This is a genomic window from Alteriqipengyuania triglochinis (genome assembly GCF_054655655.1).
The window spans coordinates 221,005-275,974 of the sequence record NZ_BAAHNC010000003.1 but is presented as its reverse complement, the minus strand read 5'-3'; the positions used below and the strand labels follow the sequence as shown (position 1 = coordinate 275,974).

58 protein-coding genes, 1 tRNA gene and 1 pseudogene (2 of these 60 running past the window's edge) are annotated in these 54,970 nt (G+C 63.9%); 24 read left to right on the top strand and 36 right to left on the bottom strand.

All coding sequences use genetic code 11. The features are described from left to right. The 10 genes from ACYQ0L_RS11590 to ACYQ0L_RS11545 all read right to left on the bottom strand — a co-directional run. Window positions 1-76 carry the start of an efflux RND transporter periplasmic adaptor subunit gene (locus tag ACYQ0L_RS11590; protein WP_459789372.1) on the bottom strand. It extends 1,253 nt beyond the left edge of the window, so 76 of the gene's 1,329 nt are visible here — the first part of the coding sequence; it begins with the start codon at window positions 74-76; its stop codon lies beyond the left edge, outside the window. Between the two features lie 225 nt (window positions 77-301). Further along, window positions 302-901, bottom strand: a complete 600-nt coding sequence (locus ACYQ0L_RS11585; protein ID WP_459789371.1) for a TetR/AcrR family transcriptional regulator — start codon at window positions 899-901, stop codon at window positions 302-304. Window positions 902-1,103: 202 nt separating this feature from the next. After that, entirely contained in the window at window positions 1,104-2,309 is a 1,206-nt protein-coding gene (locus tag ACYQ0L_RS11580) for an ABC transporter permease (RefSeq protein WP_459789370.1), read from the bottom strand. Further along, window positions 2,309-3,025, bottom strand: a complete 717-nt coding sequence (locus ACYQ0L_RS11575; RefSeq protein ID WP_459789369.1) for an ABC transporter ATP-binding protein — start codon at window positions 3,023-3,025, stop codon at window positions 2,309-2,311. The genes ACYQ0L_RS11580 and ACYQ0L_RS11575 overlap by 1 nt, the downstream gene beginning before the upstream one ends. Beyond that, window positions 3,022-4,347 (bottom strand): efflux RND transporter periplasmic adaptor subunit, encoded by a 1,326-nt coding sequence (locus ACYQ0L_RS11570; RefSeq protein WP_459789368.1) that lies wholly within the window; start codon window positions 4,345-4,347, stop codon window positions 3,022-3,024. The genes ACYQ0L_RS11575 and ACYQ0L_RS11570 overlap by 4 nt, the downstream gene beginning before the upstream one ends. Continuing rightward, window positions 4,347-5,783, bottom strand: a complete 1,437-nt coding sequence (locus ACYQ0L_RS11565) for an efflux transporter outer membrane subunit (RefSeq protein WP_459789367.1) — start codon at window positions 5,781-5,783, stop codon at window positions 4,347-4,349. The genes ACYQ0L_RS11570 and ACYQ0L_RS11565 overlap by 1 nt, the downstream gene beginning before the upstream one ends. After that, entirely contained in the window at window positions 5,780-7,570 is a 1,791-nt protein-coding gene (locus tag ACYQ0L_RS11560; RefSeq protein ID WP_459789366.1) for an ABC transporter ATP-binding protein, read from the bottom strand. Before ACYQ0L_RS11560 ends, ACYQ0L_RS11565 begins: the two co-directional genes overlap by 4 nt. Window positions 7,571-7,648: 78 nt before the next feature. Beyond that, window positions 7,649-7,783: a hypothetical protein gene (locus ACYQ0L_RS11555; RefSeq protein ID WP_459789365.1), complete on the bottom strand. Its 135-nt coding sequence runs from the start codon at window positions 7,781-7,783 to the stop codon at window positions 7,649-7,651. Window positions 7,784-8,015: 232 nt separating this feature from the next. After that, window positions 8,016-8,639, bottom strand: a complete 624-nt coding sequence (locus ACYQ0L_RS11550; RefSeq protein WP_459789364.1) for a hypothetical protein — start codon at window positions 8,637-8,639, stop codon at window positions 8,016-8,018. Beyond that, complete coding sequence (locus ACYQ0L_RS11545; protein ID WP_459789363.1) at window positions 8,626-9,129, bottom strand: RNA polymerase sigma factor; 504 nt, start codon at window positions 9,127-9,129, stop codon at window positions 8,626-8,628. Before ACYQ0L_RS11545 ends, ACYQ0L_RS11550 begins: the two co-directional genes overlap by 14 nt. Window positions 9,130-9,541: 412 nt before the next feature. On the opposite strand from ACYQ0L_RS11545, the gene ACYQ0L_RS11540 reads away from it, so the two are divergent. The 14 genes and pseudogenes from ACYQ0L_RS11540 to ACYQ0L_RS11475 all read left to right on the top strand — a co-directional run bounded on the left by ACYQ0L_RS11540 (window position 9,542) and on the right by ACYQ0L_RS11475 (window position 20,449). Continuing rightward, window positions 9,542-10,534, top strand: a complete 993-nt coding sequence (locus ACYQ0L_RS11540) for a hypothetical protein (RefSeq protein ID WP_459789362.1) — start codon at window positions 9,542-9,544, stop codon at window positions 10,532-10,534. After that, window positions 10,522-11,415, top strand: a complete 894-nt coding sequence (locus tag ACYQ0L_RS11535; RefSeq protein WP_459789361.1) for a transposase — start codon at window positions 10,522-10,524, stop codon at window positions 11,413-11,415. Before ACYQ0L_RS11540 ends, ACYQ0L_RS11535 begins: the two co-directional genes overlap by 13 nt. A gap of 38 nt (window positions 11,416-11,453) precedes the next feature. Next, a complete protein-coding gene (locus ACYQ0L_RS11530; RefSeq protein ID WP_459789360.1) occupies window positions 11,454-11,942 on the top strand; it encodes a MarR family transcriptional regulator in 489 nt (162 codons plus the stop codon). Between the two features lie 96 nt (window positions 11,943-12,038). Then, window positions 12,039-12,161, top strand: coding sequence for a hypothetical protein (locus ACYQ0L_RS11525; protein ID WP_459789359.1), 123 nt, complete (start codon window positions 12,039-12,041; stop codon window positions 12,159-12,161). A gap of 206 nt (window positions 12,162-12,367) precedes the next feature. Further along, window positions 12,368-12,508 carry a hypothetical protein gene (locus tag ACYQ0L_RS11520; protein WP_459789358.1) on the top strand — a complete coding sequence of 47 codons (141 nt, stop codon included), beginning with the start codon at window positions 12,368-12,370 and terminating at the stop codon, window positions 12,506-12,508. Window positions 12,509-12,574: 66 nt separating this feature from the next. Further along, window positions 12,575-13,546 (top strand): HEAT repeat domain-containing protein, encoded by a 972-nt coding sequence (locus ACYQ0L_RS11515; protein WP_459789357.1) that lies wholly within the window; start codon window positions 12,575-12,577, stop codon window positions 13,544-13,546. Next, window positions 13,546-14,490 carry a transposase gene (locus tag ACYQ0L_RS11510; protein WP_459789356.1) on the top strand — a complete coding sequence of 315 codons (945 nt, stop codon included), beginning with the start codon at window positions 13,546-13,548 and terminating at the stop codon, window positions 14,488-14,490. Before ACYQ0L_RS11515 ends, ACYQ0L_RS11510 begins: the two co-directional genes overlap by 1 nt. Before the next feature lie 89 nt (window positions 14,491-14,579). Beyond that, window positions 14,580-15,353 carry an ABC transporter ATP-binding protein gene (locus ACYQ0L_RS11505; protein WP_459789355.1) on the top strand — a complete coding sequence of 258 codons (774 nt, stop codon included), beginning with the start codon at window positions 14,580-14,582 and terminating at the stop codon, window positions 15,351-15,353. After that, window positions 15,353-16,414 (top strand): ABC transporter permease subunit, encoded by a 1,062-nt coding sequence (locus ACYQ0L_RS11500; protein WP_459789354.1) that lies wholly within the window; start codon window positions 15,353-15,355, stop codon window positions 16,412-16,414. Before ACYQ0L_RS11505 ends, ACYQ0L_RS11500 begins: the two co-directional genes overlap by 1 nt. 339 nt (window positions 16,415-16,753) lie before the next feature. After that, window positions 16,754-17,191, top strand: coding sequence for a hypothetical protein (locus ACYQ0L_RS11495; RefSeq protein ID WP_459789352.1), 438 nt, complete (start codon window positions 16,754-16,756; stop codon window positions 17,189-17,191). 84 nt (window positions 17,192-17,275) lie between these two features. Then, window positions 17,276-18,100 (top strand): annotated as a pseudogene (locus tag ACYQ0L_RS11490) (TonB-dependent receptor plug domain-containing protein); the annotation flags it as partial. A gap of 59 nt (window positions 18,101-18,159) precedes the next feature. Continuing rightward, window positions 18,160-19,041 carry a S46 family peptidase gene (locus ACYQ0L_RS11485; RefSeq protein ID WP_459789351.1) on the top strand — a complete coding sequence of 294 codons (882 nt, stop codon included), beginning with the start codon at window positions 18,160-18,162 and terminating at the stop codon, window positions 19,039-19,041. Between the two features lie 200 nt (window positions 19,042-19,241). After that, window positions 19,242-19,829, top strand: coding sequence for a CHAP domain-containing protein (locus tag ACYQ0L_RS11480; protein ID WP_459789350.1), 588 nt, complete (start codon window positions 19,242-19,244; stop codon window positions 19,827-19,829). A 65-nt stretch (window positions 19,830-19,894) separates the two neighbouring features. Next, a complete protein-coding gene (locus tag ACYQ0L_RS11475) occupies window positions 19,895-20,449 on the top strand; it encodes a pseudouridine synthase (protein ID WP_459789348.1) in 555 nt (184 codons plus the stop codon). A 16-nt stretch (window positions 20,450-20,465) separates the two neighbouring features. Here the strand turns inward: ACYQ0L_RS11475 and ACYQ0L_RS11470 are convergent, their stop codons facing one another. The 4 genes from ACYQ0L_RS11470 to ACYQ0L_RS11455 all read right to left on the bottom strand — a co-directional run bounded on the left by ACYQ0L_RS11470 (window position 20,466) and on the right by ACYQ0L_RS11455 (window position 23,343). Further along, complete coding sequence (locus ACYQ0L_RS11470; protein ID WP_459789347.1) at window positions 20,466-21,629, bottom strand: JmjC domain-containing protein; 1,164 nt, start codon at window positions 21,627-21,629, stop codon at window positions 20,466-20,468. 165 nt (window positions 21,630-21,794) lie between these two features. After that, window positions 21,795-22,484: a CobW family GTP-binding protein gene (locus ACYQ0L_RS11465; RefSeq protein WP_459789346.1), complete on the bottom strand. Its 690-nt coding sequence runs from the start codon at window positions 22,482-22,484 to the stop codon at window positions 21,795-21,797. Next, window positions 22,435-22,962 carry a CobW family GTP-binding protein gene (locus ACYQ0L_RS11460; protein ID WP_459789345.1) on the bottom strand — a complete coding sequence of 176 codons (528 nt, stop codon included), beginning with the start codon at window positions 22,960-22,962 and terminating at the stop codon, window positions 22,435-22,437. Before ACYQ0L_RS11460 ends, ACYQ0L_RS11465 begins: the two co-directional genes overlap by 50 nt. Window positions 22,963-23,253: 291 nt before the next feature. Next, a tRNA-Ser gene (locus ACYQ0L_RS11455) sits at window positions 23,254-23,343 on the bottom strand. A 157-nt stretch (window positions 23,344-23,500) separates the two neighbouring features. Between ACYQ0L_RS11455 and hspQ the strand changes: the two genes are divergently transcribed. Further along, on the top strand, window positions 23,501-23,881 hold the full coding sequence (gene hspQ, locus ACYQ0L_RS11450; RefSeq protein ID WP_459789344.1) for a heat shock protein HspQ: 381 nt from the start codon (window positions 23,501-23,503) through the stop codon (window positions 23,879-23,881). Between the two features lie 42 nt (window positions 23,882-23,923). Here hspQ and ACYQ0L_RS11445 read toward each other — a convergent pair whose 3' ends face one another. Beyond that, window positions 23,924-24,814: an ABC transporter permease gene (locus ACYQ0L_RS11445; RefSeq protein WP_459789343.1), complete on the bottom strand. Its 891-nt coding sequence runs from the start codon at window positions 24,812-24,814 to the stop codon at window positions 23,924-23,926. 102 nt (window positions 24,815-24,916) lie between these two features. Here ACYQ0L_RS11445 and ACYQ0L_RS11440 point away from each other — a divergent pair, with 102 nt between their 5' ends. After that, window positions 24,917-25,645 carry a GcrA family cell cycle regulator gene (locus tag ACYQ0L_RS11440; protein ID WP_459789341.1) on the top strand — a complete coding sequence of 243 codons (729 nt, stop codon included), beginning with the start codon at window positions 24,917-24,919 and terminating at the stop codon, window positions 25,643-25,645. A 94-nt stretch (window positions 25,646-25,739) separates the two neighbouring features. Continuing rightward, window positions 25,740-26,270, top strand: a complete 531-nt coding sequence (locus tag ACYQ0L_RS11435) for a DUF1993 domain-containing protein (RefSeq protein WP_459789340.1) — start codon at window positions 25,740-25,742, stop codon at window positions 26,268-26,270. On the opposite strand, the gene ACYQ0L_RS11430 is transcribed toward ACYQ0L_RS11435, so the two are convergent. Then, a complete protein-coding gene (locus tag ACYQ0L_RS11430; protein WP_459789339.1) occupies window positions 26,267-26,947 on the bottom strand; it encodes a spermine/spermidine synthase domain-containing protein in 681 nt (226 codons plus the stop codon). The genes ACYQ0L_RS11435 and ACYQ0L_RS11430 overlap by 4 nt on opposite strands. 95 nt (window positions 26,948-27,042) lie before the next feature. Here ACYQ0L_RS11430 and ACYQ0L_RS11425 point away from each other — a divergent pair, with 95 nt between their 5' ends. After that, window positions 27,043-28,146 (top strand): NAD(P)-dependent alcohol dehydrogenase, encoded by a 1,104-nt coding sequence (locus tag ACYQ0L_RS11425; protein WP_459789338.1) that lies wholly within the window; start codon window positions 27,043-27,045, stop codon window positions 28,144-28,146. A gap of 78 nt (window positions 28,147-28,224) precedes the next feature. Here ACYQ0L_RS11425 and ACYQ0L_RS11420 read toward each other — a convergent pair whose 3' ends face one another. From ACYQ0L_RS11420 to ACYQ0L_RS11355, 14 genes are all read right to left on the bottom strand, one after another. After that, entirely contained in the window at window positions 28,225-29,262 is a 1,038-nt protein-coding gene (locus tag ACYQ0L_RS11420) for a sensor histidine kinase (protein ID WP_459789337.1), read from the bottom strand. A 134-nt stretch (window positions 29,263-29,396) separates the two neighbouring features. Further along, window positions 29,397-29,870, bottom strand: coding sequence for a GlcG/HbpS family heme-binding protein (locus ACYQ0L_RS11415; RefSeq protein WP_459789336.1), 474 nt, complete (start codon window positions 29,868-29,870; stop codon window positions 29,397-29,399). A gap of 131 nt (window positions 29,871-30,001) precedes the next feature. Further along, a complete protein-coding gene (gene pnp, locus ACYQ0L_RS11410) occupies window positions 30,002-32,299 on the bottom strand; it encodes a polyribonucleotide nucleotidyltransferase (protein ID WP_459789335.1) in 2,298 nt (765 codons plus the stop codon). Window positions 32,300-32,570: 271 nt separating this feature from the next. Further along, entirely contained in the window at window positions 32,571-32,840 is a 270-nt protein-coding gene (gene rpsO, locus ACYQ0L_RS11405) for a 30S ribosomal protein S15 (RefSeq protein ID WP_459789333.1), read from the bottom strand. A gap of 5 nt (window positions 32,841-32,845) precedes the next feature. After that, window positions 32,846-33,865 carry a tRNA pseudouridine(55) synthase TruB gene (truB, locus tag ACYQ0L_RS11400; protein WP_459789665.1) on the bottom strand — a complete coding sequence of 340 codons (1,020 nt, stop codon included), beginning with the start codon at window positions 33,863-33,865 and terminating at the stop codon, window positions 32,846-32,848. Window positions 33,866-33,918: 53 nt separating this feature from the next. Then, window positions 33,919-34,638: a site-2 protease family protein gene (locus tag ACYQ0L_RS11395; protein WP_459789332.1), complete on the bottom strand. Its 720-nt coding sequence runs from the start codon at window positions 34,636-34,638 to the stop codon at window positions 33,919-33,921. A gap of 6 nt (window positions 34,639-34,644) precedes the next feature. Next, window positions 34,645-35,229: a thymidine kinase gene (locus ACYQ0L_RS11390; RefSeq protein WP_459789331.1), complete on the bottom strand. Its 585-nt coding sequence runs from the start codon at window positions 35,227-35,229 to the stop codon at window positions 34,645-34,647. A gap of 24 nt (window positions 35,230-35,253) precedes the next feature. Beyond that, window positions 35,254-35,658 carry a 30S ribosome-binding factor RbfA gene (rbfA, locus tag ACYQ0L_RS11385; protein ID WP_459789330.1) on the bottom strand — a complete coding sequence of 135 codons (405 nt, stop codon included), beginning with the start codon at window positions 35,656-35,658 and terminating at the stop codon, window positions 35,254-35,256. Window positions 35,659-35,937: 279 nt separating this feature from the next. Further along, the gene (gene infB, locus ACYQ0L_RS11380) at window positions 35,938-38,526 is read right to left on the bottom strand and encodes a translation initiation factor IF-2 (RefSeq protein ID WP_459789329.1); all 2,589 of its coding nucleotides are present in this window, start codon (window positions 38,524-38,526) and stop codon (window positions 35,938-35,940) included. Window positions 38,527-38,577: 51 nt separating this feature from the next. Next, window positions 38,578-39,303, bottom strand: coding sequence for a DUF448 domain-containing protein (locus ACYQ0L_RS11375; protein WP_459789328.1), 726 nt, complete (start codon window positions 39,301-39,303; stop codon window positions 38,578-38,580). Next, window positions 39,284-40,951, bottom strand: coding sequence for a transcription termination factor NusA (nusA, locus tag ACYQ0L_RS11370; protein WP_459789327.1), 1,668 nt, complete (start codon window positions 40,949-40,951; stop codon window positions 39,284-39,286). Before nusA ends, ACYQ0L_RS11375 begins: the two co-directional genes overlap by 20 nt. After that, a complete protein-coding gene (gene rimP / locus ACYQ0L_RS11365; RefSeq protein WP_459789325.1) occupies window positions 40,951-41,529 on the bottom strand; it encodes a ribosome maturation protein RimP in 579 nt (192 codons plus the stop codon). Before rimP ends, nusA begins: the two co-directional genes overlap by 1 nt. A gap of 212 nt (window positions 41,530-41,741) precedes the next feature. After that, window positions 41,742-43,217, bottom strand: a complete 1,476-nt coding sequence (locus ACYQ0L_RS11360; RefSeq protein WP_459789324.1) for a M28 family peptidase — start codon at window positions 43,215-43,217, stop codon at window positions 41,742-41,744. Between the two features lie 24 nt (window positions 43,218-43,241). After that, on the bottom strand, window positions 43,242-44,015 hold the full coding sequence (locus tag ACYQ0L_RS11355; RefSeq protein ID WP_459789323.1) for a 3-hydroxybutyrate dehydrogenase: 774 nt from the start codon (window positions 44,013-44,015) through the stop codon (window positions 43,242-43,244). Window positions 44,016-44,153: 138 nt separating this feature from the next. On the opposite strand from ACYQ0L_RS11355, the gene ypfJ reads away from it, so the two are divergent. Together ypfJ and ACYQ0L_RS11345 are read left to right on the top strand one after the other, a co-directional pair. Next, window positions 44,154-45,041 (top strand): KPN_02809 family neutral zinc metallopeptidase, encoded by an 888-nt coding sequence (ypfJ, locus tag ACYQ0L_RS11350; protein WP_459789322.1) that lies wholly within the window; start codon window positions 44,154-44,156, stop codon window positions 45,039-45,041. Between the two features lie 147 nt (window positions 45,042-45,188). Continuing rightward, window positions 45,189-46,187 (top strand): LLM class flavin-dependent oxidoreductase, encoded by a 999-nt coding sequence (locus ACYQ0L_RS11345; RefSeq protein ID WP_459789321.1) that lies wholly within the window; start codon window positions 45,189-45,191, stop codon window positions 46,185-46,187. Window positions 46,188-46,277: 90 nt separating this feature from the next. Here ACYQ0L_RS11345 and ACYQ0L_RS11340 read toward each other — a convergent pair whose 3' ends face one another. The 6 genes from ACYQ0L_RS11340 to sdhC form a co-directional block, all read right to left on the bottom strand. Further along, on the bottom strand, window positions 46,278-48,026 hold the full coding sequence (locus ACYQ0L_RS11340; protein ID WP_459789320.1) for a M56 family metallopeptidase: 1,749 nt from the start codon (window positions 48,024-48,026) through the stop codon (window positions 46,278-46,280). Beyond that, complete coding sequence (locus ACYQ0L_RS11335; RefSeq protein WP_459789318.1) at window positions 48,023-48,427, bottom strand: BlaI/MecI/CopY family transcriptional regulator; 405 nt, start codon at window positions 48,425-48,427, stop codon at window positions 48,023-48,025. Before ACYQ0L_RS11335 ends, ACYQ0L_RS11340 begins: the two co-directional genes overlap by 4 nt. Window positions 48,428-48,543: 116 nt before the next feature. Continuing rightward, a complete protein-coding gene (locus tag ACYQ0L_RS11330) occupies window positions 48,544-49,413 on the bottom strand; it encodes a glycoside hydrolase (protein ID WP_459789317.1) in 870 nt (289 codons plus the stop codon). A 58-nt stretch (window positions 49,414-49,471) separates the two neighbouring features. Beyond that, entirely contained in the window at window positions 49,472-51,352 is a 1,881-nt protein-coding gene (sdhA, locus tag ACYQ0L_RS11325; protein ID WP_459789316.1) for a succinate dehydrogenase flavoprotein subunit, read from the bottom strand. Next, window positions 51,352-51,738 carry a succinate dehydrogenase, hydrophobic membrane anchor protein gene (gene sdhD, locus ACYQ0L_RS11320; RefSeq protein ID WP_459789315.1) on the bottom strand — a complete coding sequence of 129 codons (387 nt, stop codon included), beginning with the start codon at window positions 51,736-51,738 and terminating at the stop codon, window positions 51,352-51,354. The genes sdhA and sdhD overlap by 1 nt, the downstream gene beginning before the upstream one ends. Window positions 51,739-51,748: 10 nt before the next feature. Further along, window positions 51,749-52,129 (bottom strand): succinate dehydrogenase, cytochrome b556 subunit, encoded by a 381-nt coding sequence (gene sdhC / locus ACYQ0L_RS11315; protein ID WP_459789313.1) that lies wholly within the window; start codon window positions 52,127-52,129, stop codon window positions 51,749-51,751. A gap of 158 nt (window positions 52,130-52,287) precedes the next feature. On the opposite strand from sdhC, the gene ACYQ0L_RS11310 reads away from it, so the two are divergent. The 4 genes in view from ACYQ0L_RS11310 to ACYQ0L_RS11295 are tightly spaced (each overlapping or abutting the next) and all read left to right on the top strand, a layout consistent with a single transcriptional unit that may run on beyond the window. After that, the gene (locus ACYQ0L_RS11310; protein ID WP_459789312.1) at window positions 52,288-53,022 is read left to right on the top strand and encodes an SDR family NAD(P)-dependent oxidoreductase; all 735 of its coding nucleotides are present in this window, start codon (window positions 52,288-52,290) and stop codon (window positions 53,020-53,022) included. Beyond that, complete coding sequence (gene bla, locus ACYQ0L_RS11305; RefSeq protein ID WP_459789311.1) at window positions 53,012-53,962, top strand: subclass B3 metallo-beta-lactamase; 951 nt, start codon at window positions 53,012-53,014, stop codon at window positions 53,960-53,962. Before ACYQ0L_RS11310 ends, bla begins: the two co-directional genes overlap by 11 nt. After that, entirely contained in the window at window positions 53,959-54,573 is a 615-nt protein-coding gene (locus tag ACYQ0L_RS11300) for a DUF6151 family protein (protein ID WP_459789310.1), read from the top strand. The genes bla and ACYQ0L_RS11300 overlap by 4 nt, the downstream gene beginning before the upstream one ends. After that, window positions 54,563-54,970, top strand: the start of a protein-coding gene (locus ACYQ0L_RS11295; protein ID WP_459789309.1) for a 50S ribosomal protein L11 methyltransferase. It continues 534 nt past the right edge of the window; 408 of the gene's 942 nt are visible here — the first part of the coding sequence; it begins with the start codon at window positions 54,563-54,565; its stop codon lies beyond the right edge, outside the window. Before ACYQ0L_RS11300 ends, ACYQ0L_RS11295 begins: the two co-directional genes overlap by 11 nt.

Below are 54,970 nucleotides of genomic sequence, written 5' to 3'. Positions count from 1 at the left end.
CAATTTCCGCATCGTGCTGCGCACGGCGTTCTTGAGCGGCTCTGTCGGAGTAGCGGTCGAGAGGGGTGTCGAGCATCGGGTATTCCTGACCTTGTCGAGACAAGCGCTACCGCCTCCAAAAGCGAGGGCTTTCGAAGCAGGACGCGCACAATTCGGATGAACCAGGGCCGCAAGGCACCCAGCCACCGCGCAGCGATCACCGCTGCACAGCTATCTGTACCGATAAGTATGTAATATGAGGTTCAGGTCAAGCGGATTTTCTATACCGCTCGGTATTTTTTTCGCAAATGCGAAGAAGTCGTCAGCTAGACGGCCAAGAAAGTAATGCAGAATCAGCAACTTCCATCAGCTCGCTCCGGGTCGCTCCGGATTGGGCCTGCACCGAGATGCCCTGCATCAGGGCGAGGAGATAGCGCGTGATCGCCTCTGCGCTGGTCGGAACGGCGAATTCCCCTGCATCGATCGCGCGCTGCATCCGATCGACGATCAGCTGCTTTGCGGATTCGGCGCGGGCGTTCACGTCATCGCGGATCGAAGGCTCCACGCTCTGGCAGCCGACCATCGAGATTACGCCCATGCAGCCACGGCATTCGCCGCCGGTCGCCACATCGACCGCTCCCAGCAGAAGCGTTTCGGCAGCGGCCCGCGCCGTGGGCGCTTCCATCGCTTCGCCGATATAGGCCAGCTTGTCCTTCTCGTAGAGATCGAGCGCGTGGCGGAAGAGCGTCTCCTTGTTGCCGAACGCGGCATAGAGGCTCGGCCGGGTGATCCCCATCGCTTCGGTCAGGTCGCTCAGCGACGTGCCTTCATAACCCTTCTGCCAGAACAGTCGCAGCGCTTCGGCGAGCGCTACGTCGGTATCGAATTCGCGGGGGCGACCTCTCGTGGCAAGCTTTTCCATACTCTGTGGTATAGAACTTTATCGGCGAGATTCAATGTGCCGCGGCGGTCATCCGATCGGTTGCCACTGTTGCACTGAAGCAAGTCCGAACCTGAAAGTTCGAGCAGAAAGAAGCGATAGCTCAAGTCTGGCAGTGCTTTCGGCTTGCGAGCTGGAGTTGGATTGCCTGAACGCGATGAGCATTCGGCCTCTTCCAGAACGGTCACTCGAAACGCAGGGCTTCAATCGGATCGAGACGACTGGCCTTGGCCGCCGGATAATAGCCGAACACGACGCCCATAAGCGCGGAAAAGGCGAAACTGGCAAAGCAGACGGGCAGCGACAGAGCGAAGGGCACCTCAATTGCCGTAGTCAGCAACAGCGAAAACATCACCGCCAGTCCGATACCGATAAGTCCTCCGAGCGCGCACAGAACGATCGCTTCGGTGAGAAATTGCATCCGTACTTCGCGCGCAAGCGCTCCGATGGCGAGGCGGATACCGATTTCGCGGGTGCGCTCCGTCACCGAAACCAGCATGATGTTCATGATGCCGATGCCTCCGACGAGCAGGCTGATCCCGGCGATAATCGCAACCATCCCGGTCAGCGCGCCGGTCGCCTCCGCGATAGCGTCGTTCACCAGCTTGGTGTCGATAATATCGAAATCGTCGGCCATATCCCCGCTCAGCAGACGCTGCTCACGTACCAGATCGACAAGCGATCGCTGGATCGCTTCGCGCGAGAAGGATTCGTCGTAGGCCACGACGAAATAATCGAGCGCATCATGGCCGCGCAGGCGCCGCTGCACCGTCTTGAGCGGCATGATAGCGGCGTTGTTTACATCCTGCCCAACGCCGCTTTGCGAACGCTTGGCGATGGTTCCGATAACCATGCACGAGATATTTCCCAGACGCATCTGCTCGCCCAGGGGAGATTCGCCCGGAACAAAGAGGTTCTCCTTGAGCTTGTGTCCGATCAGACAGACAGCCTTGCCGCTGGCTTCCTCTTCGGACGAAAAGTAACGCCCTTCGGACAATTCGATCCCTTGAGCGCGTAGAAACCCGTTATTTGCGCCCTGCGCGCTCGTGGTCCAGTCGGCGCCATTGTGGAATGCCGTTACGCTGACCACCACGCTGCCCGCCGCTTCGACCACACCGGGGATATCGCGCGCGATCACATCAACATCGCTCTGGTAAAAAGGCGGTGCCGGCCGATCTGAACTATTGAGCGGGGTGACAATGAAATTGCTTGATCCCAGCGTGCTGATCTGGCTCTGGACCGAGGCTGTGACCCCGTTGCCTACCGTGACCATGGTAATGACCGCGGCGACACCGATAATGATCCCGAGGGTGGTCAGGATCGAGCGCATGAGGTGGCGGCGGATTTCACGGATCGAGAGCTGCAACGTCGCGGCGAATATCTGAAGCATCAGGCGAATTCCTTTTCCTTGGCGAGCTGGCCCCTTTCGCAGCGCTCGACCAGCCCATCGCGGAAGTGGACAATTCGCCGCGCATACTGGGCCATGTCTTCTTCATGCGTGACCATCAGTATGGTGATCCCCGCGCGATTGAGTCGCGTCAGAAGTTGCATGACTTCCTCCGAGCGTTCAGAATCCAGATTGCCTGTCGGCTCGTCGGCCAGAAGCACTTCGGGCTGGGTCACTAGGGCGCGCGCAATCGCGACACGCTGCTGCTGCCCCCCCGACATCTCACCCGGTGAGTGATCGGCCCAGTCGGATAGGCCGACCCGGTCGAGCGCTTCCATCGCCGCCTCGCGCCGGGCGCTCTTGCCTTCACCGCGATAGAGTAGCGGCAGCTCGACATTCTCCAAAGCGGAGGTGCGTGCGAGCAGGTTGAAGCCCTGGAACACGAAGCCGAGGTAATGCCTGCGCAGGAGCGAGCGCTGATCCCGGCTGAGGTCCTGCACTTCGATATTGCGAAAGCGGAAGCGGCCAGATGTCGGCGCGTCGAGACAACCAAGCAGGTTCATCGTGGTCGACTTTCCCGATCCCGAAGGCCCCATGATCGCTACGAAATCTCCCTCTTCGATTGCCAGGCCCACGCCTTTCAGCGCCTGAAACGCGGCGGGCCCTTCGCCATAGGTCTTGGTGATCCCGTCGAGCTCGATCAGCGGCTGCGCCATCATTGCGCTCCATTGCTGGAGGTGATGGCGACCCGCATGCCGGGCTTCAGCCGGTTCGAACGCACCATGGTGGTCCGGCCGTCATTGCGACCGGTGACGACCTCGATCATTTCGAGCTCCCCATCATCGCCGATAACATGGACTGTCTGCTTGCTGCCGACCCCGATCGCAGCGCGTTGTTCGCGCTTGTTGATCCCGATATCGGCGCTCAGAACAGCCTCGCCGGTATCAACTTCACCAGCATCCGGATCGAAGCGGAGCGCACTGTTCGGGACCAGCAAGCCCTTCGCGGTCTTGGCGGTCGCGATCCGTGCCGTTGCAGTCATCCCGGGGCGCAGCAAGTTTTCAGTATTGGCGACCGAGAGCCGAGCCTCGTATGTCACCACCGCTGCACTCGTGGCGGCCGCGTTGCCGGGCTGCTCCGTCGAGATGTTGGAGGCGGCGATATCGACACGCTCGACCGTCGCGGGAAATTCGCGGCCCGGGAAAGCATCCACCGTAAAGCGGGCTTTTTGGCCTTCCTGCACCTGGGCCACATCAGCTTCGTCGATATCGACACGCAGCTGCATCTGGGCAAGGTCTTCCGCAAGAATGAAAAGCGTTGGGGTGGCAAAGCTTGCGACCACGGTCTGCCCGGGCTCGATCTTGCGGGCGATCACGACACCCGAAACGGGTGCGCGGATGACGGCGCGCGCGCGGTTTGTCCGTGCAGAAGAGAGCTGCGCGGCCTGCGCGGCGACATTGGACCGGGCCGAGGCAAGCGCAGCGCGGTCGCGCTGAACGGTTGCGCGCGCCTGATCGAGCTCCACCTGCGAGGGCACCTTGCCGCCCGACCGCTGATAGACGTCTTCAAGGCGACTGAGCTGGCTGGCTCCGACCTGCAGCGTTGCCTGCGCCTGCGCGACCGCAGCTTGCGAAGCCTGAAGGTTGGCACCGAACTGCCTGATCTGATCATCGAGCAGATCGGTGTTGATCACTGCCAGCACCTGACCTTGCGTGACACGATCGTTCACATCGACGAAAATCTTGTCGATCCGGCCCGACACTTCCGATCCCACTTCGACCTGATTAGTTGGACGCAGGCCGCCGGTCGCGCTCACCATGAGATCGAGGCTGCCTTGGCGGACGGGCTCGGAAATGAAGCGCTCGGCGCCATCATTGGCACTGCCTGATACGGCCAGGACCACAACCCCAAGCGCGATCGCTGCCGGAACGATAATCTTCCACCGCAACCACCTGGAACGCGGACGACGTGTGAGCAGGCGATCAATCTCGTCCGCTGAGACTTCCCGACGCTTCATCAGTTTTCCGTCTTCGTAAGTCATTACATATCCTCCGTGGTCTCGGTGCCATTCAAGGCAAATTGCAGTTGATCCTCGCTCCAGCCTCCGCCGAGCGCTTGCGTCAGGTCGACGAAGGCGACGGCGTGATCCGCTCTCGTTCGAGCCAGCGTCGTACGAATCTCCAGCAACTGGTTTTCAGCGATAAGCAGGGCTTCGAAATCGATGAGGCCCGCGCGATATTCCTCGCGTGCAAGCAGGGCTGCATTGGTGGCGGCTTCTCGTGCCGCAACCAGATCTGCGACACGCCGACCGGTCGTGCGCAGCAGAGAAGACGAAGTTTCGACATCTTCGAGCGCGGTCAGGATGGATTGCTCCCAGATCGCCAACGATGCCTCGGCCCGCGCCTCCGCTCCGTCCACGTCGGACTTCGCTCGACCACCATCGAAGATCAGTTGCGAGATGCTGCCGATGACCGAGCCTGTTAAGAGATCGAATAATGATCCGATATCGGGACCGGTTGCGCCAATCAGCCCGTCGATCCTGCCGGTTGGGAGAAGCTCGGCGCGCGCAAGCCCGATCCGCGCCGTATCCGCCAGGAGAAGTTCCTCTGCTTGGCGCACATCGGGTCGGTTGCGCAACACGGTCGCCGGAGGTGCAAAGCGCACCCCGTTGGGCGGCGTGGGAATCTCCACGGCTTCCTGCAATTGGTCGAGCACCTCGCCGGGTGGCTGCGCGATAAGCACCGAAATCGCATTCGCCGTCGCAGCGAGACGCCCTTCGAGATCGGGAATGATAGCGGCCGTCTGCGATCGCAGCACGCGAGCCTGCTCGACATCGCGCGAAGACACGAGCCCAGCTTCGCGCCGAAATGTTGCAATCCTCAGGTTCTCGTCTTGAACCTCGAGGGTGCCACGCGCGATCTCCAGCTGGCTCGCCAGTCCGCGCGCAACGATGGTTTGCCGGACAACCGCGCCCATGATGAGACGTTGAATGTCCGCGAGCGATGCACCCTGGGCGCGCAGTTCGGCTTCGGATGCTGCAACGTCGAAACCTATCCGCCCGAAGAGGTCGAGTTCCCACGACAGGTTGGAGTCAAGCGCGCCGATTACACTCGAATTCGCCCGATCTCCGAACTGCTTTTCTCCTGAGGCGCCGGCGGCAATGCGCGGGCTGTACCTTGCGCGCGAACCTCTCAAAGCTGCGCGAGCCTGTGACACTCTGGCGCGGGCGGTTGCGATTTCCCGGTTCCTGGCCAGCGCCTGTGTCACGTACTCCTCGATCAAGGGATCCTCGAGCAGAGCCCAGTAGCCGGCGACCTCGATCTCTTTTTCGAGACCCTCGTTCTGGGACCAGCCATCGGGCACGATGGCAGCGGGCGCCATCGGACGTTCCATTGCTGGGCTCGCGCATGCGCCGAGGGAGCTTGCGACCAACAGCGCGGCGCCGAGGCGGGAGAACCTTGCGGTGGTGCAGGTCATACTCCGACCTCCTCCATAGCCGGAGCCCGCCCTACCGTTGCCTTTGTGCCGGTGCGTGACAGGCTGATGATATTGGCGCGACGGCCGATCGCCTCGACCCGATGCGTGCTCATGATCGTGATGCGGTCGTCCATCAGGCGCTCGATCACTGCGAGCACGGCGGCCTGGTTTTCGTTGTCGAGATTGGCGGTCGCTTCGTCGAGCAGAAGGATCTTCGGATCGCGATAGAACAGGCGGGCAATTGCCAGGCGCTGCTTCTGCCCTCCGGAGACCAGCGTTCCCGCTTCGCCGACATTCGTGTCTAGCCCGTCAGGCATCGCATCCACGAAGGACATGCAACTGGCCGCCTCCAGCGCCGCCAGAACAGCGTCATCATTGGCTTCACCTTCCGAACCATAGATGACATTCTCGCGGATGGTCCCACGAAGGAGCGATGCAGACTGGGGAACATAGCCGATCTTGCGGCGCCATTGCGCAACGTCGAATTCGGCAATCGGCTCATTGCCAAAGCTGATCTGGCCTTCCCAAGGTTCGTAGAAGCGCTCGAGCAGGCCAAACAGGGTAGATTTGCCGCAGCCGCTCTCGCCAGTCAGGACGGTTTGCGTGCCCGGAGCAAATTCGAGCCGGTCGATCGCGATGACCGGCTCTTCGCCGACAGCGCCGTAACCGAATTTGACCTGATCGAGCACGAGGCTGGCTTTGCCCTGCGGGATAGGGCGCATGGCGGATCTACTCGCGGTGGCAGGCCCCCGGGGGGCGGCAACCATCGGATCAACCGACCTGGCACCTTCAAGCAGGGGAGCGATGCGGCTCGCAGCCCCCTTGGACGCCTGGAATTGCACCGAAAACGCCGAAAGCTGGATAAGTGGTGCGACAATATTGAACAGATAGAGGATGAAAGCGGTCAAGGTTCCGATTTCGAGCGTGCCCGCCGAAACCCGGAAGCCGCCATAGGTCAGGATCGCGAGCATCGCGATCGTCAGCGTTAGACCGTTGGCCGGGCCCAGTGCCGCTTCGACCATGCTGGCGCGTTTGCGCTCGCGGAAAACTGCATCGAGCCGGTCGGCCATCCTGTCCGTTTCAGCGGCTTCAGCGGTGTAGGCCTTGACCAGTGCAATATTGCCGAAGATGCGCGTAGCATATCCGGAGAAGGCTGCAGTGCTGTCGTTGACGGCCAGGGTGATGCGGTTCATCGCAAAGATCATGGGCGCCATCAGCACGAAGGCGGAAAGGATAATGCCGAAAATCATGAGCGTCAGCTCTGCGTCCAGATAGAACAGGATAGCTAGCGAGCCGAGCAGCAGCAGTACGCCCGAAACCAGTCCGGATACCTGCTTTGTCAGCAAGCCCGAAATGACTTGGGTGTCGGTGGTGAGACGGCTGACGAGGCCGCCGCTTTCGTCATTTTCGAAGCTCTTGATCGGCCGGCGGATGATGTCGCCGAACATCTTGAGCCTGAGATTGAGGCCCATCTTGAGACCGGCGAGCGCGAGCGTGTATTGTGCGAAGCCATCGATCAGCGCCCCTGCGGCGAGCAGAATGACGATTCCGAGCGTAAGCGGATGGCCCAGCACACTCGCGACATCGCCACCAGGCTCTCCCATGGCAGCGATCAGCTGCTGAACCAGGATTGGCATCGCCAGCGTAGCGGCGATCGGCAAGAGCGAAATGATCACGCCTGCAATAATCATCGCGCGCGGCGGTCTTGCGGCCGTTATCACTCTGCGCAGCGCGCCTTTGATAGTAGGCGTTGCGGATTCTTGCTGGATTTCGGTCTTGTCTTTCATTTCGATGGCCTTTCGAGTGGAGAATCGGCGAAGGCGCCGGACCGCAAGCAGGATTGCTTGCGGTCCGCCTCTTCCCATTCAGCCCGAAACGATGCCGATCAGCACGCCGAGGCAGGCCGGCCCGGCGACTTCCTGCCGTTTGACAGTTCCGCAAAAACCGACTGCGGTACGGAGTTTCTTGTCCTGGACGATGGCGCTGATTTCGTTCTTCATTGTCACACTCCCATTAGTGATTGATCCCGAAACAGGCGTTCCGATATTCGAGTAACAGCAGAGAACTGTTCTTCTCCCCCGCTGCAGTTACTGTGAATTATCGGCGTTTGGCCTGCGACCGCATCAGGCAGTCGAAAGCAATAGTCCCACCGCAGCGAGAACTCTGTCGCACTTTTTCGTTTTTTTTGGGATCCGCCTGAAAAGGCGCAGAAAAACGACCTTGCAGCTTTTGCTATCCGGCCTGGAAAAGGTCCTGATCCAGGTCCGTCTCGAAGCCGTCGATCGCAATTTCGAGCTGCTTGATCCTCGCACGCTGGCGGATGATTTCACGAACCAGAATCACAATCGGTACGATTATGGTCGCCAGCATGGCTGAAACACCGACGATCGGCCCGCCAGGCACGGATACATGCAGAAATTCGCGGAGTTGCTCATCCGAAATGCCCGTCGCGGCGGAAAAAAGATTGCCCAAAACGAGGCCCGGGACGAACAGAGCAAGACCTACGGCCAACCGCCGCAAACGAACCCGCGCACTGATCAGCAGCTGCACCAGATAGGCATGCTGCCCCCTGACATCGATCAGGGCCTCGAACCGTCGCGAGCGAAACCGGCTCCAGGCTGAATATATGATCAGCAACGAGATCCCGAGGCCGATTGAGACCGCCATTGCACTGCCCACATTCAGCGCGGTAATCATCACGAGCAAGAGGAGCCCTGCGCCAAGCACGATTTCTGCCAATTCGAGCAGGCGTTGGCTTCGGAGGACGCGGCGCGACATCACTTCCACGCGCTGCTCGACCACCGGATCGGCGGTCTGCCAGAGCGCTTGCAGGTCGTTGAAGTCATCGGGCTGCATTCAATTCCTCGTATAATGCTGCCTTCGCGCGTTGGCACCGAAGTGTCGCGGCATTTGCCGAGATTCCAAGGACTTCACCGATTTCGACGAAGTTCATTCCCTCGAGCATAAGCATAACAGGCTCACGCTGAGCTGCGCTTAATGACCGCACAGCATCAAGCAAGCGCTTTTTCTCGTCAACCTCGACTGCGACTTCGTCGGGCAATTTCGTATCGTCGGCAATATCCGCGCTGGGCTCGCCGTGAAACTTTTGGCGCGCATATTTTGCGCTGTGAGAGATCGCCCGCTTCTGCGCGATGCTGGTAATGAATGTCTTCAGCTTCGCCTCGCCTTTGAACGAGGGCAAGGCGCGCCAGACAGCCAGCAGGATTTCCTGCACGAGGTCTTCGCGAAGGGCGGGATTGGCTTCGTAGCTGCTGGCGATACGCAGGATCAAACCATTGTATTCGGCCACAACGGAGTCGAAAGCCGGCTGGGCCTTATCGGGCAAAATTATGCTCCGGACAATTTTGCGACCTGAGACTCAAGCAGTTTTCGATTCCGCCGCCCAACAGTTTCCCCACGTTACATGTTGCCCTTGGGATTACAAGGAGGGCCCTGTTTTTGCGGCCTTTCCCGGCCAACGCTGCCGACAGGAGACGCTCGATCGGCAGGCGGGGGAACGAGCAATTCGGAAAAATTTCAGAAATTGCGACAGAGTTCCCGTCGAGGGGTGACTAAGCTCACTGTTCAACTGGGAACCAAGCTTCGGGATTACATCCGATCAGCCAGAGCGGTGGGGAGCCGCTTCTGGAAACGATGAAGTTTGTCCCGCGACTTCTTGGGGAAGGAGTGACGATCTTGTTGTTAGCTAAGCCATCTGCATCGTGTTGGAACATCCTGCATGGCGGGGGGCGGAAATCATGATCGCTTCTCGCGACTTGCTGATCGCGCTTGAAGCGCTCGATCGTCAGACCGGCCGTTCGGAATTGCAACAGACCCATGCCGAACTGTCTGCGGCAGCTCTGCCCCAGATTGCGCGTCTCCGGGCGAAGCTTGACGGGCTGCAGAGTCACCAGTCAGCCGAGATCGAATTGATCGTACGCGATCTGCTCGAGGCAGATACGACATGGGTCGAGAAGTGGATCGGTGCACTCACGCAGGCCGTATGCAACGATCCTCTCGCGGTGTTGCCGCTCGTCAATTTCGGCAGCACCGGACGGGCAGGAGCACAATTGATGGCGCACCCGCTGGTACGCCTTTCGCTGACCGTCCTGCCTCACGAGCAGCTTCTGGCACGCAAACAGGCAGAGGGCCCGCGCTCCATCGTCTTTCCCGGCACGGTCTCCGTGCAACGCTTCATCCGCGCGGGCGACGCGGTGCTCTCGCTCTGGCAGGCACCGCGGGCGGATGACGAATTTACAATCGACGGTCCGGCCCGCTGCAGGATCGTGGGTGAACGCCGACTAAAGGATGGCGCCACACTCAGAATGGATGGGCGCTACGAGACGTACTCGATTAGCCAGGCATCGGGCCCAATCCTGGTCATCCAGGCCGAGATCTTCGCCGGACGCGCAGCGCTTCTGGTGGAGTACGACCCCGACGCGCATATCCCGATTGCCGCATCGAGCACCGATGACGGCTCCTCCCGGACGCAGATGCTTCTCACCTTCCTGCGCACGAGGGCGCGCGCATGCGATTATGCGATCCTCGCCCGGTTTGCGGAAGATGAGCGCTTCTTTGTGCGCTGGCACGCCGTGCGCGAATGGCTGCTGGTCGATCCCACCGGAGCGATGCCGCAACTGCGCCGCATGTCGCGTGCCGATCCGCATCCGGACATCCGGGAGACCGCGTCGGAAATCATCTTCCACCTCGACAACGCTACCGCAAAAGGGGAAGCACCGTGCCACGTCTGATCGATACCAGCGCCAGCACTGCAATCACTCTCGAAGAGCTTGTTTCGAGACTCGACGAAGGCGATTTCGATCCCCGAGATGAGGAGTGCTTTGCCTCTTTTGGCCAAAGCCTGCGCCAGCTAGCGGAAAACGAGCACTTCCTTGCCGACCTGGTGGTCGCGGAGCTTGAGCGCAATTGCACCGGCCAGTCGTCGGGCAACCAGTACGGCCCGCAAGTTTTCATGCTTCACCGCGGCGAACGCTATGCGATCCGCGCCAATTTCTGGCCCGCGCTTGACGATGCGGTGGTGGAGAACAACGGATCGGCAGCATTTTTCTACGACGTGCCACACGATCATAATTTCTCCTTCCTGACCGTCGGATATTCCGGCCCAGGATATATCAGCGACTATTACGAGTACGATTACGACAGCGTGCTCGGCGTGCCCGGAGAGCAGGTGGCGCTTCGGTTCGTGGAACGCTCGCAGCTGCATCCGGGCAAGACGATGCTCTACCGCGCTCACCGCGATGTGCATTCGCAACTGCCGCCCGAGGCCTTGTCCGTATCGATCAACATCCTCGAGCAGTCGGCCTCGCTACCCTATCGCGACCAGTACCAGTTCGATCTTGAGCGCCGGTCGATCGAGTCGATCCTGACAAACACGCCGGTTGAAGCCTTGCTGGACCTATGCGCCAGCCTCGGCAGCGCCGACGGACGGGATATGTTGGAGAATTTCGCGCACGCGCATCCGTGCGACCGCATTCGCCACCGAGCGCTCGTCGCTTTCGCCTCCACCCAGCCTTCGCCGGCGGAACGCAGCGCCGTGTTCGAGCGCGCAACGCGTGGAGACAACCCTTACGTCGCTCGAATGAGTGCCGAAGCGCTGGCTTCGGCGTGCTGATCGAGCACCGCTGCCACCTTAAAAAAGGATGAGACACGATGTCTTTGCCAATTGTCGTCGTCGCTTCGGTCACGACATATCCAGAACCTGAGGTGACACGAGACGCCGTTAGCCACTGGATGGCGAAGCGGTTGCTCGGCTCGCGCGACTTGCGCGCCAAGCTTTCCGAGACCTGCGACCTGTCCGAGGCTGGCTGGCAGATGCTGCTGGACCTGTTCGTCGCCAAACAGTTGGGTCACCGCGTCTCGGTCACCGATCTGGCTCTGGCAGCCCAGGTACCCAAGAGCACAGGGCTCAGAATAGCGGCTCAGCTGGTTGAAGACGGACTCGCGATTCGCGAGGCCGATCCCACCGATGGGCGTCGCCAATGGATGCGGCTCGCTGAAAGCACCCAGGCCCAGCTCGACGAGTACCTCGTCGATGCAGCGAAACTTTTCAGCACTCCACTCAAGGATGCAGAGATCCGCATTTTCGCCTCCGAAATGAATAGGACCAATCCTGTCCCAACACACGGCACGGAGTATTGATCGAATCTCGTTTTCGATTATTCATAATCACATCAGTTCAGAACAACGGACTGATTGATCGACCTAAATTAAACTTTTAATTGAAAGGAATGAATAATGGAAATGAATGTAGACCTCCCTTCGCTGGCCTTTGAACCCGGTATGGCTTCCTCGCGCACTTGCGATGCCACGCTCGAGCCGGTCACGATCGCCATCGCTGTCGTCGTGGCAATTCTCTAATATCAGGAAAGAACATGTCGGACATTAAGATCGTCGCGATTAACGTTGAGGACCTCGCAGGCCTACCATTCGAAGCCGGCCTTGGCGGTTTTCAGCAAAATGCGCCGACGGCAGGCATCCCCTGTCTTATAGCGCTCCCTCTTATCCCGATCTTTGAATAAGACAGCTCTAATAAATCCAATTTTCAACTTGAAAGGAAATGAAACATGAAAACCAATGCAAATAAAATGCCCGCCCTTCCGTTCGAAGCCTCGCTGAGCGGCGGCCAGCAGCTTGAGCCGACCGTCGGCGCAATCTGCGGGGCAGTGGGAATGGCGATCGGCATCGCCATCAACAAGGCCACCTGAGCCCAGACTCGGCAGGGCGTCGCTTCCGCGACGCCCTGCCTCGATTTTCTCAACGGAGGGACGACAATGCTGTGTGAATTCAACAAACTGACTCCCCTGCTGGGTGATCAGATAGAGCACCCCGAAGCCGTTCGGCGGATGCGGGAGGCAAACGACCGGCGCGAAAAGTCGGCCTTCATGCGCAAACTCAAGGAAGACATGGCAAGCCTTCCCGAAAACGGCGATCTCATCGCCTGTATTGCCGAGCGTGATTGGGAAAGTTTCATCGAAGAAGAGGTGCTGCGCGAGTTGCACGACATCTCTCAAAACCACCTCTATGCCCCGCCATTCCATGCGATCAATGAAGGCGCGTTCAAGGGGATGACCCTGTACAGCGGACCCGACGCTCTGGTCGCAATCTCCGCTGTCGAGCCAACCGATTTTCTCTACAGCAAGCGCGGCAGCAAGGGCAGCGACCGCTCGGTCGCGTTCTCCGGAAACGACGGATACATACGCTTCATCAAGGCCGGCGGCCTCAAGATCACTCACTGGCAGTCGCCGCTCATCACTTCGGAAACCGAGCTTGGCGCGCACCTCACCTGCTCCAAGGGCGAAACAATTGCAGTCAAGGACGGTGATTGCGTGCGCATGACCGGGGGCACGGAAACCATCGTCTTCGAGTCGTGCGAGAAGAGCTTCACCATGCTGCAGATCAGCCTGCGCAACAGCCGTTCGCCGGTCGTGCCCGAGTATGAGGTGTCGTCGCGGCGTCTGGTGGCCTGTTCGGCTTCGGATCAGAAGTCCTCCCGGCTGCAGATGCTCTCTTCGCTGGTGCGGCTCCTCGACGGGCCAGCAAGCGCCGAGTTGCAGGATCGGCTTACCCGCCACCCGGACCATTTCGTGCGCTGGCACGCGATGCGTGAATGGTTGTCGAAGAACGCCGACGAAGCCCGCCCGCGCCTCGAGGAAATGGCCGCGAGTGATCTTAATCCGCAGGTCCGGCAAGCAGCCGCCATGACCTTCGAAATGCTGTTTACGCGGGAAACGGAGGAAGCGTAATGCCACTGGTTATCAAACAGACCACCGAAGAACGCGCCGAGCTCGGCGACGTCATCGAGTTCATGCACGATGCCAAGATCGACACTTCGGATGAGGAGAGCTTTGCCCAGGCGGGCGACGTGCTCGCCAAGCTCGCCAACAACCGTGAATTTCTAGCGAATCGCGCGGTAGAAGAGCTCGAAGATCTCTGCGTTTCGCAGGAGGAGTCGAACACCTATTCGGCCCAGGTGATGATGCTTGCCCCGCCGAACGAAAGGTCAGCCAATTTCTTCATCCGCGCCAATTTCTGGCCGGCCAAGGAAGACCACATCTATAAGACAAGCGGTCCGGCACCGTTTTTCTATCATGCACCGCACGACCATAACTTCAACTTCCTGACCGTGGGCTATCATGGCCCCGGCTACGCCTCCGACTACTACGAATATGAATATGACGAGGTAGCCGGATACACCGGGGAAAAGGGCGGCCTGCGCTTCGTCGAACGCTCGAGCCTGCATCAGGGCAAGGTCATGCTGTATCGGGCTTTCCGCGACGTGCACGACCAGCTTCCGCCCGAACAAATGTCGATCAGCGTCAACATCTGCGAGCATTCGCTCCGCGGACAAGTGCTCGACCAGTATGCGTTCGACACCGCCAATGACCGTGTCTCGGGAATCATCAACCGCAACACTGCCGTCGGCCTGATGCCTGTCGCCGCAGAACTCTGCGGTGAAGAGGGCCGCGAACTGCTAAGCGAGATTGCCCAGACCCATGCCAGCGACCGCCTGCGCGCCTGCGCTATCCGATCACTGGCGGCTGCGGCTGCAACCTCGCAGGAAGCGCGCCGGATAATCGAGCGTTCGGCGGACGATGTGTCGCCGCTCGTTGCGGGCCTTGCGCGCCACCGGCTCGAACGGATCAGCGAAGTGGAGAAATTCCGCGCCGAGATCGCACTGGGTGCGTGATGACCCACGTCGCTTCGCATCGATCGGCTGACCTGGCGGAAGGTGGCGCAACATGCGCCACCTTCCGCGCTGTCCAGAAAACGGGGGGAATGATGCCGAAAGTGGCCGCCGTTCAAAAGGGTGAGACCCAGCCCATGCTCACCCTGCGCAATGTCTGCAAATCCTACAGGACGAGCTTCTTGTCTTCGAAACACGCAGTCGCGCTGCACCCCAGCACGGTCGGATTTTGCGATGGCGAGGTGACAGGGATCGTCGGCCCGAACGGGGCGGGCAAGTCGACATTGCTCAAGCTTGCATCGGGTATCATTCCTCCGGATCACGGGACGATCAGCTTTGAAGGCGAGCCGATTTCAGACGAACGTCTCCGCTCGAGGATTGGCTATGTCTCGAACCATGTCGAGCCCTACCCCAAGATGTCGATCCGGCAGAACCTCGAATTCCGGGGCCGAATAGGTGGACTGGATGCAGATGCGGTCGCCGTGCGCGCCGAGGAACTGGCGGCACGCTTCGGAATTTTGCACCTGATCGACCGCAGTGCGGGTGTGCTTTCGACCGGCGAAGGACAAAAGCTCAAATTGTGCTCCGCCATGATGCTCGACCCGGCGGTCCTCATTCTCGACGAACCCACGACGGGTCTGGATATCGTCGCTTCGGCGGCCCTCTTCGAGGTCATCGAGGAGCTCAAGAGCGATGGCCGCGCCCTCGTCTTTTGTTCGCACTCCCCCGCCGAGCTTGAACGTCTGTGCGACAGGTTCACCATTCTTAAGAAGGGCCGCATCGTATCGCGGTTCTCTCGCGGCGAGCTGGGTAAGGGCACCGACTTCGAAGACAACCTCCTCAACATTTTCAAGGACAACGGGTGATGTTCGCAGCGCTTTTGAAGAAAGAACTGCACGACCTTGTGCGCCAGCCTCGTTCGCTGATCGCGGCGATCCTCTATCCTTTGCTCGTGCTGCCGTTGCTCGCGGCCATTTTGGCGCCGCAAGAAAGCGAGAATTCCTGCCTTGCAATTGACGCCTCGGTGCCATCGGACCTCAGTGCGCTGGTGCGCAACGCGACACAGCTCCCATCCTGCACACGAGACGATGAAAGCCGCCTCGATCTCATGATCGAAGATGGCCGCGCGCGTATCGAAGCCAGTGACTGGAAAGGGACGGATGCGTCGCTCGAGGCTGCGAAAATCGCGATCTCGCAGGCAATGGTCGAGCGCGCTGCACAGAGGCAGGGCGCATCTCCAATCGCGGCGAACAATCTCGCGAAAGCGGCGGTGCCCTTGCCTGCCGACGAATCATCCGACGCCATCGGCGTCTTCGGCCTAATCCCGATCGTTGCAATGTTCATGGCAGCGCTGGGCTGCGCCTATCCCGCACTCGAAAGCGGCGTGGGCGAGAAGGAAACGGGCACATTGCTCGGCCTTTTCCAGGCACCGATTTCCGACCGGATCGTGGTTGCGGCGAAATTCTCTGCGACCTGGCTATGCGCCTGCGTGGCGGTTTTCGCCGGGCTCGTCGCGGCGATGGGCATCATGTTTTGGCAGCTCGATTCTGAGACAACCGGCCGGCTGTTGAACCAATCGGCAACCGGTCTTGCCTTCCTCTACGCAGCGCTTGCCGCAATGCCTCTGGCAGCAGCTTCGATCTTGGTGTCCCTCGCTTCGCAATCCCTACGCGAGGCACAGCAATATCTCATGATCCTTGTGTGTATCGCGGTGCTCGCCGGCGGGGCAGCGCTCATCGCGCTTGATGCACCGTGGATGGCACAAATCCCGATCGCCAATGCCGCCGGTGGCATAGCGAGCGAACTTACCGGGCAGATGAATGCCAGTTACCAGCCTTCCTGGATCGTGGTCGCCAATCTCGCGCTAACCCTGGCGCTTCTCGCGGCCGGCACCGCCCAGCTGAGACGCCTGCGCCAATCGCTCTGAACGTTATCAAGAAGCCAGCGGCCAATGGACAGCCACCGTGCTGCCTCTGGAGGGGGCTGGCTAGCGCCAGAAAGGCCTGTGGCGGAGAAGGCGGGATGCAATTTTACACTCTAAAACACTGTTTTCAAACGTATTTTTATTAATTTAGTTCCTGCACACCCCCACGGATACCCCTACTCTATTTCACGCCGGCATATAGGTTCAAATCCCGCACGACCTTGACCGAAGTGACCCGACGGGCGCGGCAACGATCGCGTTTGAACGTGGGACTACATCAAATCCGAAGTTGAAAGACGCAACGTTACATCGTATCCCAATCTCGCGCTTCTAAGGACTTACGTGACGTTCCCCCTGACCTGGATTGGTATGATCGGCTCGAAGTGGCTTGATTGCCTTTCTAGCCTGGTGTCCCGGAAGGCTGGATTGTTGCGCGGTCCGCCTTGGGTCGAGCGCCACAGCTTACTTGCCGCTCTCGTCGGCGTGCTGCTGTTTCAAAGCGTACTGGTCGACGCACATGTCCATCGAACGGAAGCCCTCGCCGCCTCTGTAGCGAGCGCAGAGGACGGAAGCGCGCCTTCCAGCCCGCAGGATGATTCACCCCAGAAGTCGTGCCTGCTTTGCGATCAGGGCGCGTTCGATGACCTCGGCCTGGTGCCCGATCCCGTCGGCTTTGTTTTCTTCGCGCCCCCAGCGTCCATCGTTGCGATTATCGATCCCAAGCGGCTCGATGTCGCAAGCGACTCTCATCTCTGGCAAAGCCGCGCACCTCCCCAATAGCTTCGACAACCAACCGAAACGAGCGGGGCGCGATCCTGCGCCATTCGCTCGCCAGTTTCCCCTAGGTTCTCGGAGTTTTCTCCTATGCGTTGCTATTTTCTCCTGGGCGCGGCCACGTGCGCGCTCGCCATTCCCGTATCCGCTTCAGCCCAGTCCAACGCGCCTTCAAAGCAGGCTTCGGCCACGCCTGCGTCGTCGCAGGCACAGTCGTCCGAGGCGGACGAAACCATCATCGTAACCGCACCGTTCCAGCGGCGAGAGGACGACCTGTTGCAGGGTACGTCCGTCGTGACGGGGGAGACCTTGCAGCGTGAACTTCGCCCGACATTGGGCGAAACGCTGGCCCGCCAGCCGGGTGTCTCCGCCACTTCGTTCGGCCCCAATGCGTCGCGCCCTATCCTGCGCGGTTTCCAGGGCGAGCGCATTCGCGTGCTGACCGACGGGATAGGCTCGATCGACGTGTCGAACACCTCGGTCGATCACCCGGTCGTCATCGACCCGCTGCTGGCCGACCGGATCGAAGTTCTGCGCGGCCCCTCGGCGCTGCTGTTCGGCTCTTCGGCGATCGGCGGCGTGGTCAACGTCATCGACAAGCGCATTCCGCGCACCATCCCCGAGAACGGCTACAGCGTCGACGGGACGGCCACTTATGGCAGCGCCTCCAATGAGCGTTCGGTCGCCGGAGCTGCCAATGCCGCGATCGGCGGCAAGTTCGTAGTTCACGCGGATGGGTCTTATACCAAGACCGACGATCTGCGCATTCCCGGCTACGTCCTTTCGCCCGAGGCACGGGCGCAGGCGCTGGCGACCGCCGCGCTGCCCCAGCCCGCGCCCGATCCTGATTCCGATGAGGAACCGATCGATTTCGCCGCCAACGCGGCGCTGCGCGATCGCCTGCCGAACACCGCCTACCCTATCGCTTCATCACGCCGTCGAGCGAGCTTTACGGCTATGCCGAAGCGTTGGTGATGGCGGCGCAGGAACGCGAAAAGCCCAATGCAGAGCGTCTGCCCGGCTTCACCGACAGCGCGCTGCCGCTGACCCGCAAGCAGGTGCTCGACGAGAAGCCGGTCTATAACTGGCTCGACCAGCTGACGCTGGAATGGAGCCTGTCGAAGGCGCGCGAATATCTCGGCGTGGACGATCCCGATTCCAGGCTGCTGCTGGGCAAGGAAAGCCCCGAGGCGCTCGCCAAGCGGTTGGTCGAGGGTAGCAATCTTGCCGACCCGGCCTACCGCCAGCAGCTGTGGGACGGCGGCATGGCCGTGATCGAAGCGTCGGACGATCCGATGATCCAGTATGCGCTGCGGCTCGAACCGCGCCAGCGCGAGCTGAAGCAGCAGGTGGACGAGGCCTATGTCGGCCCGCTGGCGGTCGCGGGCGGCAAGCTCGCCGATGCGCGTTTCGCCGCCTATGGCGATGCGCTCTACCCCGATGCCACCTTCACCTTGCGGATCAGCTACGGCCAGGTGAAGGGCTGGGTCGAGCGCGGCAACGACGTGCCCATCGCGACCACGCTGGGCGGCACCTTCGACCGTGCGACCGGCAGCCCGCCGTTCGACGTCGCCCCCGCCTTCGCTGCCAACAAGGCGAAGATCGACATGGACACGACCTACGACTTCGTGACCACCAACGACATTATCGGCGGCAACTCTGGCTCGCCGGTGATCGACAAGGCGGGCACCGTGATCGGCGCCGCGTTCGACGGGAACATCCACTCGCTGGGGGGCAATTACGGCTACGACCCGACGCTCAACCGCACGGTCGTGGTCTCGACTGCGGCGGTGCAGGAAGCGCTCGAAACGATCTATCCGGCACCCGCGCTGGTCACGGAACTGAGCGCACGCTGACGGCGCACGCTACCCTAAGCCTACGGTCCGCGAATAGTGCGGCCGGAGGCGCAGGGATGCGTCGGCGGACTGCCGCCGACCTCCGCGAGCGGACTTAGCGATGTATCGTTATCCGAATGCGGCAAGTGGACCGGCCGCACTCTGGCCTCCTCCGCGAGACCTTGTATCAATGCTCCCGGACGGACAATCGGAGGGTCTCTATGTCGGGCGCATTATCGCGCTTCCGCTGCCGTGCGGAGCGTATCTTTCTGAAATCGAAAGCGATTTTCGCCGCTTCCTGCCTCATCGCGCTGGCCGTCGGCCCGGTCGCCGCGCAGGCCCGCCACCTCCAGTGCGTGCCCTATGCGCGCCAGGTTTCCGGCATCCAGATTCACGGCAATGCCCTGACCTGGTGGGGACAGGCCGACGGACGCTATCCACGCGGTGGCGAGCCGCAGGTCGGCGCGGTCCTCGCATTCCGCCCGACGGGTGCGATGCCGCTGGGTCATGTCGCGGTTGTCTCGGCCATCCTCGACGACCGGCGTATCCTGCTCGACCACGCCAACTGGTCCGGCCCCGGCGTCATCGATAGCGGCGTGCTCGCGATCGATGTCTCCGCGGAAGGCGACTGGAGCTCGGTGCGCGTCTGGTACGGTCCGAGCGGCGGCCTGGGCTCGCGCCACAACCCGACTTTCGGGTTTATCTACAAGGCGGAGCCCGAGCCGCAGCCGGAGCCCACTCTGGCGCGATCGCCCGCGCCCCAGCAGGTTGCGGTGCTGAAACTTCCTGAGCTTCAGATCGAAGGCTAACGAGCGCCCGGCGAGGAACTGGTAAGGCGATCGCTCGCGTGCCAATGCCTTTCGTCAGAGGTTCCATGTCGCGACTGATCCTGTTCAACAAACCCCATGGCGTGCTGTGCCAGTTTACCGACCGAGGGACGGAAGGGTCGAAACGTCCGACCTTGTCGGATTTCGTCCAGATTGCCGATGTGTATCCTGCCGGCCGGCTCGATCGCGATAGCGAGGGTCTGCTGCTGCTGACCGACGACGGGCGGCTGCAGGCTCGGATCGCCGAACCCAAGTTCAAGATGCCGAAAACCTATCTGGTGCAGGTCGAGGGCGATGTGGCGGAAGACAGTCTCGACCGGCTGCGCAAGGGCGTGCGCCTGAAGGATGGCATGACCCGGCCGGCTGAGGTCGAACGGGTCGACGATCCCGAGCTCTGGCCGCGCGATCCGCCGGTGCGCTACCGCAAGTCGGTGCCCGATTGCTGGCTCAAGCTCACCATCCGCGAAGGCAGGAACCGCCAGGTGCGCAGGATGACCGCAGCGGTGGACCACCCCACCCTCAGGCTGGTGCGCTGGTCGATCGGGGACTGGTCGGTCGACGGATTGTCGCTGGGTGAGTGGCGCGAGATCAGCGTACCCTGATCGCCGGCCCGACGCGCTAGTCTTCGCTTTCGAAAGCCAAGCTGCCCTGGTCGAAAAGCGCCTGGAGCAATTCGAGTACAGGCATCGTGTCTCTCAATTCGCGGTCAAGTGTGAAGCGTTCGTTGGCGCAGAGCAGTTCGGCGAAAGAGGCTACCTCGTCCGAACATTCGAAGCTCTGTCCATCGACGAACAACGTTACCGCATGGGTGCCCTGCCGGACGAAGGAAAAGCGGCTGGCCGGATTGCGGATCATCGGCGCTTCCTCCCCGATGCCCGACTGCAAGGCTTCGACTTCGGTAGGCTCTTCCGGTTGCCAGTCGATATCGGGATATTTGCGCGTTGTGGTGTAGCGGCCGAACCAGTCGGCAAAGGCGGCGGGATCGAGCATCTTTTCCGCAATCATCGCATTCAGCCGAGTGAGCGCGGCCCCGGAAATCTCGCCTTCATTGGCTTGGCGCTCCAGCCCCGGATCGCGGTAGCGAGAATCGTCCTGCAGATGGGCGAGCACATCGTCGCAATAATGCGCGATCAATTCGCTGCTCGAAGGCGCGCGAAAGCCGATCGAGTAGGTCATGCAATCGTCGCCCACGGCAACGCCATTATGGGCAATGCCGGGCGGCACATAGAGAATGTCACCCGGTTCCAGCACCCACTCCTCGGTCGGCTCGAAATGGGCGAGCAGGCGCAAATCGTCATGCGGGAGCAGCTCGGTGGCGGAATCGCACATCGGGCCGAGTTGCCAGCGGCGCTGTCCCGAACCCTGGATCAGAAACACGTCATACTGATCGAAATGCGGGCCGACGCCGCCACCATTGCTGGCGTAGCTGACCATCACGTCGTCGATCCGCCAATTGGGGATGAAGCGGAACGGCGCGATCAGCGCGGCCACTTCGGGCACATGGTGATCGACAGCCTGCACGAGCAGCGTCCACCACTGGTTTTCGAGCTGCTCGAAACGCGATTCAGACAAAGGGCCATGTTCGACATTCCAGCCGCCCTGCTGCTCGACGTTTTCCTGCCGGATCAGGCGCGCTTCGATGCCTTCTTCGCAGGCAAGGCCGGCCAGTTCATCCCCTTCGAGCGGGTTGCGCCAATGGTCCCACGGGTTCCGGATGAGCAATGGCCTGCGCTGCCAGTAATCGCGCAGGAAACCGTCGATGTCGAAATCTCGAAATTGCATGGGCGCTCGCGTGAAAAAGTGCATCCAGCCGGCTGTGCGACCCGAATGATCCGTCGAATGAAACGGCATTCGCCCCCTATGCTCGTTTTGCGAAGGAAAGGCAGCCACCTGAATGGGTTTGTGCGCGCGAACCGCGCGGCCTGAGTTCGAGAACGGCCCCCTGCCCTACCGGGTCAGCGAAAGCTCATCCCGCTCGGTCGTCCGCGCGAGCGCGCTTGGGCCAGAGCCGGTCAGCCCCGAGCCTTCCGGCCCGTAGACTTCGAAACGCGAGATACCCTCGGTCAGGAGATCCAGCGTTTCGCGCAGCCTCGCTTCGTCAATATTGCGTATGATGAAGACGATCCCAGTGCGCCGGTCGTCGCTCGGCCAGGCATCCAGCGTCACTGGCGGGTGGAAGATGTGCTGCACGCCGTGGATCACCACGGGCTGGTCGAACTCGGCCAGATTGAGGATGCCCTTGGTGCGCAGCATGTCGTGGCTGCAGAACATCATCAGCGCGTCGAGCCAGCGTTCCACCGCGTGGGCCGAGAGCGGCTCGTCAAAGGCGAGCGATATCGAGCGAATGTGATCGCCATGGCGGTTGATGTCGTGGTGGTCATGGTCTTCGCCATGATGATGATGATGGTCGTGGTGGTGATCGTGACCTTCCGCAGCCGCGACAGCCTCGTCGTGCAGCCAGTCCGTCACCTGCTCGCCCTTGGTGGCCGGATCGTACACCCCGATGCCGAACAGCCGTGCCGGGTCGATTTCTCCATTTACCGCGCGCAAGAGCTGCGCACACGGATTGATCGCGCGCAACCGGGCTTCAACTGCGGCAATCTGCGCCGCTGGCGCAATATCCGTCTTGGTCAGCACCACGCGATCCGCGATGGCGATCTGACGCAGCGATTCCTCTTGTCGGTCGATCGTGTCGAGCCCGGCCGCAGCATCCCGTGATCAGCACGCCATTGAGCCGATAGGTCGCCGCCAGCCGCACATCGGTCATCAGCGTGTGCAGGATCGGCAGCGGATCGGCGAGGCCGGTGGTCTCGATCACCACCCGGTCAAACCAGCGCTCGCCACCGCGCGCGAACCGCCAGGGCGCATTGTGTAGCGTCTTCACCAGATCGCCCCGAATGGTGCAGCACAGGCAGCCACTCGCCATTTCGACCACCTGATCGTCCTCGGCGAGCGAGACCAGATCATGGTCGAGCCCGATCGTGCCGAACTCGTTGATGATCACGAGCGCCTTCTTCATGCCGGGATCGCGCACGATCCGGTTGAGCAGGGTCGTCTTCCCGCTGCCGAGGAAGCCGGTGAGCAGCGAGAAAGGGATACGTTCTTGGTGGTTCAAGCATCACCCTTTTTGGCGACGGCGATGTAGCCGAGGCGCGGCGTGCTCAAGCTGACCGGGCCGGATGAGAGCGGCATCTTCTATCGCATGAAAGCCGCGCGTCCGGGCTGACGAGCACCGCCCCCGGGCGCATCGACTTTCCGCCAGCATCTGACCTCGACCGTCTCCTGCCGAGGGCTGCCGGAGACGTCGGGTCTCGATGAACCCGGCCGCCCACTCGCACCGGACGACCGCGCCCACGGCCGGGTCCCTCATGCGTGGGTTGGGATTGGATCGGCCCAGAGGGCCTCGTGGCGGAGAGGGTGGGATTCGAACCCACGGTACGGTTGCCCGTACACCGCATTTCGAGTGCGGCGCATTCGACCTCTCTGCCACCTCTCCGCAAAAAAAGGGGCTCATGGCGGCGCGCCGCAGGGGCGCACCGGAAGGCCGGGAGGGGGCAGCTAGCCTAATGCGAGGCCGCTGCCAAGCCCTTCCTTCGCAGTCGGTGGACGCCTGCCCATTGTGCCGGGGCTCTTGCGCATCTATCTTAGCGGCAATGCAGCTCTCGCAGTTCTTTTCTCACCAGGCCGGCCGCCAGATCGAAGTGCCCCTGCGCCGTCAGGCGCGCTTTGGCATCGGCGATGTCGTGCGCCACAAGATGTTCGATTTTCGCGGTGTCGTGTTCGACATCGACCCGACCTTCGCCAACAGCGAGGAATGGTACGAGGCGATCCCCGAGGATCTGCGCCCCGAACGCGACCAGCCTTACTACCACCTCTTCGCCGAAAGCGACGAAGCCTACTACGTGGCCTATGTCAGCCAGCAGAACCTGTTGGGCGACGGCAGCGCCGGCCCGGTGGACCATCCGCAGATCGCGGACATGTTCGACGATTTCCTCGACGGGCGCTACGTAATGCTCCCGGGCCTGACCCACTAAGGTCGGCGGCCCCTGCAGCCCGTGCCCGGCAACGCCTGGCGCCTAGGAGCGGATTTTCCAGCCCGATTTGAGCAGCGCGAACACGCCCAGCGCGAGCGCGGCGTTGAGCGCCAGCAGGCCGAGCGCGGCCCAGATCACCGGCCCTGCCCCCGCCTCCATGTGCCCGGCAATATCGCTCTGGCCGATGAAGCCGTAGCGGAAGCCCGAAATCACGTAGAAGAACGGATTGGCGTGGCTGATCGAGTAAAACGGCTCGTGCAGCCGGTCGATCGTGTAGAATGTGCCCGACAGCAGGCTGAGCGGCGCGACGATGAAATTGGTCACCGCCGCGTTGTGATCGAACTTTTCCGCCCAGATCGAGGTCGCGAGGCCGAAGAAGGCCAGCATCAGCGATCCCATCAGGCCGAACCAGATGATCGCCCAGGGATGCGCGATCAGCAGCTTGGCCCCCGGATAGAGGAAGATCGCCAGCGCCACCGCGCAGCCGACCAGCATCGCGCGCGTCACCGCCGCGCCGACGATGCCGGCCAGCAGCTCGCCGTGGCTGAGCGGCGGCATCAGCAGGTCGATGATCGTCCCCTGGATCTTGCCCGAAAGGAAACTGAAGCTGGAATTGGCGAAGCTGTTCTGCATCATCGCCATCACGATCAGGCCGGGCGCAAGGAAGCTCTCGAACGGCACGCCGAGGATTTCGCGGCCACCCCGCCCCAGCGCGACGGAAAAGATCACGAGGAACAATAGCGTCGTGAAGGCGGGCGCCCACACGGTCTGCGTCTGCACCTTGAAGAAGCGGCGGACTTCCTTGAGGTAGAGGCTCCACAGGCCGATCGTATTGATCCCGTGGATGCGGGGCTTGCCCCATTCGGGCAGGCGGTCGGCCACGGCGTCACTCGCGTCGAGGCTGGTGGGTGCGGGCGGTGCTTGATCGCTCATGCCACGCCGCCTAAGCGCTTGTGCCAAGGGTGGCAACCTGGGCCGCGAATGCCTAGATAGTCGGGCAACGCCAAACCCGTGGGCAAAACAGATGGAATTTCGATGAGCTGGACCGAAGAGCGTACCGCGACCCTGAAACGCATGTGGGAAGGTGGCGCGACCGCGACAGAGATCGCCAAGGAACTGGGCGAAGTGTCGCGCAACGCCGTGATCGGCAAGGCGCACCGGCTCGGCCTCAAGTCCCGCCCCTCCCCGGTGAAGGCGGCGGAAAAGAAGAAGGCCGCGCCCAAGCCGAAGCCCGCACCCAAGCCCAAGGCGGCGGCCAAGCCTGCCCCTGCGGCGAGCCCCGCACCCGCGCCGGCGCCCGCACCTGCCCCGGCTCTGGCCCCGGTCGAGAAAGCCGCTGCCAAGCCCGCCAGTGCCCCGGCGCCCGCGCAGGCCCCGGCCGCACCCGCAGACGGGCAGGCGCAGCAGGCGCCCGCGCCCAGCAGCAGCCCGCGCGTGGTATCGGTCGGCCCCGGCGGCTTCCTGCGGCAGGGCCCGGGCGACCAGCAGCCACCGATTCCGCCCGCCCCGCCGCGGCGACTCGTGCCCGCAAAGCCCGATCCGTCGATTGCGGACAAGACCAGCCTGCTCGATCTCAGCGACAAGGTCTGCCGCTGGCCGATGGGCCACCCGGGCGAGCCCGATTTCCACTTCTGCGGCGAATCGGTGAACCCCGGCTTCCCCTATTGCGTCGAGCATTGCGGCCGCGCCTATCAGGCACAGCTGCCGCGCGGTTCGCGCCGTCCCCCGCCGCCGCTGCCCTATGGCGGCCCGCGCGTGCGCTGAGGCGCAGCGAACAGCAGTTACAGCACTACGTCACGGCCCGGCTCTCGATCAGCGAAAGCCGGGCCGTTTTCATTCGAGCAGAAGGACGAACAGCATGGCCCTCACCCTTCATCACGCGATCATCCCCAACTGGCTCCAGATACTCGGCGCGGTCGACGGCCTGATCGACAAGGCGGAAGGCTTCGTGAAGGACGGCCATGCGGAAGAGAAGGCGCTGCTCGACACGCGGCTGATCGACGACATGCTGCCGCTCGCCTACCAGTTCAAAAGCTGCTGGACGCACTCGCACCTCGCGATCGAGGGAGCGCGGCAGGGCCGCTTCTCGCCCGACATGAACCCGTATCCCGAAGACTTCGCATCGCTGCGTGACATGATCGCTGCCGCACGCGCCACGTGCGAAGCGGTGGATGCGGACGAACTGGACGCCATCGCCGGGAACGACATGGTCTTCTCGATCGGCGACAAATTCCGGCTGGACTTCACCGTGCAGGACTTCCTGCTCAGCTTCTCGAACCCCAATATCTATTTTCACTCCGCCACTGCCTACGACATCCTGCGGATGAAGGGCGTCGAACTCGGCAAGCGCGATTACCTGGGCGCCATGCGGGTGAAGATGGCGGGCTAGCGCTTGCGCGCGAACCAGATCGTGTGGCGCGGCCCCTTGTTGTTGGGCCGCGCGCGCACTTCGCGCACCTCGACCTCGAACCCGCCATCCTTCAGCCGCGTGGTGAACTTGTGGTCGGGCGCGGCGGACCACACCGCCATGATCCCGCCGGGGTTGAGAGCGTCCTTCGCCTTGGCGATGCCGGTGCGCGTGTAGAGCCGGAAATTGCTGTCGACCACGATCCCGTCCGGGCCGTTGTCCACGTCGAGCAGGATCGCATCATATTTGGGCGTCGTGCCGTCATTGGCATCGTCGATCAGCGCCTCGACATTGCACAGGATTACCTCGCCGCGCGGATCGTCGAGACTTTCGGCACTCAGATGCGCGAGCGGCCCCTTCGCCCATTCGAGGATTTCCGGCACCAGCTCGGCCACGGTGACGCTGCCGCCTGCGGGCAGGTGCGCGAGCGCTGCGCGGTAGGTAAAGCCCATTCCGAACCCGCCGATCAGGATGCGCGGCTTGCTCGCCTCGAGTTCGGCCAGCGTGAGCACCGCGAGCTGCTCTTCGGAAAACTGCATCCGCGTACCCATCAGCTCGTCCCGGCCGAGCATGATGATGAAGTCGCGCCCGTGGCTGACGAGGGTCAGCGTCTCCCCGCCGGGGATCTGGGCAGTGGCGATGGTTTCGCGGGGTAGCATGGACGTTGCGATAAACGCGACAAACCAAAGGGGAAAGTCCGGAACGGGCCCCCTCCCGGAAAAGTTGTGCTGGTAACCCCCGAAGGAGAAACCCCATGTCCACCACCGCCCGCATTGCCGTCGTTTCCGAAGCCGGAGCCGACTACACCATCGAAGAGCGCGCGATCGCCGATCCCGGCCCGCACGAGGTGCTGATCGAACTGGTTGCGACCGGCGTATGCCATACCGACCTCGCCGTGCAGGCGGGCGACCTGCCGACCAACTTCCCCGTCGTCCTCGGCCATGAAGGCGCCGGGAAGGTCATCGCAACCGGATCGCACGTGACCGACATTGCCGAAGGCGACCATGTGGTGCTCTCCTACGGCTCCTGCGGCCACTGCCGCCCCTGTCAGGAAGGCGACCCCGCCTATTGTGCCGAGTTCAATCCGCTCAACTTCATGAACAAGCGGCAGGGCGACGATGCGCCCGTCTTCGACGACGGACCCAACGCGGCCTTCTTCCAGCAATCGAGCTTTGCCACCCACTCGATCGCGCACGAGCGCAACGTGGTGAAGATCGAAGGCGACGTGGACATCTCGCTGCTCGGCCCGCTGGGCTGCGGTATCCAGACCGGCGCGGGCGCGGTGATGCGCACCGCGCAGCCGAAGGCGGGGTCGAGCCTGCTCGTCTCGGGCGTCGGCAGCGTCGGCATGGCCGCAATCATGGGCGCAAAGGTTGCCGGGTGTTCCCCCATCATCGCGGTCGACACCAACGAGGACCGGCTGTCGCTGGCGAAGGAACTGGGCGCGACAGACACGGTCCATGTCACCAAGGATGCCGACGTGCCCGAAGAAGTGCGCAAGATCACGGGCTCAGGCGCGGATTACTCCATCGAATGCAGCGGCAACGCCACTGCCGCACGCGCCGCGTGGGAGTCGCTTGCCCAGCGTGGCACCATGGTGGTCGTCGGCGCTCCGCCTGCCGGGACCGAGTATTCCTTCGACGCCAACGAACAGATCCTCTCGGGCCGCAAGATCGTGGGCTGCGTGGAAGGCGATTCGAAGGTGAAGCAGTTCATCCCGACGCTGGTCGATCTGTATCAGAAGGGCCTGTTCCCGTTCGACAAGCTGGTGAAGCGCTACCCCTTCGACAAGATCAACGAGGCAGTGGCCGACCTGCACGATGGCAAGGTGTTCAAGCCGATCCTCGAAATGGGTTGACCCGGCGAGGGCCGATCATTCCGAACTTGCGAGGGGTCGCGGGGCTGCAAGCCTTCGCGGTCCCTTCGCGCGTCCGGGTCAGTCGGCCGCGGCCGGATCGACGGGCGGCGTGTCGATCTCGAGCCGCGCGACCGCGCCCCGGCCGGAGGGCGCTTCCGCCAGCGTGAAGCGCCCGCCCAGCGACTGCGCGAGGGTCCGCGCGATCTTGAGACCGAGGCTGTCGGACTGGGCGGAGTCGAATCCGGCGGGCAGCCCCGCGCCATCATCCGCCACGATCACTTCCATGCCGCCGCCCGTGGGCGCGACCGTCACGGTGATCGTGCCGCCTTCGGACGTTGCAAAGGCGTGTTCGATCGCGTTGTTGAGCGCTTCGGCCACCACCAGCGCGGTGGGGATGGCCTTGTCGGGCGGCAGGACGGTGTCGGCCTTCGCGATGAAATCGTACTGGAGGCCCTCGCGCCCCGAAGCCTCGATCACGTCGCGGCTGATCTGGTCGATATAGGCGGCAAGGCTCACCTGCGCGCCGCCCGGGTCGTAGAGCTGGCGCTGGATCCGCCCCACGAGGCCGAGCCGCCGCGATGCCTCATCGAGCGCGGCGCGCGCGCCCTCGTCGGTCATGCGGTTCTTCTGCAGCGACATCAGCGATCCGACCATCTGCAGGTTGTTGCCGACCCGGTGCTGCAATTCCCGGAACAGCACCTCGCTATTGTCCTTCAGCGCGATACTGCGCCGCCGCTCGGCATCGAGATCGCGATTGGCGACCTGCATCCAGTGGATCAGCGCGATGTCGACCGAGACGATGAAGATGTAGAAGCCCAGCGCCAGCGCGGAATTGAAATGCAGGTCGAAGCTGTTGAACGGCGCAATGAAGAAGAACCACGCCAGCAGCCCGCACAGCACCGCGCTGACCGCGCCCGGCCCTACACCGAAGAAGAACGCGGTGATGATGACGGCGGGGAAGAAGGTGAGATAGGGAAAGCCCGGCGGCAGGCCGTCACCGATGCGGTAGCGTATCGCCCAAGCAAGGAAGCTGAGCAGCAGGGCGACGCCATAGCCAATCCAGCGGCGGTTGCGCGCCAGCGGCAGGCGCGAGACGAACCGACGCGCGGCCCCCATCGATGGCGGGGTCGTCGATTCTGGTAACCTGTCGCGCTTCACGTGCGACGAATGGCAGCGCTTCGTCCTTTTCGCAAAGGAAAATACGGGCCTGCGCCGACCGCCTCCGGCGGCGCGGGATCAGCCCTGGCTCCTCATCCCCCGGGTGCGACCAGCCCCGCGGCAGCGATGCCCGCGAGCGCGCAGGCGACGTCGTCGTCGCTGGACGCGCCGGAGACACCGATCGCGCCCAGCGCAGTGCCATCGGTCGCTGAGAACGGCACGCCGCCGGCCCAATCGGCCAGCAGCGGTGCATGTCCGCCCCACGTGGCAGTCGCCGCGCTGGGCTGGCGGTAGGTGGCAGCGGAGCGGCCCTTCCACTGCGCGACCTCGGCAATCGCGGTGGGCGTACCGTCGAGATGCGCCGTCGTGATCAGCCGTCCGGCATCGTCGAACACTGCGAGCGAAATGGTCAGACCGCGCTCGGTCGCCCACGCAACGCAGCCATCGCGTACCTCGGCGGCGGCCGCATAGGTCAGCACAGTGCGGCTCGTCTGCGCGCCAGCGACGCTCGCGATGCCGGGAACCAACAGGGCTGCGGCTACCGCAGCCGGAAACATCAAACGCATATCGTGCCCTTCTCCCTCATCCGACCCCCACCATGCGGCTGGTCGCGAAAAAGGCAAGCGCGCATGAAAAGGGCCGCGAAGCGCATGCTTCGCGGCCCCTTCCTGCCCTTCCGGGCGAATGCTCGGGACGATCAGTCCTTCAGGAAGTCGGGGATGTGCGCGGGGCCATCATTGCCCCCACCGCCATTGCCGCCGCCATCGCGACCGCGACCACCGCCGCCGCCGCCACGCGGGCCACGGCCACCGCGACGATCGCCGCCGCCACGCGGACCGCGATCACCGCCGCCTTCGCGCTTTTCACGCGGCGGGCGGGTGTCTTCCAGTTCTTCGCCGGTTTCCTGGTCGACGACGCGCATCGACAGGCGAACCTTGCCGCGGTTGTCGATTTCGAGGACCTTGACCTTCACTTCCTGGCCTTCGGAAACGACGTCGGTCGGCTTCTCGACCCGCTCGTTCTTCATTTCGGAGACGTGGACGAGGCCGTCCTTGCCACCCATGAAGTTCACGAACGCACCGAAGTCGACGATGTTGACGACCTTGCCGTTGTAGATCTTGCCGACTTCCGCCTCTTCGACGATGCCTTCGATCCAGCGCTTCGCGGCTTCGATCTCGTCGGCGTTGGAGGACGAAATCTTGATCACGCCCTCGTCGTCGATGTCGACCTTGGCGCCGGTTTCGGCGACGATCTCGCGGATCACCTTGCCGCCCGTACCGATGACATCGCGGATCTTCGACTTGTCGATCTGCATCGTCTCGATACGCGGAGCATGCTTGGAAACGCCCGTACGGGCCGAACCAAGCGCCTTGGTCATTTCACCCAGGATGTGCGCGCGGCCGGCCTTCGCCTGCTCCAGCGCCTTGGTCATGATTTCCTGCGTGATGCCGGCAACCTTGATGTCCATCTGGAGCGAGGTGATGCCGTTCTCCGAACCCGCGACCTTGAAGTCCATGTCGCCGAGGTGATCTTCGTCACCCAGGATATCCGACAGGACGGCGAAGTCGTCGCCTTCGAGGATCAGGCCCATCGCGATGCCCGAGACCGGACGCTCGATCGGAACGCCCGCATCCATCATCGACAGACAGCCACCGCACACGGTCGCCATCGAGGACGAGCCGTTGGACTCGGTGATGTCGGACAGGACGCGGATCGTGTACGGGAAGTCTTCATGGCTCGGCAACACGGGGTGCAGCGCGCGCCATGCGAGCTTGCCGTGGCCGATCTCGCGACGGCCGGTGAAGCCGAAGCGACCCACTTCGCCGACCGAGTAGGGCGGGAAGTTATAGTGCAGCATGAAGTGGTTGTACGACAGGCCTTCGAGGCCGTCGATCATCTGCTCGGCATCCTTGGTGCCCAGCGTGGTGGTGCAGATCGCCTGCGTCTCACCGCGCGTGAACAGCGAGGAACCGTGCGTGCGGGGCAGCAGGCCCACGATCGCTTCGATCGGGCGAACCTCGTCGAGCTTGCGCCCGTCGATCCGCTGGCCGTCCTTGAGGATGGCGCCGCGAACGATCTCGCTTTCCAGCTTCTTGACCAGCTTGATCGCGGTCATCTTCTGCTGGCCGTCGAACTCTTCGCTCGAATAGTGCGCCTTCACCTTCTCGCGCGCTTCATTCAGCGCGTCGGAACGGGCGGACTTGTCGGTCAGCTTATAGGCCTTGGCGATGTCGTCGCCGATCATCTGCTTGATCGCCGACTTCATGTCCGCGTTGTCGTCGCTCGAAGCGAGTTCCCACGGATCCTTGGCGGCCTGTTCGGCCAGATCGATGATCGCACCGATGACCTTGCGGCATTCGTCATGCGCGAACATGACGGCGCCGAGCATTTCTTCCTCGGTCAGTTCCTTGGCTTCGGACTCGACCATCATCACCGCGTCGTTGGTCGCGGCGACGACCAGGTCGAGGCGACCTTCGTCGTCCAGAGCGGCGCTCTGGGTCGGGTTCAGTTCGTATTCGCCATTGCGGAAGCCGACGCGTGCCGACGCGATCGGGCCCATGAAGGGCACGCCCGAGATGGTCAGCGCAGCCGAGGCCGCGATCATCGCGAGGATATCCGGCTCGGTCTCGCCATCGAAGCTGAGGACCTGGCAGATAACGTTGATTTCGTTGTAGAAACCTTCGGGGAACAGCGGCCGCACGGGGCGGTCGATCAGGCGCGAAACCAGCGTTTCCTTTTCGGTCGGACGCGCTTCACGCTTGAAGAAGCCGCCCGGGATGCGCCCGGCGGCGGAGAACTTTTCCTGGTAGTTGACGGTAAGGGGGAAGAAATCCTGCCCTTCCTTCACCTTCTTGGCGGCCGTCACGGCGCACAGCACCACGGTTTCGCCATAGGTGGCCAGCACGGCACCGTCGGCCTGACGGGCGATGCGGCCGGTTTCCAGAGTGAGGGTCTTTCCGCCCCACTCCAGACTGACTGTTTTCGTATCGAACATTGATTTTCCTTTTGACCCGCCAGCCACATTGCTGCGCGGGGCCTACTGCCGGGGATACCGTCCCGGTCCGGTGCGGGGCGCTAGGTCCGGCCCCAAGGGTCTTCTGCCGGATTGCAGAGAATACCCCTCAACAACGTCATTCCCGCGAAGGCGGGAATCCAGCCAAGATCGCCAAAGCGTATCCTTGCCGTAGAATGGACCCCCGCCTTCGCGGGGGCGACGATAATGCAGAAAGGGCGGCCCTTGTCGAGCCGCCCCTCCGAGAAAACTCTTACTTGCGCAGACCCAGCTTCTGGATCAGCGCGTTGTAGCGCTCGACATCCTTCTTCTTGAGGTAGGCGAGCAGATTGCGGCGCTTGTTGACCATCATAAGGAGACCACGGCGACTGTGATTGTCCTTGTGGTTGTCCTTGAAGTGTTCGGTCAGGTTCTTGATGCGCTCGGTAAGGATCGCGACCTGCACTTCGGGACTGCCCGTGTCGTTATTGCCCTGGGCGTTGTCCTTGATGATTTCCTGCTTGCGCTCGGCGGTAACCGACATTCATTCTACTCCGCGACATCTGGAAAGTTGAAACCCCGCACGATCCGCATCGTGCCGCTTTCGATCTCCACCAGCGCCACCGGGACAGGGCCCGATTTCGCGAAATAGAGCCCGTCGGCATGGGGCAATCCGGAAAGGACCCGGCCCTGTCGGGCCGCCTGCGCTTGCTCCGGATCGAGGGAGAGGGCCGGGATGTCGTCCAGCCCCGCCTCTATTGGCAGGATGAGGTCTTGCAATGGCGCGCCGTTAGCGATTTCGTTGAGTTTGTCCAGCGAAATCGCCTGCGTTTCGGCAAACGGGCCTGCCTTGGTCCGTCTGAGATAGGTCACGTGCCCGCGCGTGCCAAGGGCCAGCGCGATGTCCCGTGCAAGGGACCGGATGTAGGTGCCCTTGCTGACCGTGGCTTCCAGCGTGACGCTTTCCGCCAGTTCGAGCGGGGCGGACGGATCGTAGGGGTCCGGCCGGCCGGTGGTGGTCTGGAACGAGGATTCAAGTCCGTCGCCCTCTCCGTCACCCCGGCGAAGGCCGGGGTCCAGATAAGTTTGCTCGCTCTCGCCACCGTCAGCTGGATCCCCGCCTTCGCGGGGATGACGATAGAGCTCGAGCGAATGAATCGTCACCGCCCGCGATTTCAGCGCCACATCCTCGCCGGCCCGCGCAAGATCATAGGCGCGCTTTCCGTCCACCTTCAGCGCCGAGTACGCAGGCGGCACCTGCTCGATCGGGCCGGTGAAATGGTCGAGCACACCCGCGATCGCGGCCAGCGGCGGGAACCGGTCGCTGCGCGCAATGACCTCGCCCTCGGTGTCGAGCGTGTCGGTCTCTGCGCCGAACTGGATGGTGAAAACGTAGGTCTTGGTCGCATCGAGCATGCGCCCGGCAAGCTTGGTCGCCTCGCCCAGCGCAATCGGCAGCACACCCTCGGCCAGCGGGTCGAGCGTGCCGCCATGGCCGATCTTGGTCTTGGGATAGCCGCCTTCGCGCAGGTTGCGCTTCACCGCCGCAACGCCTTGCGTCGAGCCCATGCCGCGCGGCTTGTCGAGCACGATCCAGCCAGAGGGGGGCACCGTGCCCCCGATCACGCGCCCGCCACCCAGTCGGCGATCCGCAGGAAGCGCTCCATCATCCACTCGACCGGCGGGCCGATCGTGTTGGAGAGGATGCCGGTGTCGGGAAATACCCACACCACCGCGATCAGCACCGCGAACAGGATCATCCCGACCTGCTGCAAGCGGTTCCAATGCACCGCCCAGCTGCGCGGCAGCAGGCCTTCGACGATGTGCGATCCGTCGAAAGGCGGGATCGGCAGCAGGTTGAAGAAGGCGAGGAAGACGTTGATCATGATGAAGAAGAACAGCGCGGTCGGCAGCGTCGCCGCCTCGCCCGCCGCATCGGCGACCTGCGGCAGGCCGGTCTCGGTCGATACCAGCAGCGCACCGTCGGGCATGACCAAGCCAAAGAGGATCGCCCCGATCAAGGCGAGCACAAGGTTGCTGAGCGGCCCTGCGGCGGCAACCGCCATCATGCCGTAGCGCGGGTTGTTCAGCCGGTGGCGCTTGACCGGCACCGGCTTGGCCCAGCCGAAGATCGGCCCGCCGACCAGCGCGAGGAAGCCGGGCACCAGCAGCGTACCGATCGGGTCGACATGGCGGATCGGATTGAGCGTCAGCCGCCCCTTGTCGAACGCCGTGCTATCGCCCAGCGCGAGCGCAACCCAGCCATGCGCGACCTCATGGCACACGATGGCAATGATCAGCGCCGGGATCAGCAGCACGGCAAGGCTAAGGGTGTCTCCCATCGCCTGCTATGTAGGCACTCGGTGAGCGGTCACAAAGTGGCGACGACACACCGCGACGTAGCGTTCGTTGCCGCCGATCACGGTCTGCGCGCCCTCGGTCACCGGATTTCCGGCATCGTCGACGCGCTGGTTCATGGTCGCCTTGCGCCCACAGTGGCACACGCCCTTCAGCTCCGAAAACTCGTCGGCAATGCCCAGCAGCACCTTCGAGCCTGGAAACAGATCGCCGCGAAAATCGGTCCGCAGGCCGTAACAGACGACGGGCAGGTCATGCCGGTCGACGAGGTCGGCCATCTGCCACACCTGATCGTGCGTGAGGAACTGCGCCTCGTCCACCAGCACGCAGGCGAGCGGCTGGCGCGCATGTTCGGCCAACACATGGCCTGCAATATCGGTGCTCTCGTCGAAGCGGTTGGCGTCGGCGGCAAGGCCGATGCGCGAGCTGATCGCGCCGAAGCCGGGCCGCACGTCGACCTCGGCAGTCCACAGCGACACGCGCATGTCCCGCTCGCCGTAATTGAAGGCCGCCTGCAGCAGCGTGGTCGACTTGCCCGCATTCATGCTGGCGAAGTAGAAATAGAGCTTGGCCATCGCGTCGGGCGAAGCGCGGCGGCGCTACTCCTCTTCCCCGTCGTCCAGATCGCGCGCGACCTTGGGGTCGTTCAGAAGACGCTCGATCCGGTCGGCCTCCTCGAAGCTTTCGTCCGGCTTGAACTGCAGCTTGGGCGCGAATTTCAGGCCCAGCCGCTTGGCGACTTCGCGCTGGAAGAACGCGGTGTTGGTGCGCAACGCCTTGACCACGACATCCTCGTCCTCGCCCAGCAGCGGCTTCACATAGACGCTCGCGTGCTTGAGATCGGGCGTCATCTTCACCTCGGTCACACTGACTGAGTGCGCGCTCAACGTCTCGTCATGCACCTCGTTACGGGTGAGTAGTTCGGACAGGATGTGACGCACCCGTTCGCCGACCTTGAGGACGCGGACGGATTGCTGTTCTGCGGAAAATTGCTGGCGGGCCATTAGGCTTCCATCTTCTTGTGAGTACGCTTCGCATGTTGCGCTCTGTGCTGCGACATTCAAGCCGGCGCGGATCGCAAGAACCGTGCGGCTCGCTTAGCACAGCATCAAACGGGAGCGTCCCGGTGCAAGGCCGGGGCAGACAGCGCTCCTGTCAGCTCTCTTTGCGATCGCTCCGGTCGAGCGCTTTGGCGATCCTGTGCAGCGCGTACAATCCTCGCCGGGTCTCGTAATAGATCCCGGCGAGGATAGTCGCTGAAAAAACGCCAATGACCAGCAACATTACAGCGTCCGTTCGCGCTCCTCGACTTCGAAGACTTCGAGCTGGTCGCCTGCCTTGATGTCGTTCGTGTCTTCCAGAACCACACCGCATTCGAGACCGGCACGCACTTCGTCGACGTCGTCCTTGAAGCGCCGCAGCGAGGCGATGGTGGTCGAGGAGACGATGACGTCGTCGCGGGTGAGGCGGGCGTGGAGACCCTTGCGGATCGCGCCTTCCTCCACCAGGAGCCCTGCCGCCTTGTCCTTCTTGCCGGACTTGAAGACTTCCTTGACCGCTGCACGACCGACAACGTGTTCGATCCGCTCGGGGCCAAGCTCGCCCGCCATCTCCTTCGCGATCTCCTCGGTCAGGTGATAGATGACGTCGTAGTACATCAGGCGCACCTTCTCGCGCTCGATCTGCTGACGCGCCTTGGCGTTGGGGCGGACGTTGAAGCCGATGATCGGCGCGTTGCCGGCCGCGGCCAGCGTCACGTCGTTCTCGGTAATCGCGCCGACGCCCGAGTGCAGGATGCGCACCTTGATGTCGTCGTTCGAGAGGTTGGTGAGCGCGGTCTTGATCGCCTCGACCGAACCCTGAACGTCCGCACGGACCAGCAGCGGGAACTCGATCGCCTTGTTGGCAAGGCTGGAGAACATCGCATCGAAATTGGTCGGTGCCAGCGCCGTGCGCTGCTCGTTCGCCTTGTCCTGACGGTATTCGGCGACTTCGCGCGCGCGCTGTTCGTTCTCTACCACGGCCAGCTGATCGCCCGCATTCGGCACCCCGCCGAGGCCGAGGACCTCGACCGGCATCGACGGACCGGCTTCCTTGATCTGCTTGCCCTGGTCGTCGACGATCGCACGCACACGCCCGCTCATCGTACCGGCAACCAGCGCGTCGCCCTTCTTGAGCGTGCCGCGCGTGACCAGCACCGAGGCGACGGGGCCACGGCCCTTGTCGAGCTGCGCTTCGATCACCGTGGCTTCCGCCGGGCGATCGGGGTTGGCCTTCAGCTCCATCAGTTCGGCCTGCAGGGCGATCTTGTCGAGCAGTTCGTCGAGCCCGGTGCCCTTGAGCGCGGAAATCTCCACGTCCTGCACGTCGCCCGACATCGCCTCGACGATGATTTCCTGTTCCAGCAGGCGCTCGCGCACCTTCTGGGGGTTGGCGTCTTCCTTATCCATCTTGTTGATGGCGACGATGATCGGCGTGCCGGCGGCCTTGGCGTGGCTGATCGCCTCGATCGTCTGCGGCATGATGCCATCGTCGGCGGCGACGACCAGCACGACGATATCGGTGACGTTGGCACCGCGTGCGCGCATTTCCGTGAAGGCGGCGTGGCCGGGCGTGTCGAGGAAGGTGATCTTGTTACCGTCCTTCGTCTTCACCTGGTAGCTGCCGATGTGCTGGGTGATGCCACCGGCCTCGCCCCGCGTCACATTGGTGCCGCGCAGCGCATCGAGCAGGCTGGTCTTGCCGTGGTCGACATGGCCCATGATCGTGACGACTGGCGGACGCGGCTTCAGGCTTTCTTCCGGATCGACGTCTTCCTCGGCCTTGATGTCGATATCGGCGTCGGAGACCTTCTGGATGTTGTGGCCGAACTGTTCGACCAGCAGTTCCGCGGTATCCTGGTCGATCGTCTGGTTGACGGTGACCGCCATGCCGAGGCTGAACAGTTCCTTCACCAGGTCCGCGCCCTTTTCGGCCATGCGGTTGGCGAGTTCCTGCACGGTAATCGCCTCGGGGACGATCACGTCGCGCACCTGCTTCTCGCGCGGCTTGGACGAGCCGCCGCCCTGCATCCGGCGTTCCTTCTCGCGCGCACGCTTGAGCGCGGCGAGCGAACGGGCGCGACGGCCTTCGTCCTCGTTCAGGGCCTTGGTGACGCTGAGCTTGCCCGAACGGCGCTTGTCGGGACGTTCGGCCGCGCGTGCCGGCTTCTCTTCCTTCTTGGGCTTCTTCTCGGGCTTCTTGGGCTCGGGACGCTGGACCGGGGTGAACTTGCGTGCCGCAGGGCGCGCGGCCTTGCCGGCGTCTTCCCCGGCGGGCGCCGCCTCGGCTTCGGCCTCGGGCGCGGGCTCTGCCTTGGCAGCCGGAGCTTCGGCTGCGGCCTTGGCCTCTTCTTCGGCGCGCTTGGCCGCTTCTTCCTTGGCCCGGGCGTTGTCCTCGGCGCGCTTCTTCTCGTCCTCGGCCGCCTGCCTGGCCTTTTCCTCGTCACGCTTGCGCGCTTCCTCGGCCATCCGCAGGCGATCTTCCTCGGCTTCGCGCTGGAGACGCGCGACGCGTTCCTGCGGGGTTTCCCCGGCGGGCGCGGGCTTCTTGGGCGCGGGCTTCTTCGCGACCGGCGCAGGCGCAGGCGCGGGAGCCGGAGCCGGTGCAGGCGTCGGGGCCGGAGCCGGAGCGGGGGCCTTGGCCTCCTCGGCTTCGGGCGTCGGCGCGGGGGCGGAGTCGCCGGGCTTCAGGATCTTGCGACGACGCTTCACCTCGACCGCCACCTTGTTGGTGCGACCGTGGCTGAAGGTCTGCTTGACCTCGCCCGATTCCACGCTCCGCTTGAGGCCAAGCGGTTTGCGGGTCCGGGTCTTGTTTTCGTCGTCGCTCATAGAACTCGTTTCTTCCTTCACTCACATCGTCGCGAATAGCGAGGCCGCCGTCTAGGTGGCCTCCGCCTCGCTCACGTCCTCGGACGCATTCCGGTAATGCAACAGGCGCACCAGAGACTGCTGGACCCGCTCGGCCGCCGCATCGCCGGCCCCGGGTTCGCCCTTCACGCCCAGATGGACGACATTGTCGCGGCCCAATGCCACAGACAGCGCCGTGCGGTCCAGTGGCAAGCGCGTTCCGCCCTCGCCGCTGCCCTCGCGGTCCATCCCCACACGCCATGCCTGGTCGAGCTTGGCGGCACCGCCTTCGCTCGCATCGCTGGCATGATAAAGCGCGGCAAGCGCACCGCCGCGCGCATGCTCGGCGATCCGTTCCGACCCCAAGATAATGTGTCCGCTGCGCATTTCGAGCCCCAACCGGTCGGTCAGGGTGCGCAGCAGGCCCGCCTCGATCTGTTCGGGCAGGTCGTCAGGCACGCTCGGCGGGGCGGATTTGAACGCCCGCGCAAGCGCTCCCTTGAGCTTGCCCTTGGCGATCGCTTCTTCAAGCTCGGCGCGGGTCACGCCCAGCCATGCCCCGCGACCCGGCGCACGGGCGCGCGGGTCCGGGTGCACGACGGACTGCCCATCGGGACCGGGCGGAGAAACGGCGAGCCGGATCAGCTCCGCACGCTCGCCATGGCGTCCGGTCAGGATGCACTTGCGCTCCGGCGATTTCCCGCCGGCGCGCGTGCGCTCAGTTGTCGGCGTCAGAGACTCATTGTTCGGAGTCCGCATCGGCGGCCTCCTGTTCGGTTGCCGGCGCGGCCTTCGCCGATGCCGGTTCCTCGTCCTCGAACCAGTGGGCGCGGGCAGCCATGATGATCTCGTTGCCCTGCTCTTCGCTCAATCCGTACTCGCCCAGCACGCCGCCCTTGTCCTGCTCGCGCTGCGGACGGTCGCGCCGCATCGGCGGACCATCGGGGTTGTTGTTGCGGCGACGCGGCGCCTCGCGCTTCTTGGCGATCAGTTCGTCGGTCGCGAGATCGGCGACATCGTCGAGCGTCTTGAGACCCGCCTTGCCCAGCGTGACCAGCATCGCTTCGTTCAGATGCGGCAGCTCGGCCAGATCGTCTTCCACGCCCAGCTCGCGGCGCGTCTCGCGGTGGGCGGCTTCCTGCCGCTCAAGCGCTTCGGTCGCACGGCTCTGCAGCTCTTCGGCCAGTTCCTCGTCGAAGCCTTCGATCATCGCCAGTTCGTCCAGCTGGACGTAGGCGACTTCTTCCAGTTCGGCGAAGCCTTCGGCGACGAGCAGCTGCGAGAGCGTTTCGTCGACGTCCAGCTCTTCCTCGAACATCTTGGAGCGAGCGGCGAATTCCTTGCTCTGCTTTTCCGAGGCTTCTTCCTCGGTCATGATGTCGATCTGGTTGCCGGTCAGCTGGCTGGCGAGGCGCACGTTCTGGCCGCGGCGACCAATCGCCAGCGAAAGCTGGTCGTCGGGCACAACCACTTCGATGCGGCTCTCGTCCTCGTCCAGCACCACGCGACTGACGGTGGCGGGCTGGAGCGCGTTGACGATGAAGGTCGCCTGATCCTCGCTCCAGGGGATGATGTCGATCTTTTCGCCCTGCAGTTCCTGCACGACGGCCTGCACGCGGCTGCCCTTCATGCCGACGCAGGCGCCGACGGGATCGATGCTCGAGTCGTGCGAGATCACGCCGATCTTGGCGCGGCTGCCCGGATCGCGGGCGGCGGCCTTGATCTCGATGATGCCGTCGTAGATTTCGGGCACTTCCTGCGCGAACAGCTTGCGCATGAAATCGGGGTGCGCGCGGGTCAGGAAGATCTGCGGGCCGCGGTTGTTGCGTTCGACCTTGCTGATCAGCGCGCGGACACGCTCGCCCACACGGGCGGCTTCGCGGGGAATCTGCTGGTCGCGGCGGATCACGCCTTCGGCGCGGCCGAGGTTGACGATCACGTGGCCGAATTCGACCGACTTGATGACGCCGGTGATGATTTCGCCCGCGCGATCCTTGAATTCGTCGAACTGACGCTCACGCTCGGCATCGCGCACCTTCTGGAAGATGACCTGCTTGGCGGACTGCGCGTCGATGCGACCCAGATCTACCGGCGGCAGCGGATCGACGATGAAGTCGCCCACGGACGCACCGTCCTGCAGCTTCTGCGCCTGTTCGAGGTTCACCTGCTTGAAGTAATCCTCGACCTCTTCGACCACCTCGACGACACGCCACAGGCGCAGGTCGCCCGACTGCGGATCGAGCTTGGCGCGAATGTCGTTTTCCGCACCATAACGGTTGCGGGCGGATTTCTGGATCGCCTCTTCCATCGCTTCGATGACGATCGACTTGTCGATCATCTTTTCCGAAGCGACCGAGTTCGCGATCGCGAGGAGCTCCGCGCGGTTGGCGGAAATGGCAGTGGCCATCAGTCGTCAGCCTTTTCTTGTTGGTCTTCTTGTACTTCCTCGGCACCCGTGGTGTCGAGCGGTCTGGTCGCAGCGATCAGCTCGTCGGTGAGGACGAGCTGCGCGGCATGAATCTGGTCACGCGGAAGCTGGACATCGCCTGCCTTGCGGTCGGTGATGGTGACGATGTCGCCCCCCGGACCATTGGCGATCCCCTTCAGGACACCGCGGTAATTGCGCTGGCCGTCATAGCCCTTGATCATGGAGACCTTGGCCTCGTGCCCCGCCCAGTCGGAAAAATCCTTGTCGCGGGTCAGCGGGCGGTCGATCCCGGGCGAGCTGACTTCGAGGTGGTAGGCCCCTTCGATCAGAACATCGCCCTTCTCTTCGAGCGTATCGATCTTCTCCGAAACCGCGCGACTCAATGCGGCGCACTGCTCGATCACCAGCTGCCCGGTTGCCGGGTCTTCCGCCATGATCTGAAGCGCCTGCGTGCCGTCGCCCGCTTCGGAGGGCATCATCTTCACGCGCACGAGTTCGAATCCCAGGGCCTTGGCCTCGGGTTCGATGATCTGTGTCAGTCGCGCGATATCCGCCATAAATCTCCGTTCTCTGGTCCGAATGCCATGGCCGTGCAGCTTGGCGCCGGTGCCTTTCGGCCCGGCCCAACACGGTGCCAGCAATGTCGGGATGCAAGCCAGATAGGCGGAGCCTGCGAAAATTGCAACGCGCTTTGGCAATTTTGCCCGGTCACGCGCCGTGCGGCTCGAACCACAGGCAGTCCGCGCGCTCGACCGCGGGCGCCCCGGCGTCAGTCCCCGCCGCCAGGATAGGTCCTGAGGCTCCCGAAATAGCGGATCAGCTGCGCATGAAGGAGCGTGTCCTGTGCTGCGCCGCCCAGTTCGAGCCCCGAGTCCACATCATCGTTTGCGTGATGATACGGCCCCGACATGAAGCTTTCGAAAGCGTCGCCGTCCGCCAGGGCACTGCTGACCAGCACGGTCGGCACGCCTTCGCGCAAGAATATCCAGCCGTCCTGTCGCGGAAGGAAGGCGTCCTGCATGTCCGACGGCACGATCTTGCGGGACTGAACGCGCGCAACCTCGGAGATGCCGTAGTCGAGCTGCGTCTTGCCCGCCCCCAGCACCACCACCGGGGTTCCGCGCGGCGCGATCGCCATCGTGTCGAGGTTGAAGGCGGCGGCGATCGTGGGCAGCGGCACCGGCGGGTCGGCCACGAAGGCCTTCGCGCCGAGCAGGCCGAGCTCTTCCGAACTGGTGGCGAGGACGATCAGATCGCGGTCGAGCGGACCGTCGCGCAGCGCGATCCGCACCGCCTCGATCATCACCGCAAGGCCGCTGGCATTGTCGACCGCGCCGTTGCACAGCCGGTCGGCAGCGTCGGGCGGGCCGCATTCGTCGCCCAGATGGTCCCAGTGGGCCAGCAGCAGAACGGCACCCGAACCTTCGACCTGCCCCGCAAGCCGCCCGATGACGTTGGCGGTTTCGATCCGGTCGGTCTGCTGCACGATGTCGGCCTGCAGGATCGTGTCGTAGGCGATGACGCCGAGCCCATCGGGATGGCGCGCGGCCGTTTCGCCGATCACTCCCATCAGACGCTCGCTGTCCTGTGGCGAGAGCAGCAGCACCGCCGGACCCGAGCTGTCGCTGCCCAGCCGCCAGCGCCCGCGCGCGAAGAAGCCGGCGGTCCGATCGTAATCTTCCGCCGTCTTCGTCGTGATGACCAGCGCCCTGGGCGCGGCCGCGTCGAATTTTGGAAACAGTTCGAACAGCTCGCTTGCCGGGACCGCCACCGCGCGGTTGACCAGCGAGCGCGGCTGGAGTTCCTCCACATCCGGGGCCAGCCCCACGATCGGCACGTCGGCCAGGGCAACCGCATCCTCTCCCGGATGGAGCGCGACGAGATCCGGCGAGAGCGTGATGGAGCGCGCGCCATGCATAATGGTGGCGGTGCTCGCGCCGGGTTCGTCTTCCGGGGTGCGACGGACGAGCGTGAAATCCTGCGTCCAGTCGCCCTCGCCCGCACCGGGCTGCAAGCCGATCCCGGAATAGCGGTCGATCAGCCAGCGCTGCGTCTTCGCCTCGCCCTGCGTGCCGGGATAGCGGCCGGCGAAACCGTCGGTCGAAAGCTCGGCGATATCGCCGGAAAGGCGCGATTCAACCTCGTCGAGCGAGGGGCCCGTCGATGCGACCGGCGCGATCGTCGCGCAGCCGCTTGCCAGCAGTGCGACGCCGAAGGCTCCTAGAACCCGGTTGAAAGCCCCCAAAAACAATTCCCTTCGAGAAAAAAATCAGTCGGCGGTCCAACCGCCATCCACGCTCCAGTTCGCGCCGTTCACATTGGCCATCGAATCGCGGCACAGGAAGACCGCCATCTCGCCGATATCCTCGGGCTGGACGAACTTCTTGGTCGGCTGCTTGGCCAGCAGCACCTCGTCGATCACTTCCTCGCGGCTCATCCCGCGCGCCTTCATCGTGTCGGGGATCTGGTTCTCGACCAGCGGCGTCCAGACATAGCCGGGGCTGATGCAGTTGATCGTGATCCCGCTGGTCGCGACTTCCAGCGCAACCGTCTTGGTCAGCCCCGCGATCCCGTGCTTGGCGGCGACATAGGCGGCTTTGTAAGGCGAAGCGACCAGCGAGTGCGCGCTGGCGGTGTTGATGATCCGACCCCAGCCGCGCTCCTTCATGTGCGGCACGGCCAGCCGGACGGTGTGGAACGCCGCCGACAGGTTCAGCGCGATGATCTGGTTCCACTTGTCGACCGGAAACTCCTCGATCGGGCTGACATGCTGCATCCCGGCATTGTTGACGAGAATGTCCACCCCGCCCGCGCCTCCTTCGTTTTCGGGCGCCATCATCGATTCGATCGCGGAGACGTCGGTCAGGTCGCTGTCGAAATAGGCGGCGCCGTCCATTTCTTCGCGCAGCTTGGCGATTTCGTCCGCGTCGCCGAAGCCGTTGAGCACGATCTGCGCGCCTTCGGCATGCAGCGCCCGCGCGACCGCCAGTCCGATGCCGGAGGTCGATCCGGTAACCAAAGCCTTCTTGCCGTCGAGGAACATCGCTAGCCTTTCGGGTATTAACACGTCCGTGAGGGACCAATCGCCGCTTGCGCAGCGTGGTTCCGCGCGAGAGCGCGCATTGCAAGGCTTTTCTGCCGACGCATTGGGCGGGGGTTTAACGGCAAGGGGACAAGTGCGATGCGGCTCAATCCATTCAATACCGACAAGATCGACGTACGCGGGGGCGGTGGCGGCGGCCGCTTCCCCGGGGGCGGCAAAGGAAAGCTGGGCTGCGGCACGATCGTCATCGCGGGGATCGCCTCGCTGCTGTTCGGCACCGATTTCGGGCAGACGATCGCAGTGCTGGACACCGTCGACCAGGCGACCAGCGGAAGCAGGCAAGCCGGCGGCGAACGGGCGAACATGACCGAACAGCAGCTGTGCACCGAGAATGCCTATGCGACCGAGGCATGCAACGCGCTCCAGTCGCTCAACGCCACATGGGAGCCCGAATTCGCGCGCGCGAACATCGAATTCCGCGAGCCTTTCCTCAACCTGTTCGTCAACGGCGTGAACACCCAAGGCTGCGGCAGCGCGACCTCGGCGGTGGGGCCGTTCTACTGCCCGCGCGACGGCGGCATCTATCTCGACACGAGCTTCTACGACACGATGAAGAACCAGCTGGGCGCGGGAGGTGACTTCGCGCGGCTCTATGTCGTCGCCCACGAATATGGTCACCACATCCAGAACCTGACCGGTCTCGCCAGCCAGGTCAGCAGCCTCCAGCAGCGCAATCCGCGCGATGCCAACCAGCTGCAGGTCCGCATGGAGCTGCAGGCCGATTGCTATGCCGGCGTATGGGCGGGCAAGAACCGCAACCTGATCGATCCCGGCGATTTCGAGGAAGGGATGGAGGCCGCCGCCGCGATCGGCGACGATGCCATTTCGGAACGCATGGGCGGCAGGGCCTCGCCCGAGAACTTCACCCACGGTACCAGCGAACAGCGCATGGAAGCATTGCGGCTCGGCATCCGGAGCGGCGATGATACCGCATGCGATCGCTATTTCGCGCCGGAGACCTTCTAGCCTCGCGCGGCCTCGGAAGGTCCTACGCCCAAGGCCGGCCATGAAATGGACTGCGGAATGTGGTGTAGGCCCAGCTTGGCCTGCCTAAAGACAATCTGCGTGCGCCCGCAGGTTCCAATCCAGCGCCGTGAGCCCATGTTGGGTGGCATGACCAAACTCTCCCTGCTCGATCTCGCCCATGTCGCCGAAGGCCGCGACGTAGCCGATGCCCTGTCCAACGCCGCCGACATTGCGCGCCATGCCGAAACGCTCGGCTTCGAGCGATACTGGTGCGCTGAACACCACGGGATGGAGGGCATCGCCAGCGCCGCGACCAGCGTGGTGATCGGGCACGTCGCCGCCGCGACCAAGTCGATCCGCGTCGGTGCGGGCGGGATCATGCTGCCCAACCATTCGCCGCTGGTAATCGCCGAGCAGTTCGGCACGCTCGACGCGCTCTTCCCCGGTCGCATCGACCTCGGGCTGGGCCGTGCGCCGGGCAGCGACCAGCGCGTCGCCGCCGCGCTGCGGCGCAATCTCGACAGCAATCCCGACGCCTTCCCGCGCGACGTGGTGGAGCTGCAGAGTTATTTCGCGAACGACGGGCGCACCGGCATCGTCGCGACGCCGGGCGCGGGCGCGAAGGTGCCGCTCTACATCCTCGGATCGAGCCTGTTCGGCGCGCAGGTCGCCGCGATGCTCGGCCTGCCCTACGCCTTTGCGAGCCACTTTGCGCCGCAGGCGCTCGACGATGCGCTGAAGATCTACCGCGACCGGTTCGAGCCGTCCGATGTGCTGAGCGAACCCTATGCGATCTGCGGCTACAACGTCTTCGCCGCCGAGACCGAGGAGGAGGCGCACCTGCTCGCCAGTTCGATGCAGCAGAGCTTCGTGCGGCTGCGGACCGGCAAGCCGGGCAGGCTGCCGCCACCGGTCGAAGGCTATCGCGAGAGCCTGCCGCCGCAGGCCGCCGCGATGCTCGACGGCGTGCTGTCGGCCACCGCGATCGGCACGCCCTCGCAGGTGCGCGAGCAGATGAATGCCTTCGTCGAGCGCACGCAGGCGGACGAGTTGATCATTGCAGGCTCGATCTACGATCACGAGAAACGCAAGCGCAGCCTCACGCTGGCAGCGGAGGCTTTTGCGGGCGAACGCGCCGCAGCCTGACCGGCGAAGCCATCCTTGGCAGGACGCAGAAAGGCGGCGCATCCCTTGGGGGAAGATGCGCCGCCTTCGCTGAACCCAGCGCAAGGAGGTTCAGCTTGCCTCGTCGATTTCCTTCATCGCCTCGTCGAGCGCGCGCAGCGCCTTGCTGCGTTCGCGCCGCGACAAGTCGCGATCGGCTTCGACCGCGCGGCGCGCGGAAGCGATCGCCATCTTAGCGCTCGAGAGATGCGCGCCTTGGCAGAACAGCGTCACGGTCTCGCCATTGGCCTCGACCTTCTCGCGCATCATCTCGCCGCTGCCGTCGCATTCGAAACGGAATTCGGGCAGGTCAGCTGCGATCTCGGCGAACGAAAGGCGCAGCGTCTCGCTATTCTCGGCACGCGCTCGCATCTCGCGCTGCAGCTTCTCCATCTTGCGCTGGAATTCGCCGTTCTCGCCCAATCGCTCGCCAAGGATATCCATGTCGCGGAGCGCCTCTCCGCCTTCGCCCAAGCGGCTTTGCAGAACGCGGATCTTGCGCCGGTCAGCCTTGGTCCTCGCGGGGAGGTCCGCGATCTGCTTCTCGATCCGCGCGCGTTCCTCGGCCGTCGCCTCGCGACCGTTGACGGTATAGCTGGTCCGCTCGGTCGGCTTGCCCGCGGCGTCGGTCGTCACGCTGCGTTCGACCCGCACGACGCGCTTGGCCTCGCCCCCGTCCCGGTCGTCCTCGTCGGACATCACGATCACGTGGCGCGTAGTTTCGGAGACCTCGCCGGGCTCGGGCGCCTCGGGAGGTAGCGGGGCATCCGGCGCATCGGGCGCAGGCGGAGCGTCGGGTACGCCGAGCGCGGGCGCTTCGGGCGCTTCGGGCGGCGCGGGCGGTTCGGCAGCGGCCATGCGCTCGGCATAGGAGACGGTCGCGGTCAGCGGCAGGGCCGCCAGCGCACCGATGATCAGCGTGCGCGCCGCAAGCCGCCGCCGGGGAGATACGTCGGACATGGTCAGGCTCCTCAGCCGATGGATGATCGATTTGTCGCCCAGCACAGGGCACGCCATCGGCGCGGCGAGCGCGATGCTCGGCCCGCGGCCGGCGGTCGCGAAGGCCGCGATGGTCGATGCATAGGTCGGGCGCAGGGCGCGGTCGCAGTTCGCCACCACGCGCGCATCGCACGCCGCCTCCTGATCGCGCCGCAGGGCCCGCCAGCCGACCCAGCCGAGCGGGTTGAACCAGTGCATCGCGAACAGCGGCTGAACCAGCGCGTTGACCAGCAGATCGTGCGCGCGGTGATGCTCCAGCTCGTGCGCAAGGGCGAGATCGCGGCGGGTCGGCTCGGTCTGCATCATGAAGCCGGCCGGCAGCGCAATCACCTTGTCGAACACGCCGAATGCGACCGGCGACCGGGTGGCCTCGGTTTCTACCAGCCGCACCTTTCCACGCGTCCCGACAGGGGTGCTCTCCGCCAGGAGTTCACCGCGCATCGTGAAATAGCGGGTGTAGCGCCGCACGAGGAACGCCACCGAACCGACCAGCCAGCCCACGAGGGCGAGCATCAGCCAGTCGATCTCGGGCGTGCCCACCACCATCGGCTGCAGCATCACCGGCCCCGTGCCCATGTCGGCAAGCGGGTACTGCACCAGCGGAAGCTGCGCCGCGGGCGCAGGGGCCGGTTCGGTTGCGAACCAGGCGGGCAATACGAGCGGCGGAAACAGCAATCGCAGGAAGGGCAAGGCCCACAGCGCGTAGGCCGCCTCTGCCCCGAAATAGCGCGCCACCGGGCGGCGCAGTACCAAGACCAGCGCGACCAGCGCAGCGGTCCAGCCAAGCGTTTCGAGAGCGAACGTCTGCCAGTCGATGCTCATTTGCGCATCTCCTTCAGCAGGCGCTCGATCTCGCCGAGATCCTCGTCGGTCAGCGATTCGCTCTCGGCAAGATGCGCGAAGAGCGAGGAGGCGCGCCCCCCGAACAACCGGTCCACCAGCCGCCGCGATTCGCCGCCGACATAGTCCGATCGTTCGATGCGCGGAGAATAGAGGAACCTGCGCCCGTCGGGCTCTGTCGCGAGGGCGCCCTTGCCCACCAGGCGCGAGAGCAGCGTCTTGACCGTCGGCATCGACCATCCGCGCGCCTCGCACACGGCGTCGCACACCTGGGTCGCGCTGAGCGGATGGCGATCCCAGATCACCTCCATGATCGCGTGCTCGGCCTCGCTGATCCGCTCTGCCGGTTCGTTGCCGGCCGGTTGGTTGTTTGATTGTGTCATCGGCTTCACCCTCATCGTCCGACTACGTTTGTAGGCGTATCGATTACGGATGTAAACATGAGCCGCAGATGAACGGGCGCGTTGCCGGCCGGGAGAGCGGCTAGTGCCCTCGCCGATCAGCAGACTTCGGCGGTATTCTCCGGGATAGGCCCAGGCGGTACACGCGCGGGATGACGGTAGAAGGGGTCTCCCGCGAGCCGCGTGGTGTCGCCGTAGGCCCGTGCCAGCGCCGCGTAGAGCGCCGGATCGTAGGCGGCGAGATCCTCCCGGTTCAGGATGCGGGTGCCGTCGACTACGGTCAGGCGGTTCGATTCGAACCAGATTTGCGTGCTTTCGGCCCAGTATTCCTGAATCGTCGTCATCGCATATTCGTGCCGCCACAGGCCCTTCACCTGCGCGTTCGCGTAGGCCGCTTCGATCTCTGCATAGAGCGCCGGGTCGGCGCCATCGATCGCGAACAGGATATTGTGCGCGAACTCGTGGACGAGGATCGTCTCGCCGTAATAGCGGCTGGAGGGCCATCCCAGCACGTCTTCTTCCGACCCGACCGTGCGCGGCCCGCCGATGCCCCGGGCGCGCGCATCCCAGTAGGCGCGGTCGGTCAGCCGCCCGATCCGTTCCTCGTAATGCTTCTTCTCGCACCGGGTCAGGCGCGGATCATCGGGCGCGGGTTTGGTCCAGTGCGCATTCTCGGGCAGGTCGAGCAGCGCCTCGTCTTCCGCGATGATCGCGACACGGTAGCCCTTCTCGACCAGCCACGCGCGCAGGTCTGGACGATAGGCGAGCATGTCCTCGATCATCGCCTCCGCAGCGACCAGCGCATCTTCGGACACCTGCGACGACGAGACGACCGGAATGCCGCTCGCATCGCGGTACTGTGTGTAGAAATCGGGTATCGAGAGCGCAGGTGGTGGTGGCGCTGCATTTACGCCGGTGCAGGCGGCAAGGCCTGTAAAAGCGGCGAGTGCGAGTGCGCGAAACATCATGCCCTCACCGCTAGCCCGGGGATGATGAACGGCGGGCATCGAAGCCCGCCGTGCATGATCAGTACACGCGCTTCTTCGGCTTGATGTACTCGATATCGTCGGTCAGCGTGTATTCGTGCACCGGGCGGTAATCGATCTTCATGTCGCCCTTGCCCGAACCCTTGGCACCGCCGCCCCAGCCGTCGAACCACGTCACCGTGTGCTTCATCCACTCGGCATCGTTGCGGTCGGGGAAGTCCTCGTGCGCATGGGCGCCGCGGCTTTCCTTGCGGTTGTCGGCGCTCGTCATGGTGACGCTCGCCTGGGCCATCAGGTTGTCGAGCTCGAGCGTCTCGATCAGGTCGCTGTTCCAGATCAGCGAGCGGTCGGACACGTGGATGTCCGCCATGCTCGCATTCACTTCGGCGAGGTGCTTCTTGCCCGCCGCCAGCGTTTCGGTGTCGCGGAAGACCGCCGCATGCTTCTGCATGGTCTTCTGCATGTCCTCGCGGATGCGCGCGGTCGGCAGGCTGCCATTGGCATGACGGAAGTGATCGAGCCGGGTCAGCGCAAGGTCGGCGCTGTCGGCAGGCAGGGCGTCGTGCTTGGCGCCCGGCTTCATCGTTTCGGCCAGGCGATGGCCGATCGCGCGGCCGAACACCACGAGGTCGATCAGCGAGTTCGAGCCGAGGCGGTTCGCCCCGTGGACCGAGACGCAGCCCGCCTCGCCCGCGGCATAGAGCCCGGGCACGACATGGTCGGGATTGCCGTCCGGCCCCATGGTCACGACTTCGCCGTGATAGTTCGTCGGGATGCCGCCCATGTTGTAGTGGACGGTCGGCGTCACCGGCAGCGGTTCGCGCGTCAGATCGACGCCGGCGAAGATCTTGCCGCTCTCGGTGATGCCCGGCAGCCGCTCGGCGAGCACCGCAGGGTCGATGTGGTCGAGGTGGAGGAAGATGTGGTCCCCATCCTTGCCAACGCCCCGGCCTTCACGCATTTCCAGCGCCATCGAGCGCGACACGACGTCGCGCGATGCGAGATCTTTCGCGGAAGGCGCGTAGCGTTCCATGAACCGCTCGCCCTCGGAATTGGTGAGGTAGCCGCCCTCGCCGCGCGCGCCTTCGGTGATCAGCACGCCCGCGCCGTAGATACCGGTCGGGTGGAACTGGACGAACTCCATGTCCTGCAGCGGCAGGCCAGCGCGCAGCACCATGCCGCCGCCATCACCGGTGCAGGTGTGGGCCGACGTCGCCGTGTAGTAGCAGCGGCCATAGCCGCCGGTGGCGAGCACCACGGCATGCGCCTTGAAGCGGTGGATCGAGCCATCATCGAGGCACATCGCGATAACGCCGACGCAGCGGCGATCCGCGCCCTCTCCCGCCATGATCAGGTCGATCGCGAAATATTCGATGAAGAAGTCTGCGTCGTACTTGAGGCTCTGCTGGTAGAGCGCGTGGAGCATCGCGTGCCCCGTGCGGTCCGCCGCGGCGCAGGTGCGCTGCACGGGCGGGCCTTCGCCCATGTTCTGCATGTGGCCGCCGAACGGGCGCTGGTAGATCGTGCCGTCCTTGTTGCGGCTGAACGGCACGCCCGCGTGCTCAAGCTCGTAGACCGCCTGCGGGGCTTCACGCGCGAGATATTCGATCGCGTCCTGGTCGCCCAGCCAGTCCGACCCCTTCACGGTGTCGTACATGTGCCAGGTCCAGTGGTCGGGCGTGTTGTTGCCCAGCGACGCGGCGATGCCGCCCTGCGCGGCAACCGTGTGCGACCGGGTGGGGAAGACCTTGGAAATGTTCGCGGTCTTGAAGCCCGCTTCGGCCGCGCCCATCGTGGCGCGCAGGCCCGAACCGCCCGCGCCGACAACCACCACGTCGAATTCGTGGTCGATGATCGGATAGGCGTCGCCGACGTTCTTGGGGCGATCGGTGGCGGTGTCGTTGGGGGTCTGGCTGGCCATCAGGCAGCTCCTGCGAATGCGATGCTGGCGATGCAGAAGACGGCGAACACGCCGCCCGCAATCACCGCGAGATTGAGAAGGGCGATCAGCGCGAAGCGGCTGCCGCCCTGATGGATATAGTCTTCGATCAGCACCTGCAGGCCGAGGCGTGCGTGCCAGAACGTGCTGACGATCAGCAGGATCAGGGCCGCCGCGCTGACCGGGTTGGCGAGCCAGCCGGTGACAGTGCCGTAATCGTAGCCCGGCAGCAGCAGGAAGCTGACCAGCAGGAACAGCACCAGCACGAGGTTGCCGATCGCGGTAAAGCGCTGGACCAGCCAGTGATGCGCGCCCTCGTGGGCCGAGCCGAGGCCGCGCACGCGGCCGAGAGAGGTTCCGTTACCCATGGTACAGGCCTTATTTCAGGATGATGATCGCCCAGAAGGCGATCGTCAGGACAATGGCGATGATCGGGCTCAGCATGGACCACAGCTTGTTCGTCTGCAGTTCGTAACCGGCGCCGATATCGAGCACGAAGTGGCGCAGCCCGCTCATCATGTGGGTGAAGAAGGCCCAGGTCAGGCCGACCAGCACGATGTAGCCGATCGGGCTGGTCATCACGCCCGCGAAGGTTTCGTAGGCTTCCGGCCCGCCCGCCATCGCGCCCAGCCACCACAGCAGCACGGCGAGGCCGACGAGGGCAAGACCGTCGCCGGTGACGCGGTGCAGGATGGAGACCAGCATGTGCGGCCCCCATTTCCAGATTTGCAGATGGGGGGAGAGCGGTCTGTTCGACATGGTGTCTGGCGGGTCCAATCTGGCCGATATGCGGATGGGCTTGCGCCTCCACTTAGCGGAAGCGCGCCACGGTTCAAGCGAGTCCAAAGCACGGGCCATGGGGTTCATGCAAGCGCGGGGCTTGGTTGGACGGTGCGAAGCGCCTATCGACTATGGACATGACAGGTATTCTCGTCACCGGATCGAGCCGCGGGATCGGCGCCGCGATACGCGAACAGCTGGAGGCGCGCTGCGTGAAGGTGGTCGGCCATTCGACCGGCCAATCCTCCGCCCAATCCTCCGGGGACCGCGAAGAAGGCGAGATTGCCGCCGATTTTACCGAGCCTTCGGCACCCTCCATGCTGTGGGAAGAGGCGCTGCGGCAGGCCGATGGCGAGATCGACGTACTGGTCAACAATGCCGGCCTGTTCGCGGGCATCCCGCTCGACACCTCCGACATCGAATGGCTCGATGCGTGGGAGGAAACGCTGCGCATCAACCTGACCGCCGCCGCCCAGCTCAGCCGCTTTGCCGTGCGCCACTGGCAGGAACGCGGGTGCGAGGGGCGGATCGTCCACATCGCCAGCCGCGCCGGTCATCGCGGCGATTCTCCCGCCCACTGGCATTATGCGGCGGCCAAGGGCGGTATGCTGGCGCTGCACAAGACCATCGCCCGCGCCTACGCCGGTGAGGGGATCTACAGCTTCGCGGTGACGCCCGGCTTTACCGATACGTCGATGGCGGGCGATTATCTGGAGTCGCGCGGCGGCCCCGGCCTGCTCGCCGACATACCGCTCGGCCGCGTGGCCGAGCCGGAGGAGATCGCGGATATCGCGGTCTGGTGCGCGCTCGACGCGCCGCCGAGCATGACCGGCGCGACGATCGATGCCAACGGCGCGAGCTATGTCCGCTAGGCTCGCCGCGCTCGGCGCGCTGGCATTCGTCGCCGCAGGCTGCGCGCCAGCCACCAAGCCGCTCGCCAGCGCCGCCGGGACGGAGCAGACGAGTATCGCTACCTCCCCCGAACTGGCCGCCAGCTTCCCGCAATCGGCCTTCCTCGAAAAATGCGCGGACTTCGACGCGTGGGACAAGCCCTCCCCGCCCTTCGAACTGCTTGGCGACACCTGGTACGTCGGCACCTGCGGCATTTCCGCGATCCTCGTTCTCGGCGAGGACGGGCACGTCCTGATCGATAGCGGGGTGGAGGCTGCTGCACCGCTAGTCCTTGCCAATATCCGCGCGCTCGGCATCGACCCGCGCGATATCCGCTACCTGCTGATGAGCCACGAACATTTCGATCATGTGGGTGCGCACGCAGCCTTGGTCGAAGCGACCGGAGCGCAGGTGATTGCCTCGCCCGAAGCGGCAGAGGTTCTGGCCGGCGGCAAGGTCGGCGCGGATGATCCGCAGGCCGCGATCCACCCCGCAATGGCCCCGGTAAAAGTCGACCGGATCGTAAGCGACAGCGAAGTTCTCACACTGGGCGGGAAGGAATTCACCGCGCATTTCACCCCGGGCCATACGCCGGGTGCAATGAGCTGGACATGGAACGCCTGCGCGCTTGCGTGGCAACCGCCGGTGTGCCGCCGCGTCGCCTATGTCGACAGCCTCTCGCCCGTCTCGGCGGACGATTACCGCTTCACCGATCATCCCGCTCTTATCGCGGACTTCAGGCGCAGCATCGCCAGGGTCGCCCGGCTTCCATGCGACCTGCTCGCGACGCCGCATCCTTCGTCGAGCGGGATGCTCGACCGGATGAAGGATGGCGCATTGCTGGATGGGACTGCCTGTGCCGATTACGCGAGGGCGCTCGAAACGCGGCTGGACGAACGGCTGGCGAAAGAAGGCGAATGACCGGCGCCCCGGGATCGAATTCCGATCTCCCCTTCTCCTGCAGGTGCGGCGCGGTGAAGGGGGCGATCGAGAAGGCGGGGCCGCGCAATGGCGATTTCGTCGTCTGCCACTGCACCGATTGCCAGGCCTTCGCCAATCGCTTCGATGCAGCGGAGCGCGTGATGGACGAAAATGCCGGTACACCGCTCTACCAGAGCCGCTGCGCGCGGATGCGGATCGAACACGGGCTCGGCGAGCTGGGCTGCGTCCATCTGACCGACAAGCCCACCTTGCGGTGGTACGCGCGATGCTGCGACACCCCGATGTTCAACACATTCGGGAACGGGAAAATCCCCTACGTCACGACACTTGCCGGCAATTGCGACGCCGGCCTGCGCGCACGCCTGTTGGGTGAACCGGTCGGCCATCTGTTCGTCGAGGATGATCCCCACGATCTCGGCCCGGTCGACCGCATGCCGATGAGCAAGCTGATGCGCCGGTTCTTCGTGCGCATGGTGAAGGACATTCTCTCGGGCAATCGCCGCCGCAGCCCGCTGTTCGATTCCCGGACGCTGGAGCCGATCTCCACCCCCACCCGACTTTCCAAGGAAACCGTTATAAATGTCGGCTGACATCACCGCCGAAGAAGCCGGAATCAGCTGGAAGCTGACCGCACTGGTCGACCGGACCGCCGCCGAGGCCGCACTCGCGGCAAGCGTGGAAGACGCGTGGGACTCCGATCTCGTGATGAGCGCGCACGAGGTCGAGGCCGATCGCTACGATCCGATCAACGCCGGGCTATGGCGCATCGAGGCATGGTATCCGCGCCGCCCCGACGACGCGCTGCGCAGCACGCTCGACCGCATGTTCGAAGGCAAGGCGCCCGATTTCGAGCTCGAGAAGGTGGAGCCCGAAGACTGGGTCACGCTCAGCCAGCAAGCGGTCGAGCCGGTCCGGGCGGGGCCCTTCCATATCCGCACGCACGACTTCGCCCCCGATCCGGCTGCGATCGACCTCGTGATCCCCGCC

Coding starts and splice junctions, on each gene's coding strand:
- sdhC (WP_459789313.1), bottom strand. CDS start 52,129: ATGTCGAACAGACCGCTCTCCCCCCATCTGCAAATCTGGAAATGGGGG.
- ACYQ0L_RS11415 (WP_459789336.1), bottom strand. CDS start 29,870: ATGCGTTTGATGTTTCCGGCTGCGGTAGCCGCAGCCCTGTTGGTTCCC.
- ACYQ0L_RS11335 (WP_459789318.1), bottom strand. CDS start 48,427: ATGACACAATCAAACAACCAACCGGCCGGCAACGAACCGGCAGAGCGG.
- ACYQ0L_RS11565 (WP_459789367.1), bottom strand. CDS start 5,783: ATGACCTGCACCACCGCAAGGTTCTCCCGCCTCGGCGCCGCGCTGTTG.
- ACYQ0L_RS11375 (WP_459789328.1), bottom strand. CDS start 39,303: ATGCGGACTCCGAACAATGAGTCTCTGACGCCGACAACTGAGCGCACG.
- ACYQ0L_RS11420 (WP_459789337.1), bottom strand. CDS start 29,262: ATGGGGGCCGCGCGTCGGTTCGTCTCGCGCCTGCCGCTGGCGCGCAAC.
- ACYQ0L_RS11525 (WP_459789359.1), top strand. CDS start 12,039: ATGGAAATGAATGTAGACCTCCCTTCGCTGGCCTTTGAACCCGGTATG.
- bla (WP_459789311.1), top strand. CDS start 53,012: ATGTCCGCTAGGCTCGCCGCGCTCGGCGCGCTGGCATTCGTCGCCGCA.
- truB (WP_459789665.1), bottom strand. CDS start 33,865: ATGGGCTCGACGCAAGGCGTTGCGGCGGTGAAGCGCAACCTGCGCGAA.
- ACYQ0L_RS11510 (WP_459789356.1), top strand. CDS start 13,546: ATGCCACTGGTTATCAAACAGACCACCGAAGAACGCGCCGAGCTCGGC.
- ACYQ0L_RS11425 (WP_459789338.1), top strand. CDS start 27,043: ATGTCCACCACCGCCCGCATTGCCGTCGTTTCCGAAGCCGGAGCCGAC.
- pnp (WP_459789335.1), bottom strand. CDS start 32,299: ATGTTCGATACGAAAACAGTCAGTCTGGAGTGGGGCGGAAAGACCCTC.
- hspQ (WP_459789344.1), top strand. CDS start 23,501: ATGCAGCTCTCGCAGTTCTTTTCTCACCAGGCCGGCCGCCAGATCGAA.
- ACYQ0L_RS11345 (WP_459789321.1), top strand. CDS start 45,189: ATGACCAAACTCTCCCTGCTCGATCTCGCCCATGTCGCCGAAGGCCGC.
- rimP (WP_459789325.1), bottom strand. CDS start 41,529: ATGGCGGATATCGCGCGACTGACACAGATCATCGAACCCGAGGCCAAG.
- sdhD (WP_459789315.1), bottom strand. CDS start 51,738: ATGGGTAACGGAACCTCTCTCGGCCGCGTGCGCGGCCTCGGCTCGGCC.
- ACYQ0L_RS11505 (WP_459789355.1), top strand. CDS start 14,580: ATGATGCCGAAAGTGGCCGCCGTTCAAAAGGGTGAGACCCAGCCCATG.
- ACYQ0L_RS11575 (WP_459789369.1), bottom strand. CDS start 3,025: ATGATGGCGCAGCCGCTGATCGAGCTCGACGGGATCACCAAGACCTAT.
- sdhA (WP_459789316.1), bottom strand. CDS start 51,352: ATGGCCAGCCAGACCCCCAACGACACCGCCACCGATCGCCCCAAGAAC.
- ACYQ0L_RS11570 (WP_459789368.1), bottom strand. CDS start 4,347: ATGACTTACGAAGACGGAAAACTGATGAAGCGTCGGGAAGTCTCAGCG.
- ACYQ0L_RS11500 (WP_459789354.1), top strand. CDS start 15,353: ATGTTCGCAGCGCTTTTGAAGAAAGAACTGCACGACCTTGTGCGCCAG.
- ACYQ0L_RS11560 (WP_459789366.1), bottom strand. CDS start 7,570: ATGAAAGACAAGACCGAAATCCAGCAAGAATCCGCAACGCCTACTATC.
- rbfA (WP_459789330.1), bottom strand. CDS start 35,658: ATGGCCCGCCAGCAATTTTCCGCAGAACAGCAATCCGTCCGCGTCCTC.
- ACYQ0L_RS11470 (WP_459789347.1), bottom strand. CDS start 21,629: ATGCAATTTCGAGATTTCGACATCGACGGTTTCCTGCGCGATTACTGG.
- ACYQ0L_RS11585 (WP_459789371.1), bottom strand. CDS start 901: ATGGAAAAGCTTGCCACGAGAGGTCGCCCCCGCGAATTCGATACCGAC.
- ACYQ0L_RS11300 (WP_459789310.1), top strand. CDS start 53,959: ATGACCGGCGCCCCGGGATCGAATTCCGATCTCCCCTTCTCCTGCAGG.
- ACYQ0L_RS11430 (WP_459789339.1), bottom strand. CDS start 26,947: ATGCTACCCCGCGAAACCATCGCCACTGCCCAGATCCCCGGCGGGGAG.
- ACYQ0L_RS11355 (WP_459789323.1), bottom strand. CDS start 44,015: ATGTTCCTCGACGGCAAGAAGGCTTTGGTTACCGGATCGACCTCCGGC.
- ACYQ0L_RS11475 (WP_459789348.1), top strand. CDS start 19,895: ATGTCGCGACTGATCCTGTTCAACAAACCCCATGGCGTGCTGTGCCAG.
- ACYQ0L_RS11530 (WP_459789360.1), top strand. CDS start 11,454: ATGTCTTTGCCAATTGTCGTCGTCGCTTCGGTCACGACATATCCAGAA.
- ACYQ0L_RS11435 (WP_459789340.1), top strand. CDS start 25,740: ATGGCCCTCACCCTTCATCACGCGATCATCCCCAACTGGCTCCAGATA.
- infB (WP_459789329.1), bottom strand. CDS start 38,526: ATGAGCGACGACGAAAACAAGACCCGGACCCGCAAACCGCTTGGCCTC.
- ACYQ0L_RS11520 (WP_459789358.1), top strand. CDS start 12,368: ATGAAAACCAATGCAAATAAAATGCCCGCCCTTCCGTTCGAAGCCTCG.
- ACYQ0L_RS11390 (WP_459789331.1), bottom strand. CDS start 35,229: ATGGCCAAGCTCTATTTCTACTTCGCCAGCATGAATGCGGGCAAGTCG.
- ypfJ (WP_459789322.1), top strand. CDS start 44,154: ATGCGGCTCAATCCATTCAATACCGACAAGATCGACGTACGCGGGGGC.
- ACYQ0L_RS11330 (WP_459789317.1), bottom strand. CDS start 49,413: ATGATGTTTCGCGCACTCGCACTCGCCGCTTTTACAGGCCTTGCCGCC.
- ACYQ0L_RS11395 (WP_459789332.1), bottom strand. CDS start 34,638: ATGGGAGACACCCTTAGCCTTGCCGTGCTGCTGATCCCGGCGCTGATC.
- ACYQ0L_RS11580 (WP_459789370.1), bottom strand. CDS start 2,309: ATGCTTCAGATATTCGCCGCGACGTTGCAGCTCTCGATCCGTGAAATC.
- ACYQ0L_RS11485 (WP_459789351.1), top strand. CDS start 18,160: ATGGCGGCGCAGGAACGCGAAAAGCCCAATGCAGAGCGTCTGCCCGGC.
- ACYQ0L_RS11310 (WP_459789312.1), top strand. CDS start 52,288: ATGACAGGTATTCTCGTCACCGGATCGAGCCGCGGGATCGGCGCCGCG.
- ACYQ0L_RS11550 (WP_459789364.1), bottom strand. CDS start 8,639: ATGCAGCCCGATGACTTCAACGACCTGCAAGCGCTCTGGCAGACCGCC.
- nusA (WP_459789327.1), bottom strand. CDS start 40,951: ATGGCCACTGCCATTTCCGCCAACCGCGCGGAGCTCCTCGCGATCGCG.
- rpsO (WP_459789333.1), bottom strand. CDS start 32,840: ATGTCGGTTACCGCCGAGCGCAAGCAGGAAATCATCAAGGACAACGCC.
- ACYQ0L_RS11480 (WP_459789350.1), top strand. CDS start 19,242: ATGTCGGGCGCATTATCGCGCTTCCGCTGCCGTGCGGAGCGTATCTTT.
- ACYQ0L_RS11515 (WP_459789357.1), top strand. CDS start 12,575: ATGCTGTGTGAATTCAACAAACTGACTCCCCTGCTGGGTGATCAGATA.
- ACYQ0L_RS11555 (WP_459789365.1), bottom strand. CDS start 7,783: ATGAAGAACGAAATCAGCGCCATCGTCCAGGACAAGAAACTCCGTACC.
- ACYQ0L_RS11540 (WP_459789362.1), top strand. CDS start 9,542: ATGATCGCTTCTCGCGACTTGCTGATCGCGCTTGAAGCGCTCGATCGT.
- ACYQ0L_RS11445 (WP_459789343.1), bottom strand. CDS start 24,814: ATGAGCGATCAAGCACCGCCCGCACCCACCAGCCTCGACGCGAGTGAC.
- ACYQ0L_RS11340 (WP_459789320.1), bottom strand. CDS start 48,026: ATGAGCATCGACTGGCAGACGTTCGCTCTCGAAACGCTTGGCTGGACC.
- ACYQ0L_RS11440 (WP_459789341.1), top strand. CDS start 24,917: ATGAGCTGGACCGAAGAGCGTACCGCGACCCTGAAACGCATGTGGGAA.